We start from the raw sequence: 49,271 nt of genomic DNA, 5'->3' as shown, positions 1-49,271 counted from the left end.
AAGCCGCTCGGCTCCGCCCGCTCGGATTTCTCCCGTGCGGCCCGCTCGCGCGGGGGTGGCGGCAGGGACCTGAGGCGCGCCGCCGGCAAGTACGTCAGGGCCATGGGCGGTGCACGCAACGCTGCCCGCGCCATGGCGCCGTCCCGCAGGGTGATGACGGGCCTGGGACAGCTGTTGGGGCAGGTGGCGCAGAACGGCCCGGCTGCGGCTCTGCGGGTCTTCAACCTGCAGAGCCTCGTCGGCGCCCCGATAGCGGACGTCTTCCTCGCCCTCACGGACCTCCTGTGTCCGGATGGCGGGACGATCGATGAGGCCATTGCGAGGAACGCGATGCTCGAGACCGTGGGCGAGCTCGGGGCGGCGGGAGATCTGCGTTTCGATGGCGCCACGCCCGACGTGCTGGACGCCGTGTTCATCGGTGCGCTCGCACGCTCGATCGAGACCAAGTTGTTCAACGAGATCGGGGGCAGGTCCATACGGCTCCCGACCGACGTTGCCGCGGTCGAGATCATTCAGAGGACGCTGCACGACTTCATCCAGGGCACCGTCCGCGATCGCTTCGCGGCTGCGGGCGGCACGCTGGCGTCAGTTCCCTACGCGGGCGTCGAGGCCTTCGTCCAGGCCATCTACGAGCAGTCCTTCGAACTGATCCGCATCCTGGGGGATAGCGCATGAGACGTTTCGTGTTTGTCGGCCGCCTGGGTGCGGCGGATAACGGGGCCGTGCCGGTCGTCCAGCCGGACGCGACGCCGGTGACGGTCCAGTTCGTGGCCGCGAACAAGCGGCTCGATTACGGCATCGGCAACGCTCTGCAGACGTTGGCCGACCTCGGTCTCAGGCCGACGGAAACCGCAATCGACCTCGTCATCGTCGCGGCCATGGTCAACGCGGCCGACACCCGCGCCTCGCGCTCCGCGAATGCACAGGACGGCTGGACCCGGGAGCTGGACCTAGTGGTGCCGGTGCGTGAGCCTGACTTGTGGGCGGCGCAGGGAGCGTTGCTCGCCCGCACTCTCAGGTTCTTGACCGGCGACCATTGGCGCATCGTGTTCAGGGCACGGCCCGCACCCTTTGCGACGATCGCAACGGCACGGCCGTCGCTGGGCCTCGCCGAGCCGGACGAAGTGTGTCTGTTCTCCGGCGGTCTGGACAGTCTCGTCGGGGCGTTGGATTTCCTGGCCGGGGGAGGGAAGCCGCTCCTGGTGAGCCATTACTGGGATTCGGAGACGAGCAAGGCGCAGACGTTGCTGCTGGACTTGCTGCGCAAGAATTACAAAACAAACGAGCCGTTGTCCCTGCGGGCGCGCCTCGGCTTCGACCGCAACCATGTCGACACCGGCGAGGTGGAAAACAGCCAGAGGGGGAGATCCTTCCTGTTCTTCGCGTTGGCCATTTTGGCGGCTTCGGGGCTGACGTCTGACGCCCCCGTTCGCGTGCCCGAGAACGGCCTGATCGGCCTCAACGTCCCCCTCGACCCGCTCCGCCTCGGTTCGCTCAGCACCCGCACCACTCACCCATTCTACATGGCGCGCTTCAACGAGTTGATGCGGGGGCTTGGCATCGTCCGGCGTCTGGAAAACCCCTACCGCCACGTGACCAAGGGTCAGATGGTCAGGGATTGCGAGGATCCGGCGCTGTTGCGCCGGGCCATTCCCTCCTCGATGTCGTGTTCCTCGCCGGCGAAAGCCCGCTACAGAGGCCTGCCACCGCAGCACTGCGGAACGTGCGTCCCCTGTCTGATCCGCAGAGCATCACTGGCAGCCGGCCTGGACGCGAACGAGTCGGATACGACACCCTATGTGGTGAAGGATTTGGCGGCGCGTCGTCTCGATACGCTCGAAGCCGAGGGCGAACATGTAAGGTCGTTTCAGCTGATGGCGGAGCGGTTACGGCGGAATCCGCGGGCCGCAAAGGCCCTCGCGCGCATCCCCGGTCCGCTGACCGACGAGCCGTCCGAGATTGACGACTATGTTGACGTCTTCGTGCGAGGGATGCAGGAAGTGGCCCATTTCCTCGAACCCGTCAGGGCGAAGCCTAGCTGAGCATGTCTGCACCACGCCTCGTCGATTTCCACTGTCACCTGGACCTGTATCCAGATCCGGCCGCGGCTATAAGAGCCTGTGAAGAGGCTAAGGTGGCGACGCTCGCGGTGACGACGACGCCGAAGGCGTTCAGGCAGAACATGAACCTTGCAAAGGGCGCCGAGTTTGTGCGCATCGGGCTCGGCATTCACCCGCATCTTGCCGAGCAGCGCTGGACCGAACTGCCCCTGTTCGAGGCGCTCTTGCCCGAGACGAGGTATGTCGGCGAAGTCGGTCTCGATGCGAGCCCCGCACACTACCGTTCGATCGATCGTCAAGTCGACGTCTTCAGGCGTATACTAACCTCCTGCCAGAGGGCGGGGGACAAGATCCTCTCCGTGCATAGCGTCCGCACGGCGTCGAAGGTTCTCGACCACATCGAGGAGCTGCTTCCCAGGGGCAGTGGCAAGGTGGTGCTGCACTGGTTCAGCGGGTCGATCGCAGACGCGCGGCGGGCTGCGGCTCTCGGGTGCTATTTTTCCGTCAACCAGGCGATGTTCAAGTCCGAGCGGTCAGTGGCTCTCCTCGGGACCTTGCCGCTCGACCGGCTGCTCACGGAGACGGATGGTCCCTTCGTGGAGGTAGATGGTTCCCCCGTCACGCCGGGCGGCGTGGACGAGGCCGTTCGCATGCTTGGCGACGTTGTGGGCCTGGGCGCCGAGGAGATGCGGCGCGCCATTTTGAATAATCTAAAGGCAGTTTTGGAACGGTCCGCAAACTGACGATTCCACGCCGACCCGGGCTTATCGTGGCCAGCGACTCTGCACCATTCGCTACCGGAGCTTGAGGAGCTCGATGAGCTCGTCGGCGTTGAGCAACTGGCCGGCACGCCTGTATGCCGGCGAACCGCGGCGGGCCTCGATCTCGGCATATTTCTGCAGCATCTCGCGATAAGTCGACACCGTGTTGGCGTGAGCGTTCAGGGATCTGTCCCTGAACTCCTCAAAGCGCCCGAGCTTTTCGACCATGAATTTGGCCATCGACATGTAGCCTCCCTCTTCGTTCCCGTCGAAGCCGTCAAACTTGGGATCTTTGCCCCAGTACCCTACCTGGTCCTCGACGCGCTGCCTGTCTACGGGGCTGAGCTTTTCATATCCCCATTCGATGGCTCGCCACATCGCCATCGTGTTGACGACGAAGTCGAGCGCCTCGGGGTCGTCGACGTCATCGTGAAAGATGCCCGACATTTCCCATTCCAGGCCCCAGAAATGGCCTCCGTAGATGGCGCTCTGAATCAACTCGACTGACTTCATGTCCTCGTAGCCTTTATGCTGGCGCAGGACTTCGCCTAGCATCCACATGATCAGTTTTTCAGAGCTGGTCGGCCGGAAGGCCTTGCGCCGACCAGCCTCAAGCCCCGTATACACCAAGGTGCGGATGGCCTCTGCCCGCGAAGGGAGGTCACGCTGCTCTCCCCGCCAAGCATCGATCCGGTCAATCGTGCTTTCATCGAGCCTGAGCTCGAATCGCTCGGTTTTCACCATTTCTACCTCCAATCAAAGTCCGTACAGAATCCATATCGTACGGATATTGTACGTAAAACACGGTGAAAGGCAAGCATCGCCATCTCGCGTGTCGTTGCTTGGGTCAGGACGGGCGTCACACACCCCCACGGCTGTCATGCCGGCCGGTGCCTGCACCTCCGGCATGTGGCTAGGCGCTCGTCGGGACCCTCAGGGAACTGGCGAGTCGATTAGAGTGCAGGTGTCAGGATCCGGGCCGTAGTACTGCGCGAACTGTCGCTTCGCCAAGGCGATCAGTGCAGCATTTTCGGATTTCCCTGTAAGCCATTTGAAATCGTAGCGGAAAGGTCCCGGCTCGAGGACCCATTGCAGGGCGAGATCGAACACGAGCATTCCGCCAAAGAAGGTGTTGACCAGCTTCTTGATGTTTTCGGGGCTCCGGCCGCGCACGGCGCGAGGAAAGATCTGCTCGGTGTCACCTCTGTCCTGGAAGAGGGACAGATGGGTGGCGAACAGCGACCCGGCCTCAGGGTTGAACTTGTCTCCCGCCATCCAGAAGCCCGGCCAACAGAAAAATTCGGGCCGGCGCTGCTTGTCCTGGCAAAAAGCGATGAAGTGCGAGATCAGGACCCGGACCGGCATGTTCACACCGGCATAATTGAACGTACGATGCTCCTCCATCAGGGCATCGACAGGGCCCTTGTCGCCGAGCAGCCCGACCACGGCAGCAAGTCCCGTCCGCGGATCATCGTATCCGCATCGCTCGCTCAGTCGCGCCGCGACGTGCTCATACTCCTGAGCGGAGAAACTTTGCACCGCCTGGGCGAGTTCGGGGGTTTCGGCTGCGGCCAGGCAAAGCCTTGTGAAGCGCGCGCCGGGATCAACGTCGCAGATGAAGCCCTCGAAGAACTCGATGTCGAGCGGAAACCCCCTCGTCGGGTTGATTGCCAGGTCGCAGATCAGCAGAAACAGGCCGACGATCGGGCTGTCATACCGTTCGGGCCACTCTGTCCCGGTAAGTACCAGGAATAGTTCAAACGCGTCGACATAGACGGGCGCAAAATAGCCTTGCTCGCGGTACGTCTGAAGCAGCTCGGGACCGCCTGACGATGCCAAATACTGAATTTGGCAAAAGCGGGCCTGGCCTTCGAATATCTGCTGGATGCCAATGTCGGCGTAAGGTGGGCGCGCACCGCGATGGAAGCCTTCACTCCGGCTGAGTTGAAGCTTGAGGAATTGTGCATCCCAGCGACCGGGGTCGGGAAATTGCCCTTCCGCGAAGTCACAGGACCCGTTGATCGCGTGGACGATCTCACCATAGGTTTTGAGGTAGCTGTGCCCGACGCTCTGAAAATAGGGCGTTTGCTCCAGCGAAAGGATCGACTCCGGCGACCAGGCAAGTTGCTTGTAGAACTTGATGTCGAGTGCGTTGTTGACGGCAATATTGGCGGCGGCCAGCACCGGATCAGAGTGTGTCCGACCGTCGAGCATCGCCCTGTGCGCCCAAGCCTTTACAGGTTTGACGACGCCGGCGCCCCGCGCAAAGGTCTGAAGAGACGTCATGCTGCCATAGATTTGCGCCGGGTACGCCAGGCTGAGGATGAGTCCCGCAGTAGACCCCATGTGCTGCCACCAATGCACGGTTTCGTGCAGATAGGTCGAGTAGGCTTGGTACAGTTCGGCTACCTCATGACCCTCGGTGTCGCGCTGGGTGAGGGCGTCGACAAGCTCATGGGCGCGGGGACTGAGGCGCAAGACGAAATGTTCCGTTGTGTAGCTCCCGTAACCTGCCAGCGTGGCGTCGAACACCAGTGGATCGTTGGCTGGGTTGAGCAGATACGGATCGAGATGGGAGAATGGGGACATGGGAGAACTGTAGCAGAGATTGAGCTCCGGAAGCGGGCAGCGGTTCGTTGGACATGTGCCTCGCAGCCGGACACGCTCCCGCGAGAAGAGAGGGACCAGAAGTCTCTGCGTCCTTAGCCAGGTGTCAGCGAGCATGCCGAAACATGCCCGCGACCCGGGCCATCGGCCTGGAACCTGATATGTGGATGGAACACCGCTGTGTTCGTGACAGTGAACAGGGCGTCGCAATCGCCGGTGATGCGTTGGTGATTGACGGAGCGGATGTTTGCCCTGAATCTCAGCTTATGCACGCCGGCTGCGAGATCAAGGTCGAGCGTCTCAAAGCCACGAATCAAATAAACGGTGTTTGCGGGGTTCCCATCGACAAAAATCTCGATGGTGTCCGCGTAACGGCGCGGGACAATCGGAATAGCCCTGTCGTCGATCCAAAGTCCGGCGCTGGGGATACTGACGTCATAGGTTGGTGGTGGCACATAGTGCGGTGGTAGTGGGGGCGGTGGTGTGACGATTCTTTGGATGCTCTTACGATAGGCAGACCCCGGGCCGATGTATGTCAGCACCGCGCCTGGGACCTTCCCGCCAGCATCGAACAAGGCGGCCTTATTGCCACTGATCGCCCACTGACCGTCACCGGTCACGAGCGTCGTCGGGAACGAATTTGCGAGGGCTCCGACCTGCCTCAGCTGATTGTTGTAGTCCTCGAGCTGTTTCTTGGTGTCATCGACCCATTGGACGGCGTCGCCGCAAGTGTCGCCGACTGTGCTGACGCAGAACTGGTCAGCCTTGGCCCTGGCGGGGTTGACATATTCCTTCGTGACGTATGCCTGGCCGGATTGCACAATGACTGAGCCGCCCTCCTGCGCGGCAGCCTTCAAGATGTCTTCCTGGTTCCCTCCAGCCGCTGCAACGGCCAGCCCCCGCACCGCCGCAGCCGTGGCTGATTTCTTGAGAGTTTCCTCGATTGTGCCGGTGGGCATCGTATTGATCGATGTACGACCTGTCGCAACCGCGTAGGTATAGATACCGGTAAACAGCGCCTTCTGCACATCGCCCTTCGATCTGTAGTACTCGTACCACGCCGCAAAGGCGGCGGTACCAGCCGGCCCATATGACGACGCCACGCCCTGGGCCGTGGTGCGGGCAACTTCACTTTCCTGCATGAGTTGGGCCGCGTTGTCGCTCTCGACCCTTAGTTTGTCCGTGCCAAGGTGCCAGATCGCATCGACCACTTTGCCCTCGCGAGCTCGTCTCTCCGCCGCGCTCAGGACGTCCTGATAACCTCTCGCCTCCCTCTCGGCGTACCGGGCAGACGCCTGTATCGCGTCAACGGCATCGTTCGCGGCCTTCAACTGGGTCTGCGCCGCGTCCTTCACGGCTTGGCTGGGATTCGTGAGGGCATTCTTGATCGCGGTCTGGGTCTCCCGGTCAAGCTTGGTCCCGAGGGCTTCAAAACTGAGCACCGAGGCAACCAAAGTTTGATCGCCTGTCGCCTTGGCCGCTTCGTTGATCGCGATGGACGCCGGAAAGGCGACCTTAATGCCATCGGTGACCATGGTCGGTGGGAACGATTGGACCGCGTTATCGATCGAGCGTCGAACATTATCGACGGTTTTGGTACCGAGATATCTGGAACGCAGACGCACTCGATGAAACATTTGTTTGTTTGACCGTCAGGGCAGGCTAGCGCCGCCGTAGAGATAATCGACGATATTGCGAATACTGCGAAAGAAAAAAAATGCCCTACCCATGCAGCCCCCAACCTCTCACTCCGCTCAATGAACGATGTTTGAAAAGTGAGCATTGTGCAACAACAGAATTGAGATCGAGGGCAAACAGATATGGGTCGATTGCTATTGAGCTCTCTATAAGTGCAACGTGCTTTTCCGATCTTGATTATTTGCGCCGGCGTGTCCGATCGACAATTCGGCTAGCTCCCGTCGGACACGGGGCTCGATGCTGCTGAGGCCATTTTCGCTTCTAGCCGAGAGGCCTTTTCCGGGGTGTCAATGTACTGAGAAAGAGCAGGTTTCGGCCCGAAGATATGACGCCAGACGATCTGGATTTCATTGTTGTGTCGGCGGACCTCGGTGCTGATCGTCGGTACGAGACGCGCATGGACACAAATCAGCGCATCGCTCGACCGGTCCTGGCCGACGGTCATCCGATACGCGAATTGAGCGATTGTTCGATTGAACCCGCGAACTTTGTGCTTATCCGTGACGTCGCGGTGCCGTGACAGGACGCCAAACGGCTGACGCTTGCTTGAACCGAGCACCAGCATGCGGGCGGTCAGGGGAAAGATCAGCTCGATGTCACCGGAGTGATCGTAGGGGGTGCGTGCGAGCAGCGGTTTGCGCGGGTCATAGGTACACACCGGATTGTCGGAGGTGAGGAATGGGATGTCGGTCTTGTTGTGAAGAACCTCGAAGCCAAGCCGAAAGCAGAGATCGCCGAACGTCTGGGATTCGTCCTCCATCGCGAGCAGAGTTTCTTGCGGATTGATGCCGACTGGGACTGTGTCGAACTGACCGGCGTAGCGTTCCAAGTCTGGGGGCAGCTTACCGATTTCCTCGAGCACCTTGCATTCGCTTCGCAGCTTAGCCTCCAGCATAAGCGCAATGCGATCACGGGTCGCCGGAACGCGCGTGCGCATGATCGTTTGCATGCCTTGGACATTGAAGGATAAAGCCGGTGAAAGACGACGTGCTTGAAGCGCACGGACGGTCTCCGGCCAAACGGTCTCGATCGGATTCCAGAGGTCTTCGAATCTGTGGTTTTCTTGACCGCCACCGGAGAGTTTCTGAGAGTAATAGTAGTTCTCGTACCCAGTTGCCCTCGGCTGCTTCGGCAGCGGTGCCTCTGGCGCCTCGGCCCGATAGACTTGGACGCGGCCGCGGTCATCGGCGAAGCCTTCCATGTAGGTGACCGAGATGAAGTGGTGTTTTCGGTTCGTCCGTCCCGCCCCGCTGCGGACCGGATTGAAGATGCTAAATGGCCTCACATCGCCATCGATGGGGACGTCTCCCCATTTGCCAAAATAGAAGGGCGGCTGCTCCATGGTCCTGTGGTTGGGCTCCCCGGTCACTGCACCTTGTCGGGCATGACCCTGCGGATTGGCATCCTCAGCTTCGGCTCTTCACGAAGCGCCGCGTGGCGTCCGTTTTCACCACCCGGATCGAATTGTACTGACTGGCGAGTACCTTGTAATCGACGATCAGCTTGCGGGCCATCAGATAGGCCAGAGCGGGGTTTATGCGCCTCGGCTCCCAGCCGTACCGCTCGGCGACCTGGCCTGTATCGTGAGGCATCGACGGGTCGTTGATCAGGTCGGCAGCGATACGCAGCGCGTCATCTTCGGGCGACCAATCCATGAAATATTTGTCAAATGTGGCAAACAGGTCCTCCTTGGGCAAGACGCGGCCGAAGCTGACGGAAACGAGATCGCGCAACTCGTGCAGAGCGTCCTCGATGTCCTCCTCTGACGCTTCAATGGCGGTCGCCAGCTCATCTACCCCTTTCTGAGGGTGCGAGAACATTGCATCCGAGGTCTCCTCAACAAAGATCTTGGCAATTGCCGTTGCGACCTTGGAGTAACCCGTTGCCGGCTGCACAGCCGCAATGGGCGCTGGGCCGAGCTGCGGCTTACGCGTCACGCCATGGATGTCGTTCACCAGATTGCGCACGCCTTCGTCTAGGCGCGCGGCATCAAGTTCTGGCGAGAGCATGCCCGACAGAAGCGGCGGCAATTCCCGTGCCGCGACACCGCAGCGAAGGGCTATGAAGCGCGCCTGCCCAGAGATGCGGCGGACCAGGCCGGCATCCATCTCCTGCTGGACCCACGGCTTCTGCATGGCGCTCGGGGTCAGCAGCACGATGAAATGCGTGCAGTTGCCCAGTCCCTCGTCGATTTTGCGGCGCAAGGAATCTCCGGAACGGATCTCCCATTCCGCCCACCAAGTATCGATTCCATCCGCCATCAGTGCGCGCGCGACCGTCTCTGCTAGCTCGCGATCGTCGAACGAGTAGCTGAGAAAGGCTTTCGGGGAGCCCTGTTGCAGGGGCAGGAACACAGTCGACGCCTGCTCATTGTCGCTCATCTTGTCCTTCACCAGCGCGAGAAGCTGCGGCGAGCCCTCAATACTGAGCCGCAAATCGTCAAGGGCTTCTCCAAGGACCCGGACAGTGGGAAATTCGCCTGTATCAGGATGGCGAATAGCACTGAACCTCTCCCACAGCTGTTCCTTGATGTTCTCGACAGCTGCAGCTTCAAAATCCTTTGCAAAATCCCCCGAATCAAACGGCCGGCCATTGTATCGCATGCCCATGTTGAGTCCTCGTGTTGGTCCCTTGATATGAACATACGCAGAACAAATATCAAAGGGAGGCCATTGAAAAACCACGGTAGATTGTGGGTCCGATACCGGATCTTTCGAGTTTCCGGAGCCGGGGGATCCATATCGGGGACAATGGCGTGACGGCAGGACTTGAACCTGCGACCTCCTCGCCCCTAGATAGCGGTGTCACGCACCACCCAAGTCGAAAGCGAGGCGCTCTATCCTCTGAGCTACGCCACGATCTGCCTATGCATCGTTGTCGACGACCAGTTGCGGCTTCTTGCGCTTTAACCGGTCTGACCTTTCCTCGGCCGCCTTCTTGATCTCGGCGGCCTTTTCCAACGCAAACGGCCTGGCGGCCTCGATCAGGCCATCGAAATGATAGCGGTTCGTCATGCTACCATTGGGCGTGTTGCGCCGTTCTTCCCGGCCAAGAAGTTTAAGGGCCTCGAGGGCGGCAATGCGTTTCTGAATGGTGCGGGGTGTCACCCCGATCGCCTTGGCGATCGTCTCCACCGAGGGGTGGGGCAGGTTGTCGGGCAGCCACCAGTACTGGACCAGGTGAATGATGATGTTCATATCGAGCGCATCGAGGCCGAGAGCCTGCTGCTTTTCGATGATGATGTTGGGGAAAGCGCTCCAGCCAGTGGCCATGAGCGCCTTGGTCCATTTCTTCTCGTTGGTGCGAAGCTTGTCGACGTCTGCTTTGGCGGATTCTGGCTGGGCCATGTGAGGCTCCCTGTGTGAACTGCATCCAGATATGGTGGTTTCCCGTGATGACGCAAGGGCATCGGGGGCGATTCTGCATTCAGGGGGAGGGTGTTTCAAGGTTCGTCCGACCTATGCCCCCGGATTCAGGGGCCGGGGAACCGCGCTGCACCCAAAGAAGATGACTTGATAATATGAAGCGTCGATCAGACGAACCGTGCTATATGCAAGCGATAAAATAGGGACCCCCCGACCAGAGGTTCACCCGGGGTGTTGACAAAGAGAGCGTCAATACCCATACTTTAGACGTGAGCATCGCTCCGGGGTTGGCGCCAGGCGCCAGCCGAATTTTTCAAAACGAAGACCCGGCTAGTCCGGGTCTTTGTTTTTTATCCTGTCAAAACAGCTGTATTTGATGCCGCAGGATGCCAGGTCCTCCGGCGGCAGGTGCGCGTCGATCAGACGCTTGTTGTCCATCAGGGCCTTGTAGGGCCGGTAGGACGGGTCATAGCCGCCCTTGGCCATCGGATAGAGGTAGAGATCGGCGATTTGCAGCATCGGTGTGGACTTGGTTCTGCCGCGGGGCTCCCCGCGCACGATGTCCCTAAACTCCTCGGCAGTTAACGACCCGTAGCTGGCGGAGTTGGCACCGTCGAACGGCATCCCCTGCGTCTTCAGGATCCGCGTGTAGGCCACCAGGTCGCGGTCCTCGGCTTTGCCGGCGCGCTCGAAGAACACGCGCAGCTTGCGGTCCTGGCTGCGGGCATATTTGGCGGCGCGCTCGATGAGGATGCAGTAGGCCGTTTTGCACATAAACCACAGGCGGTCCTGATACCGGTCCCGGTAGCGGGCGACGTAGCCGGGTCGGTCGACCGCGGCGATGCCGATCACGGGCAGCGCAAGCAGCATCCCCTGCAAATCTCCCAGGAATTCAAAAGCAGCCTCAGGCTTCTTCAGCCAGCCGAAGTCGCCACGGCCGCCCCGGATCGCCCAGGAGTGCAGCGGGTAGGTGATGCCGTGCTTCTGGCAGAAGGCCTTGTGGCGCGCGTAGAGCTCGTCGACGTCTTCCTCGTTGATGAGGATGCCGCCGAGGGCGAAATAATCCATCTCGTCCCGCCGCTTCTCCTTTGGTTGTCGGTCTGGCTCGCGGCTGCCGCTATCATCGAGGTAAAGGTGGATTTCACGGTCTGTCACGGGCAGGCTTTCATTGTCCGCAGCTTGGCGCAAAAACCGCAGGCTGCATAGCAATCTGCCGACCCGGCCGGGCGAGGGGGTTCAGCGCGGCGGCTTCTTGGCGTTGCGTTCCGCTTTTGACGGATCATCTTAGCAAGGAGCAGCTTGCCCTCGTTCTCAAATCCGATATCCAGTTTAGATTAGCCTTCTCAATCGGGGATGGACGCGGATGCTTCTATGGCCAAGACCTCCAAGCTCGCGATCTCCTGCATCACCTTGCCGGCGATGCCCTGCAGATCGCCGTACATTCCGACGGTCGACTCGATGACACCCTGGATCTGAGCCTCCCGCTTGGCCCACAGGCGGGTTGTGGCTTTCCTTTCCCTGGCAAGGTCGTCCTGCATATCGGAGAATTTCTCGACGATCGCCTCGACCCGGTGGCGAAACCTGGGGCCAGTCAGATAGCCGTAGACCTGCTCCATCTTGGTGGCCTGGCCGTCCTGGGCGAGGCGGGAGTTGGCGAGCTCGATGAGGGACTGCCGGAGCATGATCGCGATCGGCATCGCGCATTTGGGATGGGCGATGTAGACGCCATCCACCAGATCGAACGTTTCGACCCCCGCAGGCAGCGCCTCGGAGATCATCAACGCGATGTCTGCCTTGGCGGCGCACTGGTCTGTCCGCAGCTTGCCCAGCCAGCCCTGGCTCCAGTTCTTGGTGCGTTTTGATTCCCACAGGATCGCGCCGCACGGCTGGCCGGCCGGTCCCACCACGCGTTGCAGCACGTCACCACCGAACTCACCCTTGGCGACCGGTTCGATGATGTCCATCGGGAACCGGCTGGCGATCAGCGACTCCAGCTCGAGCTCAAGGACCTCGCCCTGAAGCTGCTGAGATCCTTGCTCGGCGCGGCGCTTCAGCTCCTCGATCTGGCGCTGCATGCCGGCAATCTGTTCCTCTTTTTCGGCCACCTTCATCTTGAGGCCGTCTTCGGCTTCGGTCCTGGCCTTGACGCGGACGGCGTCCAACCCTTCCTGGATCCTCTTTTCGATGGTCAGCGCCATTTCGCGCTTTTCATCGTCGAGCGCCCGCTGCTGCTTCATAAATTTGGCCTGCTGCAACTGCGCCGCGGCGAGCTTTTCGTCCCGCGCCCTCAGCGTCGTCTCCATCCCGCCCAGCCTCCTGTCCTTGTCCTGAAGGTCGGTCGAGACCAGAAGTTTTGCCTTGCGGGCCTCTTCGGCGGCGATGGCGGCACGCTCGAGCTTGAGTTTTTCGGCGACCTGGCTGTCGATGTCATCCCGGGCGGCGTCGATAGCCGCCTGCTTGCGTTGAACCTCATCCTCGCTGGCCGTCATGGCGGCGTTGCTCTGCGCCAGTCGCCGTTCATATTCCTCGCGCGTGGCCGCAATCAGCGGCGCCGCGAGCGACTCGTTGAGCTTGATGTCGGTCTTGCAGCTCGGGCAGCTGATTGTCGGCTCGTTGAGAGTCCTGGGCTGGACAGTCATCAGGCAGATCCTCGCAAGGGAACGTGGTGCAAAAGAACGCCTCAAAGTATACAGGATTGCAGGGCGACCGAATAGAACAAAGAGTGAACTTGCCAGTTATCCCCCGGAGAGGGTACCTGCTTGGTCACCTCTTCGACCGAACCGTGGCGGGGAGGGGAGGGGAGCAAAAGTGCTGACCGGCCGTGAGATTGTCGATCGGATGAAGGGCTATGAGTTTCTGGATCAATTGCTGTCCGAGGAGCGCACCGCTCTGAACAGCACCCTCGATCGGTTTCTCGTGTTGAACCCGTCGCTGGCCGATCTTCAGATCAACGTTGTATTCGAGAAAGAACCAAAGGATGATGAAATCATCCGTATGGGCCGCAAGGTATTGCCAGACATTGAGCGTTTCCAGGAGACCCTCAAAGTCATATCTTGCGCAACAGGACATAGCGCTTCCGGTGCTGCAGATGATGTCGGGACACCTTAAGATCAAGGCTCGGCCAAAGTGGAGGCCGTTGCGGCGAAGCCGGTAAGCGCGAACGTAACTTTCAAATGGATAGACTAGTTGGCCTCGAGTTGTATGAAATGGAAGTTGCTTAGCAAGTGCTCAAACGCTAATGTTCGCTTCAAAATACGCGCGGGGGCGCAGTGGGGTTTAGATACAGAAAGTCATTGAGGCTTATTCCCGGCATTCGCCTAAACGTTACCGGGAAAGGGCTCAGCAGTGCCTCCTTTGGCAAGCCCGGATCCACGTTGAACATGGGCCGCGGCGGCATTCAGAGCACGGCCGGTTTGCCCGGTTCGGGCATGTCCTATTCTTCCAAGCTCAGCGGCAAATCAGCTCTTTTTCTGGGTTTATTGATCGCAGCACTCGTGGCCCTGATCTACCACGCCGCCAGGGGAAGCCGGGTGGCGCAAGTCTCGTTGCTTGTTATCGGCGTCGGTGTGGGGGCGGCCTTGCTGGCCCAGAATTCCGACACAAAATCCGGCGCTGCGCCAAGCCTGACATTGGCAGCCCGAACCGTCCGCCAGGAACCAGGACAGACCCAACCGCTGCCGCCGGCAAGCCGCGACATCAGCCCTTCGAATCTGCCGCCATTTGTGGAAGCAGCCAAAGCGCCGGTTCAGCAGGACACACCCGTTGGCGATGGCTGGCCCACCTCCGCTGGTGATCAGAAACCGCCAAGCACATCATTCGGAACCGATCTGGGTTCCTCGGCAGCGGTCGAGCAGCCGCAAAGCGAGCAATTCCCAACGGCAGTCGTGACCAGGACCGCGAACATCCGTTCGGATCCTTCCATGGGCGGCACCGTGGTGAGGCAGGTGCCCGCCGGCACCGCTCTGACTATGGTCGAAATCAATGGTCGCTGGGCCCGGGTCAGCAAGGACAAAGTCACATTCGGGTGGATCAACCGCTCGCTGCTGGCGGCGCAGCCCTCCTACCAGTAGCACACCGGGCTTCTGCCGCCTGGCCTGCTATAAGCGCTCCGGCCCCCGCACAAACGCCCATTGCGCATCAGGTCGTATGGGCAGTCGCATCTGCCGACCACGGGATCTCTGACAGGATCGCCCGAAGCATGCTCCGAAACGGTGCCGTCATCTGATACAGCCGCTGGCGCGACCGGTGTGGTCGAAGTCAGCTCGACCGGCTTCGCCTCGCTGAGGTAGCCGCCATGGATCCATCCGATCCGTGCGGAGACCGTCACATTGTACCAGTCACCTTGTTGACCATTGGTCTGGACCAGGTCCCCCAGCGGAAGCGTGGTGATGATACGCGCCCCGGTGTCCGGCGCGACCCTGACACGGACGTTTTTGGTGGTGTACAGCCAGCGAACCAACGGGGTGGGGTTGGGCTTCTGGGCAGCCACCGCGTCGGGCTTTGCATAGGCAATCGAGCGGTTGTTCGGCTGTGCCTGAGGCGCCGCGGAGGTGGTTGCCGCGGGGACCGCGGGCGGGGCGGGGGGTGGCGATCGGGCGTCGATGCTCGACATGCCCCACCCGATAGCGCAGAAAACCGCGATGCCCCAGCCGATCCGTTGTTGGCTGACCATTTCACCCTCCCTGCACAATACAAAACAGAGCAGTCCGCGAAAGTCGAATCGACTTTTTGGTGGCTAAATCTCAAGTCAATTGACAGCAGAAACCGAGCATCTGTAGATAGGGAAGGGGATTGAAAATTGGGGCGGGCTAGCGCATCGACGCGCTTTGCAATTCCGGTTTCAATAATTTTTGGACGCTACCTGCCGAATGCCGGGAGACCCGGGCTTGCGGGAAGCGATATTTCGGCGAAAAGGCGAGTAAAATGTCCAACCAGTTTGATCAGATACCGTTTGGGGCTGCAGAGTTCGCGGATAACCCCGAACCTCGCTGTCCATGCCTCCTTCTGCTCGACACGTCCTATTCGATGAACGGAGCGCCGATCGACGCGCTGAACCAGGGCCTTGTCGCCTTTAAGGACGAGCTCGCGGCGGACAGCCTGGCGATGAAACGCGTCGAGGTCGCGATCGTCACCTTCGGCCCGGTCAACATCGTCGCGCCTTTCCAGACCGCTGACCTGTTTACGCCGAGCACGCTGGTGACCAGCGGCGACACCCCAATGGGTGCGGCGATCGAGCAAGGCCTAGAGATGTTGCGACGTCGCAAGGATGAGTACCGCGCGAACGGCATCTCCTATTATCGCCCCTGGGTCTTTCTGATGACGGACGGCGCACCCACGGACAGCATCGTTGCGGCCGAACACGCGGTCAAATCCGGCGAGGCGGCAAAGGCGTTTTCGTTCTTCGCCGTTGGCGTCGAGGGTGCCAACATGGACATCCTTGCCAAGCTCTCCACACGCCAGCCGCTGAAGCTAAGTGGCCTCAAATTCCGCGAGCTGTTCTCATGGCTCTCAGCATCGCTGTCAGGCGTCTCGCAGTCGCAGGTCGGACAGACCGTGGCGCTCCAATCTCCCGCAGGTTGGGCCGAGGTGTGATGTCTTGGCGCATAGCGTCGGCTAGCGCCATCGGCACTTCGCATGTCACGGCCGGTAAGCCCTGTCAGGATAATTCGGTCCATGCCCTGATCGAGGGCAGGGAAGGTCCAGTCCTCGCGGCCGCTGTCTGCGACGGCGCTGGCAGTGCGGCGCACTCGGAGGTTGGGTCTTGGCTGGCCGGGCAGAACCTGCTGGAGCTCATTTTCGTGCACTTCACAGAGAACGGTGCGCTCGATCAGATCGATCGGCCAAAGGCGTTGGGCTGGGTGACCGAAATTGCCGAGCGCATCGCCGCCCATGCGCGCGCCCTCGGACACGAGGTGCGCGATTATGCATGCACCCTGCTTGTTGCCATCCTCGGCCCCACAAGCACCGTGTTCTTCCAGGTCGGCGACGGCGCAATGGTTGTTTCGCACGGCAGTGAAGACGGATGGTCCTACGTGTTCTGGCCGCAGCACGGCGAGTTTGCCAACACGACCAACTTCGTCACGTCGTCAAATCTCGCGGATGCCCTCGAATTCGAGTTCGCGCCGCGCCGCATTGACGAGGTCGCGCTCTTCTCGGACGGTATCGAGAACCTCGTCTTGCACCAGGCTTCGCGCAGCGTCCATCAGCCCTTCTTCGATTCGATGTTTCCCGCGGTCAGACGATCGGCGGCTGCGGGCGAGGATTCCACGCTGTCGGATGGGCTGAAGGCTTATCTGCTGTCGCCGCAGATCTGCGAGAGGACCGATGACGACAAGTCCTTGATATTGGCCACGAGATCGCCGGCTGAACCGATGGTGGCCGCAAAATGAATGCCAAGGTTCGCGAGGTGTTCACCCTGCGAGGGGAAGCCCTCAAGCTTGGCGAAATCGTCGGCCAGGGCGGCGAGGGCGCCGTCTACGACCTGGCTGCACACAAGAACCATGTCGCCAAAATCTACCACCGGCCACTCGAGCAGCAGAGGATCGACAAGATCCGAGCGATGGGCAAGATCAAGACCGAGTCCCTTGAAAAACTGACGGCCTGGCCGACAGGGCTTGTCTGTTCCAAGGACAGCAAGCCCATCGGGCTGATCATGCCGAAGATCAGCGGGCGTAAGAGCATCCATCAGCTCTACAGCCCCAAAAGCCGCAGAACCGACTTTCAACGAGTTGATTGGCGATTTCTGACACGTGTGGCGGCAAACACCGCGCGGGCATTTGCGGCCGTTCACGACAATGCCTGCGTCATCGGCGACGTGAACCACGGCGGTGTCCTCGTTGCACAGGACGCTACCGTGCGTCTGATCGACTGTGACAGCTTCCAGGTCTCCTATCTGGGCCAGCAATATCTTTGCGAGGTGGGCATCGAGACCTTCACACCGCCGGAGCTGCAGGGCAGATCGTTTTCGGGCATCGTGAGGACGCCCAATCACGACAATTTCGGTTTGGCCGTGATGATGTTCCTGTTGCTGTTCATGGGAAAACACCCCTTTGCCGGCCGCTACGCGGGAACCGGCGACATGCCGATTTCGAAGGCGATCGAGGAGTACCGCTTTCCGTACGGGGCGAACGCCGCCGCGGTCGGAATGGCGAGGCCTCCGAGTTCCCCCGAACTTGCCATCGTCGGCCCACGACTTACAAAAATGTTTGAGGATGCCTTCTCGCAAAGGGGAACGTCGGCTGGCAGGCCCGTGGCCCGGGACTGGGTGGCTGCCCTGGCGGAACTTGAAGCGAACCTCAAGCAGTGCTCCGCCAATTCCAGCCACTGGTCACTTGGCTCATCGCCGTGCCCTTGGTGCAAAATGGAAGGTGCCACCGGCGTCCCGCTGTTCTCAACCGTTGTTCCCGCCGGCGGGGCGACTCTTTTCGATATCGCCGGATTCCAGCGGCAGGTGGACGCCATCCCGCATCCCGGACCGGTGCCGACCGTCTCCGAGAAGAATGTGACACCCGATCCCAACGCCTTGAAGATCAAGGGGCACGCGCGCCGCACCAACTTCCGGGCCGGAATAGCGGCCGCAGTGGTCGGCGTCGCCGGCTTGATGATGGCGCAGATATGGGTGGCGGGCATCGCCTTGGGGGTCTTTCTGGGACTGAGAGGTCTCCTGAACAGGGACAGTGAGGCTGCGGAATACCGGCGTGTCGCCGCCGAGGCCGCCACCCAATGGAAGAACGCGCAATCCTCATGGATGCAGAGGGCCGGGCCGGATGCTTTCGACAGGCAAAAAACGGTCCTCGCCGCGCTCAGGCGCGAATGGGACATCTTGCCTTCCAAACGGGTAGCCAGGCTCTCGGAGCTTGAGCGCAACCGCCGTCAGGCGCAGCTGCACCGGTTCCTGGACAACTTTGAAATCTCATCGGCAAAGATCGAGAGCATCGGACCGGGCAAGAAACAGGTGCTAGAGTCGTATGGCATCGAAACAGCGCTCGATGTCGAGAGAAACAAGCTTTACAGCGTGCCCGGATTCGGACCCAAAACCGCGCAGAAGTTGTTGAATTGGCGAAGGTCCGTCGAAGCCCGCTTTGTCTTCGATCCGTCACGAGCGATCGATCCACGCGATATCGCGCAGATTGACCAGGATATTCTCGGCGACCGCAAGCGGCTGCAGGGCGCCTTGATTCTCGGTCTTGAGCAACTCAAGCAGACAAGAGCCCAGATTCTTGCCGCCCGCGAACACAGTCGCCCGGAAATGGAGCGATTGCGGTTGGTATTGGATCAGTCGTCGGCAAACGTTGCCGCGATTTCAGGTTGAGACGGCTAACGCTGGATCGCCAATCAGGCTCGGTGAGTTGTGGCATACCTTCATCATGGTTGCGCGTCAGTGTGAAATACCGATTTACGTTGGAGGCCTCGACGATTTTTGCCGGCCGGAGCGCTGACTTGAAGAGAGGTGAACGGCGGCTTTGCGCCCTCAATGTGGACGTTGCCGTGAGCCTTGTCTCTGCCCAAAAGCTGTCATCGCCAAGTAATGCGCGGGAGGTCGTCCAGGAGATTCGAGCTAAGCCACACGGTATGTAATCAACGTCTATGGATGCGGCCCGTCGAACTCAGGCGCGGAGATGTCCAACGTGCCGTGCTTAAGGAACGCGTCATCGAGTCGGGATGAGATCCAAGAGTAGGCTTGTGGTGTCAGTTCGATCGCTGGTTTGCGCATGATGGCCCGGCGCGGATTTGTGTTCCCATTACCTGCCGACTGATTTCTGAAGGTTGGAGCGAAGGCTGCCGACCCCAATTCCTCCATCATGTCGGCCATCGATACCCCAGCCAAAAGCGGTCCATCGATGAAGACTGGGGTGTGAACCCGGACGTAGTGAGACCACTCGGTCTTCCAGGTGCGAGCTGCGATGTCGCCCCGCGTTGCGTCGTCAACGCCCGGCGTGTGCTTTCGCCCTATGGCCCTTCCGTAGATACGATAGTCGCTACGATCAAGCATCATTCGCGCCATGAACATGACTGCACCGTCCTGGACCTGCCTCGGGCGCTTTCCGGTCGGGTAAGTGCACGCCCAATGCGAGCCAGACCGCGCAACCTCTTGTCCAATCTCCATGCCCAGCTCCGCCCGATTGTCTGCGCGACCGAAGAACTTGACGAACGATTGGAGGGGAGCTCCAGTCGACCTATCTGATACGAAAGGCGATTCCAGCTCCACCGACTCTCCGTAATCCGGCAAGGCGGACGTTGGAATCATCGGAATCATACGAACGCCGGCAAGCTTCTTGGTCCAATCCGCGATTTGGTCAGGAGCTAGGTCGTTCTTCGTCCTGCTCCATAAGGCGACGAAGTAGTCCATGCAGTGCGACACGATTCCAGGTTCACTGGCGCAGAAGCCAAACTCTTTGTTGCGGAACATCGCCGCCTCGGTGAGATTGGCGCTGGTGACAATGGCGGAGGAGCTGCCAAACAGGTACATTTTCGAGTGAAGTCCCGTGATCCCTCGGACTCTCGCCCCTGCGCCAAGAAGTATTTCAAGCGCCTTGAGATCGCTCACGCCCGCATTGAAGACATTGAGGTCGAAACGAGTGATTACCTCAATAGTCTTGGGCGCACCCAGTTTCAGAAAGAGCTTTGTCGTGGACAGTTTGATGAATGGACAAATGATCCGCAGAGCCGCTGGCCGCAATCTCATCTCGCTGTCGATTTCCTCAGCCCACCCCTTATCGATAAGTCGAAAATTTTCCAATTGGCACTCCATGCCGGTCATTCCAATCCCGGTTTCTAAAGCAAGTTGCCCATCACTTAGAAGCGGACGCACAGCGTCGCCATCTCCTACGTCAGCTTACCGATGATCGTCCGAGCTAACGATCGGACCAGAGGCCATTCCAAGTCGGCTCGTCGAGGTGCTTCATTGTTCTCCAAGCGTGTGAGGACAATAGTGTTCGCGCCGAAGGTAGCGCAGAGGCTTCCGCAATCAAACTGTGTGCTTAAGATATTCAAAAGTTTCCTGTGCCACTGCTACACAGCAGGCTAGCATAGATTCCGACAGGTGGAGGGCTTGAGTACGTGTTCAGCCTATTGATGGCCGGCGGGGACGCCGTGTGGGACGTGCAGCCCGGCGTCCCACACAACGATACATTCATTCTTTCGCGCTTCCTTGAATATACAGACCCCTCAATCGTCACCAGCTTCCAACCGATTTCCGTAGCGAATTTAGCATACCTCGCCCAGCTACCCGCCGTTTTTATGAGCGAACTTGACCGCGACCTACACGGCCAGGAGCATTTTCGCATAAGACTTGGGCGTGTATCCAATCTCTCCGTTGTTGGAAGCGAGATTCATTACACATTCCAACTGAGCCATAACTTCGGCAACGTCCCGGTAGTGAACCGGGAGGCGTTCCGGATGGCGTTCCGGATGGAGAAGTTTGAGCTTCACCGGACACACTGGGCGATCAAGGCTGCCGACCTTGCTACGGCACTGCAGGCCATAACTCCGCAGCCGCCTGCAATTGCAGTTCCAGTGCTGAATCCACCACAGCCAGCCCAGCCGGCCTTGCCAATTGTCGATACACTTCAGGAGTTCATGACATACGTCTTAGGACTCGTGGAACACCCGGGAGAGGAAATCTTCTACCGGGGACATTCCGATTTCAACTATCGGCTCGAACCATCACTTTTTCGCAGAAACCAAACCGGCGGGTATCGTTATCTCCCAAAGGAAGAGGTGATGGTGCGGGAACTGTTAAGCGTTCAGGATGCCCAATTTGTTCGTGACCGCTCCATGCTGGACCGCTTGGTAAGAATGCAACACTTCGGACTTCCGACGCGGCTCCTCGATGTAAGCTCAAATCCGCTCGTCGCCCTTTATTTCTGCTGTTCTGAATCCAAGAAGGATCAGGCGGGCAATGAACTCGACGGGGAAGTGGTGATCCTCCGCGCTCCGAGCGCGGACGTTCTCCATTTCGATTCTGATCGCGTGAGCTGTATCTCCAACCTCTGCCTCATGAAGGAGGAGGAGGCAAACAGAATGGATCTCACGCTACCGCGTCTTGCGTTTAACGGCACGGCGGATGCTATCAAACTCCTTCACTTCATAAAGCGGGAAAAACCGTATTTCGATAACCGCATCGAGCCATCCGACCTGCAGAAGATAGTTTTCGTCAGAGCGCGCAACACCCACGAGCGCATGGTCTCACAGTCAGGCGCATTCCTGCTTTTCGGAAAGGACGCGATCCTTCCCGAAACCGGCCACAGCAGCATATCTGTGTCTCGGGTCCGTATCCGTCAGAAGAACGCAATACTAGCGCAGCTTGACAAGCTGAACATCAAGGCCAGTACAATCTATCCGGGCATCGAAAAGGCTGCCAGCGACATCGCGAAGAAGCACGAGGTCGCGTGAAGCTCAAATGCCGAAATAATGGTGTGTTCATATATCAAGATCCGTTTCGCCTCGTCCTTTCCGTTCATCCATGCAAGCGTGTTTCCCACGATGTTTCGTTTAGTCATTCATCTGGTTCGATATACACTGATAAGCGTTTGCGCCGTTGTTTCCTGTTTTTACAGCTTGCCGCCCTCGTGGAGGTCCCTTGTCAACTGATGCCAAGGTCGGCTTCCTAGTCCAGTCATCCGATAGCTTCCGTTCCGCTATCGGCCAATCTGTGAGCTATAGGAGGCGCTTCTATAATGCATGTTCGCTGACCTGTATGTAATAGGCAGGAAGGGGGACTCCGCTATGGGGAGGCTCGGCGGATAAGTGGCCGGGAAGACAGCTCTGAGGAGCTTGGGTTTAGCAGAGATCAGACATGAAACTACGCGAATACGATTTGGAGAAGGGCCAAGGACGGCGCATCCCCTCACCGGGCGGATGTATCTATTGCCGCCGGGTGCCTATTCCTCCGGCCAAGCTGACCAACGAGCATGTGATCCCGTTTGCGATCGGGGCAAACGCCATTGTCTTCCTGGACGGCTCCTGCGAGGAATGCGCGAGGACAATCCAGCGATACGAGCAGGAGGTCCTCCTGAAACAGCTGGGTAATTTCCGTCGTCAGATCGATGCTCCTAGCCGCACTAAGCCGAAAAAGCGTCCGACCCACGCCAACGTCAGCTTTAAGGAGGTAGATGATCGAGGCCAGGACCTGCGGCACTTGGGTCTGCGCACCATTCCAATAGCGAACCTCCCTCTGGCATTGAGCCTGTGGCAGCTTCCCGAGCCACGCATCACGCGCCCAAGTGCCATTCCAGGCGATGACAATGGGAGGCCTTGGTATTACTGCGACGACAAAGAGACTGTCCAGAAGCTCTGCCGCGAGGTCGCCGAGGAGACGGGTAGCAAAAACGTCGCCATGGAGATCGGCGCGGTCAATCGGCCGCACTTTCTTCGCTTCCTTGCCAAAACGGCCCACGCTTATGCCGTGGCGGAACTCGGCCTTGATGTGTTCGAGCCAACACTGACCGACATCATCCTCAACAGAGAGGACGACATATCGAAATACGTGGGTGGCTACTATGGTCCACCCCCGCCCGGCAGCGCTCCCGAGAACCTCGTGAACGCCCACATCGGTCGGGCCGTTGAGCGGCCGGGAAAAGGGCTGATTACAGTTGCGCTCCAGTTCTATCCTTCGCTCGGGTCACCGACCTACAGCGTAATCGTCGGAAAATCCCTAATCGATATGAACGAGCACGCGTTCGACCAAGGGTATGATGTCGCCCGCTAAGAAGGGGTATGGCCGTGAGCGTGCTCTGGACGCCGTGGCTCATGCCATTTGAGCAGGCTACCGTGCGGCAGGCGAAAGTTTCAAGGCATGAGTTCATCCTTATCTCGGACGGTGGACGGCGAACTTCGCGGCGGCGTTGGCGACGAAGGCGTCCGGATAGATGCCGTTGAGCTTCGCGGTCTTGATAATCCTGTATCAGCCATAGGGTCGAACTCGGCCTAACCTAAGACGCCACGCCACGCTCTGCGTCCGGTTTCGTCAACGTCCCGCCCGAAAGCGGACCGGCAGTTCGCGGCCTCTTCCGGTCATTCACAAGCCGGCCGATAGCCGAAGTGAGCCAGTGCTGTTTACGTCGAAAACACATAGGCCGCCGCTACATGTTCGCCTTTTGTGCTTCGAAAGTCGCATAATTGGCAGTGTGGAAGTCAACGGCGGCTCATTGGTTTTGCGGGTTCAGCTCGTGGAAAAGGTCCGTCGGCCTTCCATGAATGCGGGTTTCCGCATCGCCTACCTCGATTTGGTCGATGACCGCCGGGCAGGCGAGGCGGAACCGTATCTCGCCCGAGAGCACATTCGCGCGCATGATTTCGACGAACGCGGCTATCTTTTCATCCGCAGTGAGAAACCTGCGTTTGACGGATGCAGTGGTGCTACGCTTGTGGAGCCCGGGGCGTCTCTATGCGGCAATCCCTCATCGTGAGCCGATGCTATTGTGCAAGTTTCGCAGCACTGCGGGTGGCGATATCGCCCAAGACAGCATGAAGAAGCGTTCCAACTTCCTGTTCGGCCACCCCGGGTGCAATTCCTGATTCGGACAGTTGAACGAGAATTGCCTTGGCGGTGTTGCGCCAGAAGGCGTTCGCGTCCTCCCCGTTCTTGAATTCCAGGACCCGGGCGATCCCTTCGACCAACTTCCGCCGCCGATGCAGCGGAAACGCGCTTATGTTTGAATCACACATCGATCACCTCACCCCTTCAGTCGCGCGAATAAGCATTGGCGGGTGAGAAAATTTGGTTAACAGCGCTTTTTGGACAATGGTCAGCAATGGAATAAAGCGTCTACCCAACAAGCCAATAGGTGTGCCGCGTGTTGATGATCGGCGCGTGCTGAACGGCATCTTCTGGGTGCTGCGCTCCGGTGCTCCATGGCGCGAACCTGCCTCAGCGCTATAGCCCGCGCACCACCTGTTGCAACCGCTTCGTCCGATGGCGAAAAGCAGGTGTGTGGCTGCGCAGTAACGAGTCTACGGCCTAAGGTTTGCGGAGCCTCACGCCGGCGCGGCTGCCGTTCTCCGGGATGAACTCGACGCCGGCGGCCTAGAGGGCGATGCGCAAGGCAGCAACGGTTCGCTCTTGTGTGGGGCTCTGTCGGGCCGCGACATCTACTTAATGTCTACTCTAGACAGTCGCAGCGACCATAACTTTGATAGCAAGTCAGGGTCGCGGGATGCCGAGCCGCTTGAAATACCGAGTTAGGTCCGGGTGCTCGCGATCGTCCTGCCTCAACCGCGCAAGCGCGTCATCATCGCCGGCGAGCGCCATAGCCAACAACCCGCGAGCGCTTATTCTCCACGGAGCACCGGGCATTGTCTGGTTGTGAAGACGGTGCTTGATCACCAGCCGCCTGAGTGTGTCTTCGCTTACGTTATAGTCGTACNTCTCCACGGAGCACCGGGCATTGTCTGGTTGTGAAGACGGTGCTTGATCACCAGCCGCCTGAGTGTGTCTTCGCTTACATTGTAGTCGTGCCTGAACAGATCAATGGCCCTCTGGACCGTGACCGCCTCTGCCCGTGGGATGTAGAGCGGCCGAAGCCGTTCGCTTGTTTCCGGCGCTGTTTTTGACAGGGACCGCATTGCTCATTCGGCCAATCGCGCTTTTCTGCGGCCCGCCGTTTCGCCGGACATGAGGGAACGATATCGGCCCCCATGTACTAGAAACCCATGGACACTATGGAACCCCACGGCCACGGGTTGGCGGCCGATCTTTTGATATCGGAAGTTGCCAATGCCAGGCAGCGCATCCACCGGACCGAGCTCGCGCTTCAACGCACCGAAGAAATGCTGGCGGAAAATCTCGCGCTGTGCAGCAGGATACGAACTGCAGTCGAGGCCGCAGACCGCTTGGTGAAGATCGATCCCCCCAGCTTTGAAGGACGTCGCGCGGGTTGAACTGGGCCAGCGTTTCATTCGTCGCGGCCTTGCGGCACCCTGCCGCAAGTGCCTGTTCTATTGGCATCACAGCGTGAGCAACATTGGGCACAAGCATTCCAACATTCACGAGTGCAACCCCGAAGGTAGACCGACACGAATCTTCAGCTCAACGAGCGAGGATTAATGCTGCGGCAAACGAAGGGGCACGGGGGTCTTCGCGCGAGCCAGTTATCCGATCTCCCGCTCAGAAATTTCTACCAAATATTCCGACCTCCTGATGGAACCCATTCGTTGCGGGCGAGTTGCGGCTCATTGGGACGGACTTCCCGAACATGACAACCAGCAACAAAGCAGACCATCAGTCTGTCTCCCAAGCGTTTCGGAAACTGATCCGTTCCGAAGGCTATCGTCATCACGTACAAACGTTCTTAAATCTGGAGGTCGAACCAGAACTGCCGCCAACCCTACAGTCATTACTTGCGGCTATTGATCGGGCCAAACAGGGCCCGACGGAAGAAGGTCCCTAGCCGGCTGGCTGAGCGTCAGGTCAAAGAGTATAGAGGCTCGCTTCGTGGCTTGTCCCCCTGATTCCCACTCAGAAGTTGTCAAACATTCTTCTTGATTTTTCTCGACAGAGGATCATGAATGTTCCCTTGGGTTCTCGCTGAGGTGGGAGGCCTTGTATGAACGTTTGGACGAACTGCCGACCCGACAAAGTGACTGCCAAACACCTTGTTCACGAGCTGATCCTACAAGCCCGTCGCGGCCAAATCATCTCCGTCAAAGAGACTATCGCAGCGGTGCGCCGAGACGGGCCACATCTGGNGACCCGACAAGGTGACTGCCAAACACCTTGTTCACGAGCTGATCCTACAAGCCCGTCGCGGCCAAATCATCTCCGTCAAAGAGACTATCGCAGCGGTGCGCCGAGACGGGCCACATCTGGCGGAAACTGACTGCGAGCTGGTGGAGCTTATTGTCAATGTTGCCCCAGCCTTTGGCCTGTTCGTCGGGTTCGATCTTCGCGAATAGCCTCATGGCAACCCATTGGTTCTCGCCTGCGGTGTACGTCAGGACAGACCGACCTGGGATTGTGGGAGAAAGGCGGCTCGAGGCGCGTCAATAGGGAGGAGCATGAGGGTCTTCGCGAGCCGGTGTCCGATCCCCACCACAGAAATTCTACAAACATTCCTGACTGTCGCGGCCCAGCGCCGTACCAATTTGTACAATTCGTACATGGCCTTGATGCCGCTCAGGTAGGGAGTAGAGTACCCTTCGGCGTGTCCCTGGGGAGGGCTGGATGAGCGTCGCGCGAAGGGTCGGTCCGCTTCTAGAGCAAGCAATCACTGTACTCCTCAACAGGACGGACCGTGGCGACACCGTCTCGATCAAAGCGGCACTACGCGAAGCTCGGGAGACTGCGCCTTATTTGGTGCCCTCCGACGAAGAACTAACCGAGGCGATCGTCGAGGCAGCAACTGCCATGGGCCTCTGCGTGGCTTTCGACTGTCGCGAGTAGCTGTCAGCCAACTTCAGCCGCTGTGGCATCGCAACGGAAGCGCGCCGCCCTGCGCCATTTTCACCAGTCAGAGGTAATCCGCAATTACCTTCGCAACCTGCTAAATCTGCCTGTAGAACGGGAACTGCGGGCTGAGCAAAGGTATTTGCTGGAGGAACTTGATAAGGTCGACAAAGAGTGACGTATGGCTCTCCACTGGTTCAACCCTCCGGTCCCCGTCAAGACGGAGCGTCCCGGGATCATCCGCAACGTCAACAACGCCGAGACAGCCGGCGAGGAGCTGATGAAGTGGACCAAGCGTGGCCCTTGGTGGGACCTCGCGGTGCGCGTTTGCATNGGAGCTGCCGGCTGAGCAAAGGTATTTGCTGGAGGAACTTGATAGGGCCGACAAAGAGTGACTGCATGGCTCTCCGCTGGTTCAACCCTCCGGTCCCCATCAAGACCGAGCGTCCCGGGATCATTCGCAACGTCAACAACGCCGAGACAGCCGGCGAGGAGCTGATGAAGTGGACCAAGCGTGGCCCTTGGTGGGACCTCGCGGTGCGCGTTTGCATGGCCGTGATTTTCGACGAGATGGAACCTGAGGAGGCCCGCAAGGCATTCCTGGCTGCTGCAAAAGAGGAGGGGACATTAGTCCCCCAATGACAATTAGCTAAATTGGATGCGGTATAAGGTTCTAGGTGTCTATTACCAACACCGCCTTCGCGAAAGGAGCCCGCCGCCGGTGAGGGAGAGGCGACGGACCCCCCACAGCGGCTGCACATCCACGAAGAATCCCGCTGCCACCTCTAAACCCGCGTGGGCCTACATCGTTCCCTTAGCTGCGGCTAAAGCGGGGTTGGTCAACGGGCTCTTGGCGCTCTAAGTTCCCCTTATGGGTCCCCTCTGGTTCGCTCCCCCGGTCTACGTGAAGACCAAACGTCCGGGCATTCGCAATGGGGTCAGCCACGTCGAGGGAGCCGCCGAGCAACTCATGGCGTGGGACACAAAGGGCCCGAAGTGGACCAAGGCTGTCCAATCCTGCGTCGATGCATTCGAGGGCAAATCCTCCCCCCAAGAGGTCCGTGAAGCCTTCGAGGCGGCTGCCAAGGAGGCCAACGTGTATCTCTCCCCTGANTAGGAGGTATCATGGCAACCCATTGGTTCGTCCCTCCGGTGTTCGTGAAGACTGAAACCGGTGTCAGGCATGGCTGTAACAATGCGAGGGAAGCCCTTGAGCAGCTCAAGATGTGGACCCGGCGAGGGCCTCGCTGGCACAAGGCGGCGACCCTCTGCCTGTCAGCCTTGGAGGGCGATCCGATTGACCCCCACATTCAGGACCGTGTGACTCCGGAAGAGGTCCATCAGGCTTTCGAGGCTGCTGCCAAGGAGGAGTGGGTGCTCCGTGAGTAGCAGGCCGGTGCTCATGGCTATATTGGGAAGGACCCGTTAGGCTGTCTAATGCTGATCAAGTCCGCGCTGTTCGATATAGACCCGGATACGAGAGCATTCACTCTGGTCGGCCCATTTATGAGCCATTTTGCACTTCTTGAAACTGGCATCGGAGCTGCTTTGGGCGAGGTACTTGGCGTCAATGGGGCACGTTGAGGTAGGGGGACAGGAACCGGAATGTCAGGCTTCGAAACCCGATGGCAGAAAGCGGATACGCTGTGGCGGCATTTGAGGGCACATTCCTGCTCTTGATTATTGCCTGTGAGCTGTGCGCGAAAATCGGGAATGGAAGGGCCGGAGGCAGGAAGTACGGCGTCAGGCCGATGCGCTAATCAAACGGGTCGGCAATGATCGCGAAAAGCTCAATACGGCCTGCAGCGAAACTAAAGAAGTAGTCGCGCGTTGGACGCGGATAACGCTGTTTCGTCTCTGAGTATGGTTTAGGTCAGAGTGGTCAAGCCAACGTCGCGTAAGGCAATCAATGCGTCGAGCGCTAGTCAAGCGAAGTCGCCCGCTCGTGACGAGGTCACTTCAGCGCCGCCCGCTTTCCGGCCGGTCCAACTCGCGATGCTCGTGGACACGGTCCCTGCCGGCGATCGTTGGATCCATGAGATGAAATACGACGGCTATCGTATTCTCGTTGCCGTCGGCGGTGGCGAGGCGCGAGCCTACACACGATCTGGTCTGGACTGGTCTAGGCGTTTTCCCTCGATCCTCTCCGAGGCTCGCAAGCTCAAGGTGCGCTCCGCCCTGATTGACGGCGAGGCCGTGGTTGTCGATGCGGAAGGAAGATCTAACTTCCAGGCGCTTCAGAATGCATTGAAGGGTGCCCCGGCGATTATCGACTTTTATGCGTTCGATCTGCTGCAGCTCGACGGCGAAGATCTGACAAGGCTTCCTCTTGTTGAGCGCAAGGCGAAGCTGGAGGCGATCTTGCCTGCGAAAAATCCGGTCCTTCGTTACTCCGACCATATCCTCGGCCGCGGAGAAGAGCTGCTCGATCGCTTCTGCGCAGCCGGCCTTGAGGGCGTCATCTCAAAGCTCGCGGATTCNGGCCGCGGAGAAGAGCTGCTCGATCGCTTCTGCGCAGCCGGCCTTGAGGGCGTCATCTCAAAGCTCGCGGATTCGAGTTATGTGGCGGCCCGCGGCGCAAGCTGGCTGAAGATCAAATGCATCAGGCGGCAGGAATTTGTGATTGTCGGCTGGACGCCGTCCGACAAGGTCCGCGCGTTTCGGTCCTTGATCCTTGGCGTTCATGACCGCGGCAAGCTGCGTTACGCCGGCAAAGTCGGCACCGGCTTCGATACCGCTGAACTTCTTCGTCTCTTGAAGATCATGGCGCCGCTTGAGCAGAAGGCCGCCACCGTCGACGCACCACGCGCCGAAGTGCGCGGCGCACACTGGCTCCGTCCGAAACTGGTCGCTGAGATTGCCTTCACCGAAATGACAAATGAAGGGACGTTGCGACATCCGAGCTATCTTGGTCTCCGTGAAGACAAGAAGCCGGAGGCGGTCGTGATCGAGACGGAACGTCATGCAGCCGATCTCGCCGCGTCTGCGACAACCGCCATCGCGATAAGTAACCGTGACCGCGTCATCTATCCGGAGTCCAACATCACCAAGGGACAGCTTGCCGACCATTACGCAGCGGTCGCGGCGATCATGCTTCCTTGGGTTGGCAGCCGGCCGATCAGTCTGGTTCGATGCCCACAGGGCCGCGCGAAGAAGTGCTTCTTCCAAAAACACGACGCCGGCAGCTTTGGCGACAAAGTCCACCACGTCGGCATCACGGAGAAGGACGGGCACGAGGAACCATATCTCTATGTCGACGATGCCGACGGACTCATGACTTGCGTCCAGATGGGAACGATCGAGCTGCATGGATGGGGGGCTCGGATCGAGGATGTCGAAAAGGCTGACCGCCTCGTTTTCGACCTCGACCCCGATGAAGGCCTCGATTTTGAGGCCGTCCGCGCCGCTGCCTTTCAGTTCCGCGCTATCCTTAAATCGCTGGGACTTACGACTTTCCCGATGTTGACGGGAGGCAAAGGAGTGCACGTCATCGCGCCGCTCACCCCTGGCGCCGAGTGGCCACAGGTGAAGGACTTTGCGTCTCGCCTGGCGCAGGCGGTCGCCCGGAGCGATCCGGCCCATTTCACGGCCGTGTTGTCAAAGGCGCGCCGCAAGGGTCGCATCTTTGTGGACTATCTACGCAATCAGCGCGGGGCGACCGCGATCATGCCTTACAGCGCGAGATCACGTCCGGGGGCTCCTGTCGCGGCACCGATCACGTGGGCGGAGATGAAGACAATAGATGCGCCCTCTCATTTCCACGTGGGCGATGCTCCTGAATTAAATAAACGCGCAGCCTCCAAAGCTCTGGCGGGGTGGGGTCGCGCTGACCAATCCTTGCCCAATCTGTAGCGTCCGACACGGGAAGAGGCAGTAAAAGCCGGGATTTAAAGGGCAACGCGGCGCTCATGGTCTTGCCTGATTGGAACCTGCGGAGATCGGCCTCGTTTGGCTGAAGCCATGGCAAAAATCGATCCGAGGGCCGTCGCCAGTCTTTTGAGGGAATACGCGCAACGGGCGTCTATGCGCGGCGATAATCCCTATCGCACAAAGGCATACTTGCGCGCGGCAGAAAGTCTGACGGCGCTGTCGCAGCCGCTTGATCGGATCATCGCCGCCGGCGCCCTCACCAAGATCCCGGGGATCGGTGATGCGATCGCAGACATCGTGACCAAGCTTTACCAAACCGGCACGCACCCGAGCCTTGAAAAGCTGCGCGAGGATGTTCCAGCGGGCGTGATGGAGCTGTTTGCCATACCCGGGCTTCGTCCCGATAAGATACTNGGCGACAATCCCTATCGCACAAAGGCATACTTGCGCGCGGCAGACAGTCTGACGGCTCTGTCGCAGCCGCTTGATTGGATCATCGCCGCCGGCGCCCTCACCAAGATCCCGGGGATCGGTGAAGCGATCGCAGACATCGTGACCAAGCTTTACCAAACCGGCACGCACCCAAGCCTTGAGAAGCTGCGCGAGGATGTTCCAGCGGGCGTGATGGAGCTGTTTGCCATACCCGGGCTTCGTCCCGATAAGATACTGAAGCTTCATCAGGCGCTCGGCGTGAACTCGCTGGCGGAGCTCGAGGCCGCTGCAAGAGAAGACCGCATCCGCCCAGTCAAAGGCCTCGGCGCCGCGCTTCAGNCTGCAGAACCTGGCCATCGTGCGAAGCGGCGAAACGCAACTTCACCTGCACAAGGCCGCCGCTCTTCTCCACCATGCGGTCATATCGGTAAAGCAACAGCATCCAGAGTTTTCGCGCGTGGAAATTGCAGGTGACTTCCGACGCGGTTGCGAGCTTGTTTCCGACTTCGCCCTGGTAGCGCAGGCCAGAAAGTCGACTGGAATCGAGGATACGACCCTCAGGCTTGTTGTCACGGACAGGAAGCACTTTGGCGCGAGCCTGCTCGAAGCAACCGGTTCGGCAGACCACCTTAAGCAACTGAAGACGTTCGCGGCCGTCAAGGGATTCACCCTAAACGCGGACGGGCTTCATCGCGGGAGAAAGCTGATCGCGTCAGTGACAGAAGAAGAAATCTACCAAGCTCTAGACCTGCAGTTTATCGAGCCTGAATTGCGCGAAGGCAGGGACGAGATTGANGACAGAAGAAGAAATCTACCAAGCTCTAGACCTGCAGTTTATCGAGCCTGAATTGCGCGAAGGCAGGGACGAGATTGAGCGAGCGGCAAAGCAGAAGCTGCCCGACCTCATTCGGGATGAAGATCTGCATGGCATCCTGCATTCTCACACGACCGCATCCGATGGCACCGAAACGCTTGAGGCAATGGCTGAAGCCACGCGCAACCGCGGTTTCGAATACTATGGTGTCGCCGATCATTCGCAGTCCGCTCACTATGCAGGCGGCCTTTCGTTGCAGGAGATTGCTGAACAGCACCGCGAAGCTGACCGGCTGAACAAGGCATACAATGGAAAATTTCGCATACTGAAGGGCATTGAGGCGGACATCCTGGCGGATGGCTCGCTCGATTACCCGAATGATATCTTGGAGCAGTTCGATTTCGTCGTCGCGAGCGTGCACAGCCGCTTCAAGTTGCCCAAGAAGGAACAGACGGAGCGTATCATTGAGGCGATCGGAAATCCTCGGACGACAATCATCGGGCACATGACCGGTCGCCAGCTGTTGCGCCGGCCCGGTTATGATCTCGACGTCGACAAAGTCCTCAAAGCGTGTGCGAAACACGGCGTCGCTGTCGAAATCAACGCACATCCGTNATGATCTCGACGTCGACAAAGTCCTCAAAGCGTGTGCGAAACACGGCGTCGCTGTCGAAATCAACGCACATCCGTGGCGACCCGACCTCGACTGGCGCTGGCATCAAAAGGCACTCGATCAGGGCTGCATCTTCAGCATCAATCCGGACGCTCATTCGATTCGCGAGCTCGACCACATGCATTGGGGTGTCGAGATGGCGCGCAAGGGCGGTGTCCCTGCGAAGCGGGTCCTGAACGCGATGCGTTTGACGGCCCTCCTTGCGCATCTCGCACGGCGCAGGCAAACNAGCTCGACCACATGCATTGGGGTGTCGAGATGGCGCGCAAGGGCGGTGTCCCTGCGAAGCGGGTCCTGAACGCGATGCGTTTGGCGGCCCTCCTTGCGCATCTCGCACGGCGCAGGCAAACGTCCTAACCTGCTTGTGCGCCCGGCCTATCATCGCAGGAGCCCGTCATTCTCAAAATCTTCCCAGCCGCGCAAACTGGAGTGCGAGTTCTCATCGGGGCCATGGCCAGCTGAAGCTGCGTTTCCGCGACCGCTTCTTTGCGCACGTTTCATAGCGGCCTTCCCCGCGGCTCGCCGCCTAACCACGATGCCCTAAAGGCGCAACCACGGTTGTTGGCGGGGCCGCTTGCAACTTCGGCTAACAGGAAGCGGCAGAGTTGATGTCAAAGTGCGATATCAGGCGCGTTGCCGCCTGGCTGCTGTACGTGGGCCACAACCCGACCGTCCGTGATTGGGAGCCACATGGCTAAAGCGGCTGTTCCGCTATTGAGCCTCGACATGCGTTTTCGGGACCCACCCCGTCGGATTCAATCCCGAACCCCGCATCGATCGCGCTTCGCGCAATGAGATCGCCAAGTTGCCAGTCCGTGAGTTCGCAAAAGGGAAGCATTCTCCTCACGGTGTGGCTAACCTCGGATATCGAAATGCTCGGGCTGCCGATGTTGTCGATCAGATGGCGGACAATCGCTTGGCGAACGTCCGAAAAGGTAGGCGTCTGCGCGAGCGCAGGCATCACGGCCCTACGAATGGAGCCGTGGTTCTGCGGCCACGGCTGTTCTTAAGTCGAACGCGACTGGCACACCGTGAATAATGGATGCTGCCGCCAAGAGCTCCTCCAGCTCGCGGTCGGTGGCCCTGCATGCGGGCATGAGTGTTCGGATGGCGCGGATTGCCTGTGCTATCGAAAGGAAGTGGGCCTTGCCTCTGGAGAGAACATAGGCTTCGGCGGCTCTTTCAACCGTGACTGTGTCAAAAGTGGTGGTCATCGAGAATTCCTCCCTGAACCCTGACCCACACGATTTACGGCACCAATTCGGTAGCCTGCAAGGGTTTGTCTGATTCAGGACAATCAGGCGAAGGCCAGGCCGAAGTGACTTTGCTCCTCCTCGCCGTAAGCACCATGGGTGAGTTGTATCATTCCAACGCGGTCGACGATTGTGATCTCGCCGCGCCTGGCGTGAACCAGTCCCCGATACTCAAGCATTTGGAGGGCGGTGGTAACGCCCGGGCGCCGAGCGCCAAGCATGGTCGCCAGAAACTCGTGCGTCAGGTAAATCTTGTTTCCTTCGCTGCGGTCTTGGACCATCAGCAACCAGCGGGCCAGCCGCTCCTCGATTTTGGAGTGGCCGTTGACCAGTGCCGTCCGGGACGACTGGATGAGGAACGCGTGGGCATAGCGAAGCAGTGACTCGCGAAGGAATTGGCTCTCCGCAATCGCAGAGCGAAGAGCTTCAACCGGGAGGATCCAGCCATTACCTGCGACTTGGATATAGGTTTCATTGGGAGACCTGTCCTGGCCGAGAATAACGGCAACTCCTGTCATGCCGTCATGGCCGACGATGCCGACTTCGCTTTGCCGCCCACCGGTCATCGTAGCGACCACTGACGCGATGCCCATCTCTGGGAAATACACATGCTCGATCGGCTGATAAGAGACTTCCAGCTGGTCTTTGATGCCCAGTTCGACGTGATGCAGTGAGGGCTTCAAAAGCGCGAAATCCTCCGAGGAGAGGGTTTTCAATACATGGTTGCGAAGAAGGGATTGGGGCATGGCTCTCTCTCCCATGCGGGCAAGAGCACGTACCTCTTACTGTCGGCTGCGTCCGAAGCGCTGGCGGCCGATGTGGGAAGCATAGGCTTCAAATGTGCGGTTGGCAAAGAATCCATGCCTGGCGAAAGGCTCGGGGAATGTCGGCTTGAGTCCCGTCGGTGATGGGCGCTTCTTATGACTTATGAGGCCGGTCACGAATGTCCGGAACCGGCCTAAGCAGATCGGCAGCTTTCGAGCATCGAGTTGGCAAAAGCAGTCGTTCAGCTCACGTGATGAGTTTCGGGCGCCGTCGCCTTGCGCTTACCGGCATTGTGCTTCACCCGTTCCGGGCTTCCTTCTTAAGCGCAGTAACTTTGAAACAAATCATGCCGGCAGGCGTTCCAGCATGGCGGGCGGCGTTGCCGGAGGACCCGATGCCCGACGAATACAATGACATCGTCATCCCGCAAGATACGATGCATCGCGACTTCGGGAGGAGGAGTATTTCGTCCTCTGCCCGGCGTGCGGCCAGGCGTTCGACATCAGGTGTATGGCAGAGGCGCTTCATCACAACGAGCTAGGCCACGAGCTACGACCTCGACTCGTAGTCGGCAGTGATCGACGACCGTCGATGAGCGTTTGGAGATGTCCCTTCGCGGCCTCTATGCGAACCGGGTCGAGACCAACACCGAGGGTAAGCTCTCGCTCATCTGGCCGGTCGCGTCCCGACCGATCGGGCTAGAACGAATCCCTGTCGCGAGGGCGGACCTTCGCCGGCACGCTGTCTTGACAGAGACCTTGCGGGCTTTCGGCAACGACTTGATGCCGTTGCGGTCGTCGTCGATGCGGCCCCGGCCGTGACCGACCGAAAGCTTCCACAATGCATGCACCACATGCGACAGTTGTTATTCATCCAGGGCGACGGCGCCTACTCCACCGCAACCATGTCGCCCAGTTCTGTCACGACGCTCCGAAGCAGACCTGCTCCCGGAATCGGGTGCCGGAACATGTGATCTCCATAATGTGTAAGAGCCGGAGGCCCATCGCCGGCGACAAGGCGCTCATTGCAGAGAAAGGTTAACGATCGATCGGATGCCCGCGTTGGCTTCACGCGCAATGTTGCTGGGCGCCTCCTTCGACAGCGCGCACATGCGACACGTCCTGGCCGCGCGCGCCGCCTGTTGCCGAGAGCGACGATCGCGAATGCGCGAACGGCTGGACGGCAGGTGAAGCGGGGTCGCGATAGGCGCACATCGGACTTGCTTCACCAGTAGTCCGAAGACGCCAGCGACGCACTAGGCTGGACTCGTGCCCTAGCCGTCGAACTCCCGCTTATCCGTTCGTCGCCCCCCTTCCTTACGCCGACACCGGCCGTTGTATCGCCGGAGCGTCAACCCGGTGAAGTCCGGCGGTGCTTTCTCAGCCGAGTGATCGCCGACTTGTCCACCGTGATCACCCCGCCGCAGTCAATCCGCACAGAGAGTTTGTTCGCCCCGCGATCGATGCGGGTGACGTCCCCAACCAGAACCACTCGGTCGCCGGCCCGGACTTTGGGTGGCGGATCAATCGTATAAGGATGGTCATGCGAAGGAATGCTCACCCTGGCGCGCCCGCTGGCGAGAATCGTGATGACGGTACCTGCCAGCGCAACCTCCTCGCCAACCTCAAATTCGCCAGGCATGTTAACGTGCAGCATGGTCTTCCTCCGATGCTGGCCCTAATTTCCTAAATTAATGCCCGGCCAACCAGGTTGGTTGCTTGCAATCGGCTTCGTACGGTTCCGCACAATTCCAAGCTGGGGTATGCACTCCCAGTTGGCCTCGGATCGGCATTGTGTGCGTCGAATTCTGCAGAAATGGCTTTACATTCAGCGATGACCTTGGCGCGCCCAGGCCCGTGTTAGCGGAGCGGCGGACTTCCTCTCGGTCCGGCGATGGCCACAAATGAGGAGCGTGGAGCGGAAATCGATTTTTCGCCTTCAGGTACGTCGTTCCGGTAAATCCGAAGAACGCCGACGCCGGAAGCAGGATCGAGCGCGCTTTGATGCGACGGCAACGCTTACAAGCAATTTTCGCTGTGTTTCTCTTTGGCGGCAACCATCTCTGGGCACTCTCGATCGTTGCCGTCCGCCGCCGCTCCTATTCAGTTCCAAGCCGCGGAAGCTCTCCCGTCGCCATCGGAGCCGGTGTTAACGGGCCTCGCGCCGAGCCCGACTTCACGATCACTACGTTCCCACCCGATCACCGCTTGGCGCTGTCGCTGTCCGCTTCGGCCCGCGCAAGGAACTGCTCGGTCGTTGAGGCAAGATGNCCGCCATCGCGACTTCCTCTCGCAGGTTCTCTTCGCAAGCCCGAAGAACCTCGGTTTCGCCGAGCGATCGAGCAGCGGCAATCAGGATCGAGTAGGAGGCGATTTCCATGTGCTCGAACGTGTAGCTCGCCAGCGATCCTTTCATCACCTCGTCTCCGGCGAAGACACCGCTCAGCGATTGCGCCATCGCCGTCAGCTTGCCGCCAGCGTCCTTCATCGTGGATGAACCCTCGTCCATCTGATCGAGACAAGTCCTCAGCCGAGCGGCCTGCTGCTTGGTTTCGTCGAGGTGCTGTCGGATCCGGTCGCTCAGTTCGGGATAATTCTCGATACGACGCAACTGCCCGTTCAACATCGTCTCTGCCTGCTCTTCCATGGCATGAGCGTCTCTAAGCCATTGGACAAACCATTCCCGGCTTTCTGACATTTCGAATCTCCTTTGCTACTTAAGGAAAAACTTTCGGAACAAGACATTGTTCCGGAGCAAAGCCCGCCGAACGGCTCTTGACAGTCGCAGAGGATCAGCGTCGGGGCGGGTCTCAATTCACCTCGCGAAATCCTGCAGCGATGCGTGGGGAAGACCAAGATCGCGAAAGATCGGCGCAACGAAAACGGCCCGATCGCGACCGCTGGCGCTCCGCATTGAGCCTTGTGCCTCACCGCACCACCATAGTCACAAGGAACGCGACGGCGTCTCCGCTCGTTGATTGCTTTTCGATTCGAGCCGCCGTCATGCCCTCCACATCGATACGCAAAACGGAATACGATCCCGACAGAAGAATCCTCTCGGTCTGGTTCGTGGCCACCGGTAAGCGGTACGAATTTGAGGGGGTACCGCCGGAAACCTTTGCCGCGTTCCGGGCGGCGTTCGCCAAGGGCCGCTATTTCAACGACCATATCCGCAACAATTTCCGCTACCATCTGGTTGCGAGCGATAGCGACCCGGGATGACCTGACCTGCCGGTGGCTCAATCGTCCTGTCGCTCCAACCGGCGGTCGGTGGACGCGTTGCCGCTGTTGCCCTAGGTTCGCTTTCGCTCCGCGCGCACCTCGCAAAGCCCACCCCCGAAGTCCCTGCCTGGTGCAAAGGCGCTTGATCGGTCCCGCCGCCCTGGCATTGTGCGGCGGGAGTTTTTGCGCGCCAGGTGGAACACCGGGGCGCGGGAAGGTTCGGTGCACGCAGTCCATTCTCCATACGATACTGCTGCACGATCGGTGGTGCTTCGACCAGCCCGCGTCTCCTCAATCCAGAGACGCGGGCTTTTGGCGAATGTCTGTGGATGAGCGCGCCATCAGGTCTGTTCAGCGCTAGAATAGAGGCGATCGCGTATCTATCTGACCGAAAGCAAACGAGGCCAGGCGTGCTGCGCTGAAGCACAAGCAAGCGCAAAGGTTCCTGGACTGATGCTCGGCTGGCGGCAACTTGCTCGCCAGCCGAGTTGAGTTCACGCGGTGGTCGGGGGAGACTGGCCAGCCACACGCTGGCGACTCCAACCTGTGCCGACGTGCCAATCAGCAACCTTCGTCGGTCTTTTTCACCTGGCCTGGCGCGGCGGTGTTGGCTGTCTTGTCCTGCTGACCAGGCGCCGCCTGCTGAGCGCTGCCAGTCTGCTGGCCGGGCGCGCAGTCTCTGGCCGAGTTCGGATTTGTGGTGCCGCTGGTGGTCGTCGTGTCGGTGCCCTGATCGCCGGACATGTTGGTGCCGCTGCTCGTCGTGCCGGTGCCCTGATCCGTCGTACTGGGCATGGTTGTCGTGGTCGAGGTTCCGCTCGTTGAGGTTCCGCTCGAAGTTCCGCTGGTCGTCTGGGCAAAGGAAAGCCCGGCCGACACCGCCAGCACGGCCGAAGCCAAAAGGATGCGTTTCATCTGCTTTCTCCTGTCTGAATGCGCGGGATGCGCCCGGCAAATTGAACAGGCAGACAGAAGGAGTGTTCCCCGATGAAGTTCAACTTTTGTAACTCTGGTCGTAGGTCAGCCTTAGGATGGCCGGCGTATATTAGAATCTCTTGAAGAAGACACTGCCCGCACCAGAATCCATGGCATGGCTCGGAGAATAGGCATTGGTGACCAGGTGGCGATTACGGCCAGGGTTCTGACGCGGGTAACAGAGGACCGCGTAAGGGTCTCGATCCCAGGTTACGACTTCCCACATTCCATGATCGACCACACCAAGGTGAACCGAGGCCAGCAAATCGACCTGAAAGGCGAGGTCACGCGCATCGACGAGGACACCGTGACTATCGACCTCGGGCCGCTGGTCACGGTCGACCGTGACAAGGTCCGGCTAATGGAGAAATATCGGCCGCCAAAACGACGAAAGGCACTTGTCGTTGCCCCAGATTAGAACCGACAACATCGCGACAGGCTATGAGGGCAGGCCGCATGACGGGCCGGTAGAGGACGAGTCGAAGCACTTGGTCTACTGCCCAGTCTGCGGCCAAACGTTCGACGCGCGCGATCTTGGACAGGTGTTCCACCACGCTGAGCCGCAGCACGAGCCGCTTCCGGTCGAGCAATAGTCCANAGCGCCAGCGACGTACGTTGGATGAGAAAAGGGTGCTGCGTGCACCGCGCCTTCCCCGCGCGCCGATGTTCCACCTGGACCGCAAAAAAGTCCCGCCGCACTGCCAGAACGGCGGGACCGATCAAACGCTTTGCACCAGGCGGGGGGATGCGGGGGGTTGGGCTTGCCAAGTGAGCGCGGACCGTAACCAACCCTAAGCGCCACAGCGGCAACGCGTCCACCAACCGCCGGTTGGAGCGACAGGACGATTGAGCCGCCGGCAGGTCAGGTCATCCCGGGTCGCTATCGCTCGCAACCAGACGGTAGCGGAAATTGTTGCGGATGTGGTCGTTGAAATAGCGGCCCTTGGCGAACGCGGCCCGGAACGCGGCAAAGGTTTCCGGCGGTACCCCCTCAAACTCGTACCGTTTACCGCTGGCGACGAACCATACCGAGAGCGTCCTTCTATCCAGATCATATTCCATCTTGCGGATCGAAGTAGATGGCATGAGCACCACAGGCCGAGGCCCGCGCCCTTGCGGGGAGCGCGGCTGCACCTTTCGGCATCACGCCGACGTTGCATTTCTGAGAAAGCGCGAGCGTCAATACCAACTTCTGGTGATAGAATTTTCCCGTGAGATAGGCACGCTCCACGGCGAAAGGAGTGCCCCGCCATGACCGCCCTCGCCTACAACCTTGCCAATGACATCAAAGGATCGTGGAGGGTCGTCTTCGTGCCGGACGAACTGCATCTGTATGTGGAATTCAGCCAGCCAGACGCCGACACAAANGCGGCCCGGAACGCGGCAAAGGTTTCCGGCGGTACCCCCTCAAACTCGTACCGTTTACCGCTGGCGACGAACCACACCGAGAGGGTCCTTCTATCCAGATCATATTCCATCTTGCGGATCGAAGTAGATGGCATGAGCACCAAAGGCCGAGGCCCGCGCCCTTGCGGGGAGCGCGGGCCGATCGGGATACCGATCTGCAGCAATACCTGGAGGGGAGGGTTCGCTGCGTGCACCGAACTTTCGCGGCGGTCCCGTGTTCCCAATCGAGATACACAAAAAGGTAGCTGCACCTTTCGGCATCACGCGCACGTTGGATTTCTGAGAAAGCGCGAGCGTCAATACTAACAATGCGGCTGGTCTCGAAGAAGCCGCCCATGACATTGCCGCTCAGGCGTCAGCCAAATGGGATTAGTTGCGCAGCATACTCATCCGGCGTGGGAGGGACACATGCCGATCCACCGAAAAGCTGAAGAGGCAGGCGTCTTCAATCCATCCGAACTCGCGTTGCTGGGCCGCGTGTTCGATCGGCTCAAGTTCGAAGGTCAATCTGAACAGCGGCGCGAAGCGCTGGCGTCTCGTATCCTTGCAAACTACACCGCTGGAATTACACACGAGGAAGAACTTGTTTCAACGTCGAAACTACCGCTGGCGCGCTAGGGAGTTGGCTCCGCCATTGTGTGGCGGGCCAGATCCCGCCGCGAAGGTGCGCCTGGCTTTTTGGCGTTTGCGGGCGTGCGCTCGTCAATCTAGAAACGTTGAATGTACCGCCGTCGGGCCTTTGCCCGCACCAGGACAGACCGACGGGAAGACGTATCGGCTTGTAAGCCCAGCGGCCCGCCCTTTTCCACGGCGTCGGCGGCGTCATCGTCGAGACCCACCGCGCGAACGCAGCAAGTTCTGACAGGCCGCAGGATCGGCATTTCCAAGGCCGCCGAGGCCGAATGGCGGTTCGGCTGCGCGGCTCGGAATATTTAAGTCGAAGGTTTTCATCCTGCGCATCGCGCCGCTGAGAACAACTTTCGATAGCGACTGATTGCTGCTGTTCGCGCCGGTCTGGAACCCCCGGGCCGCCTTCAACGTTGTTGGGCATGGCTGACGATCGCGCAAATCATCTGCTGGGCGTTGCAACCACCGCAAAGATCGGCAGCCATCCGATTCACCCCATGCTGATCCCTTTCCCGATCGCATTGCTCGTGTCGGTATTCCTGTCGGATTTAGTGTTTTGGTCGACCGGCAATGCATTCTGGGCCGAAGCATCCTTCTGGCTGCTCGGCTTTGCCCTGTTGATGAGCGCCGCCGCGGCGCTGGCCGGCTTTGCCGATTTTCTTGGAAATTCAAGGGTGCGGTCCATCAATGCCGCGTGGCACCATATGGTCGGCAACGTCGTGGCCGTGGTGCTGGCGCTGGCCAGCTTCATCCTGCGCCTAAGCGCCGGTGCCGCCGAGGGCGCCTTGCCCTGGGGCCTGGCGCTGTCGACGATTGTCGTTCTGCTGCTCCTTTATACCGGCTGGAAAGGCGGGACGCTTGTCTACGAACACAGGGTAGGCGTCCATCCCGAAGAGGGTGAGGACGTCAACTCCCGCCCGGAACTATCCCGATAGGGTTGACGAATGGCCGACCTGCCGGGAGCCGTCGTCGTGGTCACCGGCGTTGTTTCGTGTCTTTGGGATTCGTCAAATACCAGGGAGACACCATGAGTTTTGAGTTGCAGAGCCAAGGGCTGGCGCAAGGCTCAACGCAAGCCAGTTCTAAACCGTAGCCTGTGGGAGGAACTGGAAGCCCTCGTTGCCGGCCGCGATATCACCTGGGAACGGGTGCGTGGCCACAATGGCGATCCATTGAACGAGGAGGTCGACCGGTTAGCCAATGAAGCTGCTCGGTCGGCTAGGTTCTCATAAAATGCTCATTGCTGTCGGATTGGCGTTCGCGTCCATTGTTGCTTTAGCCAGGCTGCCCAAGTAAACATCGCTCCCCGGGCCGCATCGTGTCCCACTCAGTAAGTGACTGTGACGACGACAGTGTCGGTGTAAACACCGGCCGACGGCATGGCCTGCGGAGGCACCCGGCCATAAACGGTCAAGGCTGGGGTGTCCGGTGCCAGTTCCCGTCACCATGCTGCCAGCCATCGACGCATCACCCCAAGGCTGAGTTCGGGCAATGTCCTTGTAGAGCCCGTAAGTCACGGTTCCGCCCCCTTTGACATTTGCGGCTGCGGGGGTGAACCGGCGGTCGAGGCTGCCCAGTTCCGGCATTTCGGCGATCAGGCTGCGGGCAACGACAGGACCGACACCCGGCACGGAGGAAAGCAGCTTTTCGTTGACCCGCCAGACTGGGGACTTGCGGATATGATCGTCCATGCCCGCATCGAGGCTTGCCAGCTCACGCCGAAGCGCGACGAGCAGCCGGTGGATGCTCTTTTGCGCCTGTTTCGCGATGACCGTGCGAGCACGGTTGTCCTCCGCCACAATCATCTGCACGATCTGACGCCGGCGGGCGACGAGCTCGGCCAGGGTCTCGGTTTCGGCGTCGCGCAAGGGCCGCAATTGCGGCTTGGTCGCAGCGATGAAAGCGGCAATGACGGCAGCATCGATCGGGTCGGTCTTGGCCCGCTTGCCGAGTGCATTGGCATAGGCGCGCACCTGCGCCGGATTGACCACAACAATCGCCAGCCGGCGCCTGCCAAGGCGGCGACCGCCAGTCTCTCGAAGCTGCCTGTCGACTCCAATCCGACAACGGCCGGCGAAAGGGCTGCCAGCCGCCGAACCAGATCCTACCACCCCGGCGTGGTCATTCTCCACCGAGAACGCCTCGCCGGACGGCAAAACATGCACGTCGAGCCGATCCTTGGAAAGGTCGATGCCAACAATGATTTCCATCTTGTCCCATCCTTGCCTAATCGGGCTTCGCTTGCGGCCCAGGCGACTGTTCGGGTTCGATGGAACGGCGGACGAAGACCCTTGCTCTCCCACGGCCTCGATCACCCAAAGATGCTCCGGTCTCCGGTCCGCCACCGCACCTGCCTTCATAGCAGAGTCGGCAAAAAACGATACACGTTGGCCTCCTTGGCAGCCGCCTCAAAGGCTGACGACCTCTTGGGGGAAGACTCTGTCCTCGAACGCGTCCACGCAGGATTGGACCACCTTGGTCCACTTCGGGCCCTTTGTGTCCCACCCATGAGTTCCTCGGCGGCTCCCTCGACGTGGCTGACCCCATTGCGAATGCCCGGACGTTTCGTCTTCACGTAGACCGGGGGAGCGAACCAGAGGGGACCCATAAGGGGAACTTAGAGCGCCAAGAGCCCGTTGACNGCATCGACGCAGGATTGGACCGCCTTGGTCCACTTCGGGCCCTTTGTGTCCCACCCCATGAGTTCCTCGGCGGCTCCCTCGACGTGGCTGACCCCATTGCGAATGCCCGGACGTTTCGTCTTCACGTAGACCGGTGGAGAGAACCAGAGAGGACCCATAAGGGGGAACTTAGAGCGGCAAGAGCCCGCTGACCAACCCCGCTTTAGCCGCAGCTAAGGGAACGATGTAGGCCCTCGCAGGTTTAGAGGTTGCAGCGGGATTCTTCGTGGATGTGCAGCCGCTGTAGGGGGGTCCGTCGCCTCCCCTTGCTGGCGGCGGGCTCCTTTCGCGAAGGCGGTTTTGGTCAGAGACACCTAGAACCTTATACCGCATCCAATTTAGCTAGTTGTTATTGGGGGGAGTAATGTCCCCTCCTCTTTTGCAGCAGCCAGGAACGCCTTGCGGGCCTCCTCAGGTTCCATCTCGTCGAAAATCACGGCCATGCAAACGCGCACCGCGAGGTCCCAGCANCGCCTTGCGGGCCTCCTCAGGTTCCATCTCGTCGAAAATCACGGCCATGCAAACGCGCACCGCGAGGTCCCAGCAGGGGCCACGCTTGGTCCACTTCATCAGCTCCTCGCCGGCTGTCTCGGCGTTGTTGACGTTGTGGATGATCCCGGGACGCTCGGTCTTGACGGGGACCGGAGGGTTGAACCAGTGGAGAGCCATGCGGTCACTCTTTGTCGACCTTATCAAGTTCCTCCAGCAAATACCTTTGCTCAGCCCGCAGTTCCCGTTCTACATGCAGAGTTAGCAGGTTGCGAAGGTAATTGCGGATTACCTCTGACTGGTGAAAATGGCGCAGGACGGCGCGCTTCCGTTGCGATGCCACAGCGGCTGAAGTTGGCTGACAGCTACTCGCGACAGTCGAAAGCCACGCAGNGGTTAGTTCTTCGTCGGAGGCCACCAAATAAGGCGCAGTCTCCCGAGCTTCGCGTAGTGCCGCTTTGATCGAGACGGTGTCGCCACGGTCCGTCGCGGATGGTGCGAAGGCCGAGTTCGGCGCAGCCGCGGTAGGCGCCCAGGGCATGCAAATTACGCGAGGTCGCACGAATAAGATCGAGGCGAACCCCGTCCTTGCGCCGGTGCGAGGAGCACTCAAAGCCTGCCATGAAAAAACTGGCGAAGCGCGAAGCTTGCGGAACCGGAGCCTCCACCTGGTGCTCGTCCCTGCGCCCCACTTCGCTCATTCGAAGTCTCCTTTCAGCAGTCGGCTTCGAACTCGGCCGCCTTGTTAGGACCGGGAACCGCGTTGGCGAAATACCGCATCCAATCGGGCGCGCGCCATCTTCGTTGCTCAGTCCAGCTCGTCCTTGCGTGGCGGGTAATGCCGAACCGATTGGTCGAGCCTTGTTCCTGTGGTGGACCGTCCGGAGCTGGGGGCGAATGAGGAACAAGGGGGGCCGTGCCAAGTTCGGGGCGATGTACCACCGCCGATCGACTCGAGCGGCTGCTCAGCACAAGAGAGGCACGGGATCACATGACCGTTCAGATTCGACTTTCCGAGATCGACCACGCCAGGCGCGAGGATCGTGGCGACGGCGCTTGGAGCATCGCACCGGACTTGGGCTATTTGCGGCTAGCAATCGTCAATGTCGTGTTCTTCGGCGCACCGGGCAGCGGAGATCGGAACTGGGTGCTGATCGATACCGGGTTGCCGACGTCCCGCAGCAGCATTCTTGCGGTCGCGGAAAGGCGGTTTGGCACGAACGCACGGCCGGCCGCGATCATCCTGACCCACGGCCATTTCGACCATGTGGGAACGGTTCTAGACCTCGCAAATAAATGGGACGTGCCTGTCTTCGCGCATCCACTCGAGCACTCCTATTTGGACGGAACGGCATCCTATCCGCCACCCGATCCCTGGGTCGGGGGTGGACTGATGGCGCTGCTGTCGCCGCTTTTTCCACGCGGGCCAATTGATCTTGGCAACCGTTTGGAACTCTTACCTGCCGACGGATCGATCCCCGGAATGCCCGGATGGCTATGGTTACACACACCCGGGCACGCGCCTGGGCATATCTCGCTCTGGCGCGAGAAGGACCGTTCGCTGATCGTAGGGGACGCTTTCATCACCACCGGTCAGGAGTCAGTCTATGAGGTCGCCGTTCAGGATCTTGAGATGCACGGTCCGCCGCGCTACTTCACGCCGGACTGGGATGCGGCGGAAAGATCCGTGAAGCACCTGGCTGCCCTGAACCCGCAGATGGTCATCAGTGGACACGGTGCGGCTGCTGCGGGAGTGGGCATGCGTCACGCTCTTGACAGCCTGGCTGAGCGGTTCAGGGTGTTCGCCGTCCCGCCGAAATTGAAATTTGTGCGCGAGCCGGCGGCAGTCCAAGGTAGCTGAGGCTAACCGAGCCGCCGTCGTTCTGAAGTATGGTCAAGTTGGGCAGACTCTATTTCTCGAGCCGGTAGAGTTACCCGTCGGGTCGTGCCCCCTACCGTCGCCGACAAACTCTGACAAGCGGAACAAACCCGGAAGGCGCCGGGTTAGGGCGTTCGATCGGCGCAGGCGACAGCGGCCAAGCGCCCCGAAGTTCTGCGTCAGGAGAAGACGTCAGATGGAAAAAGAGTACCCGAGGACGCGCCCTCTCCGCCGGCGAGCCGACCGGCAAGAAGTTGTTCGAGCCCACACGCGTCGGCATCCGCCGAGACTTGGCTTCGATTCGCTCAACCGTGGAGGAGACCAAATGGCAAATCTGGGAAGATTGGCGATCGCCATGCTTGGCGTTCTGGCATACCAAAATCGCGACAAGCTCTGTGAATTGATTCCGGGAGCGGGGTATCTTAACCCAAACGACCCGCAACGCAGAATTCTGGCTCAGATAACGAATGGCGTGTCGAGGGCTGACCTTGGTGAGATCCTCGACCGGTTCAGGGAGGTGGGGGCAGGATCGAAGGTCGACTCGTGGGTTGGCAGCGGGCCAAACCAACCGATCGAGCCAAGGGACGTCGAAGCGGCAATGGACGAAGGTACACTCACGTCCATTTTGATGCACACGGGTCTTTCGCGCGACGAGCTAATCAGAAGGATTGCGCGGGATCTACCCGAGACAGTCAACGAGATGACGCCGAATGGTGAATGGCCGCCTGAGCCGACACAAGGCTTGGATAAGTCGACCCTGCTCGACAATGTATCGTAGGGGACGCAGCCAGGAATGCAGCCGGCCAAGGCGAGATCCAGTATCTACACCGGGGAATCCAATTGCTCGGACGCACCCAGTTGGACAGCCCGCCAGCCGCAAGTTACCGGCCTTGGGAAGGCTCGTCGGTCGTGTCCCATCAGGTGGTGTAGCTCGGCGGTTACGAAGCCGCTCGCGAGCGCGCCGTCAGTAGCGAGTGGGGCGGCCGAGGTCGCGGGGCAGCGGTGGTCCAAGCATCGGGGGCTTGGGCTTGATCCCGGAATAGTCCTTAGACAGCCTTTCAATTGCCTCCGTGGTTGGCTTCCGCTCAGTGTTGTAAAGCTCGTCAGCCTGCTCTTTGATGCGCAGCGCCGGTCCCTGCAGCGCCATCATGGTGACGCCTAGAACGGTGCCGGAAGCAACAGCTGCAATGGCGACAATAATGCTGCGCTTGAAGCGCACAGCGCGGCGAGGCGAGGCCCGCAGCTGCAGCTGTTCTGGATCGAGTTTCGGTGTAGCATCGGAGCGGGGAGTATCCGTCATGGACCGCATCCCGTTCATCGAGATCTCCAGCCCCACACGATCTGAGAAGGCGGCCGGGAGATGGGGCAGAAGTCGGGTGCTCCGCGTTAAGTGAAGCATGCGGCAACGGAGGCACGCCTTGCGAAGCTCGCCGGTCACTGTCGTGTCATGTTCCCGTAGACCTCCGGAGTGCGCCACCGTCCGCCCCACTTGGTTTGTCTTGGCGGGGCGGTTGCGGCAAGCGCGTCGGCCGACAAAGCGTCTGTTGAACTGCTACGCCCAGAATACATCGCCATCGCAGCGGCAGCGCAGGGCGGCAAGCGGCACCGCGACAAGGAAGCGGTCTGCCCACCATCAGGTTTCCTCCAAGCCCAGCTCCAGGGCTCGGCCGGACTTTGTCTCCCCACCTACCTTGCTATTGTGCAATGCGGCAGCGATATTGCTGCGTATGCGTTGCGCGGATCGAGGTCCATTCGGGCATCACAACCGGAGGCGGCTCGATTGCGAAAAATATCCGATACGTCGCAAGTATCGCCGCGTTGTAAGCGCGATATGCGTCACATACTCCCAAACGTAGCGGGTCGAACCATCTGCAGACGCTGGCCGAGTTCGGTACCAAACCCGGCGCGTTGGGGGCCACGTTTTATCTTCCCGATGAACTGCCCAAAGGCGCTCCGCTCGTCGTCATGCTGCATGGCTGCACCCAGACTGCGGCAGCGTACAACCGTCACTCCGGATGGTCGCGACTTTCGGACGAAACCGGGTTCGCCCTGCTCTTTCACGAGCAGCAACGCGGCAACAATCCAAGCCTCTGTTTCAAATGGTTCCAGCCTGACGACGCCAAGCGCGGTTCGGGCGAGGCGCTTTCGATCCGCCAGATGATCAAGACGATGGTCGTCACCCACGGTCTCGACCACGGGCTTTTCGGCTGGAGGCGCAATGGCAGCGGCCATGCTGGCGACATATCCGGAAGTATTTGGAAGGCTGTGCGATATTGCCGGCCTGCCCTACGGCAGCGCAACGACAATCCCGGACGCGTTCGATAGAATGCGTGGACATGGCGGCCCGTCGGAACAGGATCTGCAACGAACTCCGCGGCGCGTCGCATCATCGAGGACCGTGGCCGAAGATCTCAATTTGCCACGGCACCGCCGACCAGACGGTTTCGCCTTCCAACGCCGAAGCGCTCGCGAGCCACTGGCGGGAGGTCCATCGGGCAAAAGCGCTAACGCATCTTTAGGCTGCCGGCCAGCACGCAAAGCAAGTTTGGCGTGATGGCGCGGGAGAAGTCTTGATCGAGGTCAACATGATCGCTGGGATGGGCCACGGTACACCGCTCGGCAACGGCCTCGGCGCTCCGGGACCCTTTATGCTTGATGTCGGCATCTCTTCCACTCAGGAGATCGCGCGGTTCTGGGGCATCTTGGTAACGGAGAAGGGTGTCTCCACGACATCGAGGCCAGAGTTGCCTGCTCGCCAGCACGTGCCATCCCGTTTGGAGATACCAGCTATGGAAAAGGCGAAGACGGCGTCCTCGGAGTCAACCGCCACCCTCCAGTCCCCGCGTACTAACGCATCGGGCCAGCCGGGCGTGAAGAACCTCATCGAGCACGCCCTTCGGACAGCGGGCCTTATGCGCTAACCCAAGCGAGCGCACCGCCCCCACACGTCGTCCCTGCTTCCCCGCCAATAATAATGCGGCCCTTCGACCGGGAAATTTGGACCGCGTGATGGAAGCCGTCTCGAAGACCTCGGGCCTATTTGCAAGCACACTGTTCAAGGCCGCGATATGAACGCAACCCAGTGCAGTATGTTCGACGGCCATTTTTCAGCTTGCTGCCGCCGATCGTTTGAAGATGATGGTCACCTTCGTCCCTTTGCTAGCGCTAGAGTCGACTGCGAACTGCGCCTTGGCGTTCTCGGTCAGCGATCGCGCGATCAGCGCTCCAAGCTTGCCTGGCTTGGGCCACATCTCGCCTTCCGGCAGGCCGATTCCGTCGTCCGCCACTATAACCCGGCAGCCGTCGCCAT

General features: G+C 59.9%; 53 protein-coding genes, 1 tRNA gene and 3 pseudogenes. 32 read left to right on the top strand and 25 right to left on the bottom strand.

Going from position 1 to position 49,271, the window contains the following annotated elements; all coding sequences use genetic code 11:
• The 3 genes from qatB to qatD form a co-directional block, all read left to right on the top strand.
• Window positions 1-675, top strand: a 675-nt coding sequence (gene qatB / locus X760_RS77540; RefSeq protein ID WP_023722613.1) for a Qat anti-phage system associated protein QatB, incomplete at its 5' end; no start/stop codon positions are given.
• Window positions 672-2,042: a Qat anti-phage system QueC-like protein QatC gene (gene qatC / locus X760_RS70950; protein ID WP_023722612.1), complete on the top strand. Its 1,371-nt coding sequence runs from the start codon at window positions 672-674 to the stop codon at window positions 2,040-2,042. The genes qatB and qatC, both read left to right, overlap by 4 nt.
• A 2-nt stretch (window positions 2,043-2,044) precedes the next feature.
• Entirely contained in the window at window positions 2,045-2,803 is a 759-nt protein-coding gene (gene qatD / locus X760_RS70945; protein ID WP_023722611.1) for a Qat anti-phage system TatD family nuclease QatD, read from the top strand.
• A gap of 51 nt (window positions 2,804-2,854) precedes the next feature.
• On the opposite strand, the gene X760_RS70940 is transcribed toward qatD, so the two are convergent.
• The 9 genes from X760_RS70940 to X760_RS0140080 form a co-directional block, all read right to left on the bottom strand.
• On the bottom strand, window positions 2,855-3,565 hold the full coding sequence (locus X760_RS70940) for a YfbU family protein (RefSeq protein WP_023722610.1): 711 nt from the start codon (window positions 3,563-3,565) through the stop codon (window positions 2,855-2,857).
• Window positions 3,566-3,754: 189 nt separating this feature from the next.
• Entirely contained in the window at window positions 3,755-5,410 is a 1,656-nt protein-coding gene (locus X760_RS70935; RefSeq protein WP_023722609.1) for a hypothetical protein, read from the bottom strand.
• Between the two features lie 113 nt (window positions 5,411-5,523).
• Window positions 5,524-6,963 (bottom strand): hypothetical protein, encoded by a 1,440-nt coding sequence (locus X760_RS70930; RefSeq protein ID WP_023722608.1) that lies wholly within the window; start codon window positions 6,961-6,963, stop codon window positions 5,524-5,526.
• A 374-nt stretch (window positions 6,964-7,337) separates the two neighbouring features.
• Window positions 7,338-8,468: a DUF4238 domain-containing protein gene (locus X760_RS70925; protein ID WP_023722607.1), complete on the bottom strand. Its 1,131-nt coding sequence runs from the start codon at window positions 8,466-8,468 to the stop codon at window positions 7,338-7,340.
• 64 nt (window positions 8,469-8,532) lie between these two features.
• Complete coding sequence (locus tag X760_RS70920) at window positions 8,533-9,735, bottom strand: toll/interleukin-1 receptor domain-containing protein (RefSeq protein WP_023722606.1); 1,203 nt, start codon at window positions 9,733-9,735, stop codon at window positions 8,533-8,535.
• Between the two features lie 144 nt (window positions 9,736-9,879).
• Window positions 9,880-9,984, bottom strand: a tRNA-OTHER gene (locus X760_RS70915).
• A 6-nt stretch (window positions 9,985-9,990) separates the two neighbouring features.
• On the bottom strand, window positions 9,991-10,473 hold the full coding sequence (locus tag X760_RS70910) for a helix-turn-helix domain-containing protein (RefSeq protein WP_023722605.1): 483 nt from the start codon (window positions 10,471-10,473) through the stop codon (window positions 9,991-9,993).
• A gap of 348 nt (window positions 10,474-10,821) precedes the next feature.
• Window positions 10,822-11,646 carry a DUF3800 domain-containing protein gene (locus X760_RS70905; RefSeq protein WP_031195207.1) on the bottom strand — a complete coding sequence of 275 codons (825 nt, stop codon included), beginning with the start codon at window positions 11,644-11,646 and terminating at the stop codon, window positions 10,822-10,824.
• A gap of 188 nt (window positions 11,647-11,834) precedes the next feature.
• Window positions 11,835-13,130, bottom strand: a complete 1,296-nt coding sequence (locus X760_RS0140080) for a DUF2130 domain-containing protein (protein ID WP_031195206.1) — start codon at window positions 13,128-13,130, stop codon at window positions 11,835-11,837.
• 169 nt (window positions 13,131-13,299) lie between these two features.
• Between X760_RS0140080 and X760_RS76865 the strand changes: the two genes are divergently transcribed.
• Both X760_RS76865 and X760_RS70895 read left to right on the top strand, forming a co-directional pair.
• On the top strand, window positions 13,300-13,599 hold the full coding sequence (locus X760_RS76865; RefSeq protein WP_156948324.1) for a hypothetical protein: 300 nt from the start codon (window positions 13,300-13,302) through the stop codon (window positions 13,597-13,599).
• A gap of 161 nt (window positions 13,600-13,760) precedes the next feature.
• Window positions 13,761-14,561 carry a DUF4236 domain-containing protein gene (locus X760_RS70895; RefSeq protein ID WP_084643102.1) on the top strand — a complete coding sequence of 267 codons (801 nt, stop codon included), beginning with the start codon at window positions 13,761-13,763 and terminating at the stop codon, window positions 14,559-14,561.
• On the opposite strand, the gene X760_RS75735 is transcribed toward X760_RS70895, so the two are convergent.
• The gene (locus X760_RS75735; RefSeq protein ID WP_023722600.1) at window positions 14,552-15,163 is read right to left on the bottom strand and encodes an SH3 domain-containing protein; all 612 of its coding nucleotides are present in this window, start codon (window positions 15,161-15,163) and stop codon (window positions 14,552-14,554) included. The genes X760_RS70895 and X760_RS75735 overlap by 10 nt on opposite strands.
• Window positions 15,164-15,414: 251 nt before the next feature.
• Between X760_RS75735 and X760_RS70885 the strand changes: the two genes are divergently transcribed.
• Genes X760_RS70885 through X760_RS70875 form a run of 3 tightly spaced genes read left to right on the top strand, consistent with a single transcriptional unit; the run spans window position 15,415 to window position 18,802 of the window.
• Window positions 15,415-16,083: a VWA domain-containing protein gene (locus tag X760_RS70885; RefSeq protein WP_023722599.1), complete on the top strand. Its 669-nt coding sequence runs from the start codon at window positions 15,415-15,417 to the stop codon at window positions 16,081-16,083.
• A complete protein-coding gene (locus X760_RS70880; protein ID WP_023722598.1) occupies window positions 16,083-16,880 on the top strand; it encodes a PP2C family serine/threonine-protein phosphatase in 798 nt (265 codons plus the stop codon). The genes X760_RS70885 and X760_RS70880 overlap by 1 nt, the downstream gene beginning before the upstream one ends.
• Window positions 16,877-18,802: a hypothetical protein gene (locus X760_RS70875; RefSeq protein WP_023722597.1), complete on the top strand. Its 1,926-nt coding sequence runs from the start codon at window positions 16,877-16,879 to the stop codon at window positions 18,800-18,802. The genes X760_RS70880 and X760_RS70875 overlap by 4 nt, the downstream gene beginning before the upstream one ends.
• A 273-nt stretch (window positions 18,803-19,075) precedes the next feature.
• On the opposite strand, the gene X760_RS70870 is transcribed toward X760_RS70875, so the two are convergent.
• Window positions 19,076-20,302 (bottom strand): phospholipase D family protein, encoded by a 1,227-nt coding sequence (locus X760_RS70870; RefSeq protein ID WP_245278769.1) that lies wholly within the window; start codon window positions 20,300-20,302, stop codon window positions 19,076-19,078.
• Window positions 20,303-20,550: 248 nt separating this feature from the next.
• Between X760_RS70870 and X760_RS70865 the strand changes: the two genes are divergently transcribed.
• From X760_RS70865 to X760_RS76860, 3 genes are all read left to right on the top strand, one after another.
• A complete protein-coding gene (locus X760_RS70865) occupies window positions 20,551-21,885 on the top strand; it encodes an FRG domain-containing protein (protein WP_023722595.1) in 1,335 nt (444 codons plus the stop codon).
• A gap of 403 nt (window positions 21,886-22,288) precedes the next feature.
• The gene (locus X760_RS70860) at window positions 22,289-23,200 is read left to right on the top strand and encodes a hypothetical protein (protein ID WP_023722594.1); all 912 of its coding nucleotides are present in this window, start codon (window positions 22,289-22,291) and stop codon (window positions 23,198-23,200) included.
• A 418-nt stretch (window positions 23,201-23,618) separates the two neighbouring features.
• Window positions 23,619-23,900 (top strand): hypothetical protein, encoded by a 282-nt coding sequence (locus X760_RS76860; RefSeq protein WP_156948322.1) that lies wholly within the window; start codon window positions 23,619-23,621, stop codon window positions 23,898-23,900.
• 7 nt (window positions 23,901-23,907) lie between these two features.
• Here the strand turns inward: X760_RS76860 and X760_RS70855 are convergent, their stop codons facing one another.
• Window positions 23,908-24,159, bottom strand: a complete 252-nt coding sequence (locus X760_RS70855; RefSeq protein ID WP_023722593.1) for a DUF6074 family protein — start codon at window positions 24,157-24,159, stop codon at window positions 23,908-23,910.
• Window positions 24,160-24,235: 76 nt separating this feature from the next.
• Here X760_RS70855 and X760_RS75730 point away from each other — a divergent pair.
• The 12 genes and pseudogenes from X760_RS75730 to X760_RS79255 form a co-directional block, all read left to right on the top strand.
• A pseudogene (locus X760_RS75730) lies at window positions 24,236-24,434 on the top strand (transposase); the annotation flags it as partial.
• 739 nt (window positions 24,435-25,173) lie between these two features.
• Complete coding sequence (locus tag X760_RS70850) at window positions 25,174-25,371, top strand: hypothetical protein (protein ID WP_245278767.1); 198 nt, start codon at window positions 25,174-25,176, stop codon at window positions 25,369-25,371.
• Between the two features lie 819 nt (window positions 25,372-26,190).
• On the top strand, window positions 26,191-26,385 hold the full coding sequence (locus tag X760_RS75725) for a hypothetical protein (RefSeq protein WP_245278766.1): 195 nt from the start codon (window positions 26,191-26,193) through the stop codon (window positions 26,383-26,385).
• A gap of 268 nt (window positions 26,386-26,653) precedes the next feature.
• Entirely contained in the window at window positions 26,654-26,872 is a 219-nt protein-coding gene (locus tag X760_RS70845) for a hypothetical protein (protein WP_023722589.1), read from the top strand.
• Window positions 26,873-27,274: 402 nt separating this feature from the next.
• Window positions 27,275-27,517 carry a DUF982 domain-containing protein gene (locus X760_RS70840; RefSeq protein WP_023722587.1) on the top strand — a complete coding sequence of 81 codons (243 nt, stop codon included), beginning with the start codon at window positions 27,275-27,277 and terminating at the stop codon, window positions 27,515-27,517.
• A 229-nt stretch (window positions 27,518-27,746) separates the two neighbouring features.
• Window positions 27,747-27,992 carry a DUF982 domain-containing protein gene (locus X760_RS70835; protein WP_023722586.1) on the top strand — a complete coding sequence of 82 codons (246 nt, stop codon included), beginning with the start codon at window positions 27,747-27,749 and terminating at the stop codon, window positions 27,990-27,992.
• 8 nt (window positions 27,993-28,000) lie between these two features.
• Window positions 28,001-28,264, top strand: coding sequence for a DUF982 domain-containing protein (locus X760_RS70830; RefSeq protein WP_023722585.1), 264 nt, complete (start codon window positions 28,001-28,003; stop codon window positions 28,262-28,264).
• 48 nt (window positions 28,265-28,312) lie between these two features.
• Complete coding sequence (locus X760_RS76850) at window positions 28,313-28,459, top strand: hypothetical protein (RefSeq protein WP_156948320.1); 147 nt, start codon at window positions 28,313-28,315, stop codon at window positions 28,457-28,459.
• A 411-nt stretch (window positions 28,460-28,870) separates the two neighbouring features.
• Complete coding sequence (gene ligD / locus X760_RS70825; RefSeq protein ID WP_156948326.1) at window positions 28,871-30,727, top strand: DNA ligase D; 1,857 nt, start codon at window positions 28,871-28,873, stop codon at window positions 30,725-30,727.
• Window positions 30,728-30,823: 96 nt separating this feature from the next.
• Window positions 30,824-31,651 carry a helix-hairpin-helix domain-containing protein gene (locus X760_RS79265; protein WP_348633263.1) on the top strand — a complete coding sequence of 276 codons (828 nt, stop codon included), beginning with the start codon at window positions 30,824-30,826 and terminating at the stop codon, window positions 31,649-31,651.
• Window positions 31,635-32,024, top strand: a complete 390-nt coding sequence (locus X760_RS79260) for a hypothetical protein (protein ID WP_023722581.1) — start codon at window positions 31,635-31,637, stop codon at window positions 32,022-32,024. The genes X760_RS79265 and X760_RS79260 overlap by 17 nt, the downstream gene beginning before the upstream one ends.
• Entirely contained in the window at window positions 31,969-32,610 is a 642-nt protein-coding gene (locus X760_RS79255; RefSeq protein WP_198030577.1) for a PHP domain-containing protein, read from the top strand. The genes X760_RS79260 and X760_RS79255 overlap by 56 nt, the downstream gene beginning before the upstream one ends.
• Window positions 32,611-33,632: 1,022 nt before the next feature.
• Here the strand turns inward: X760_RS79255 and X760_RS70805 are convergent.
• From X760_RS70805 to X760_RS70785, 4 genes are all read right to left on the bottom strand, one after another.
• Window positions 33,633-33,878 (bottom strand): hypothetical protein, encoded by a 246-nt coding sequence (locus X760_RS70805; protein ID WP_023722577.1) that lies wholly within the window; start codon window positions 33,876-33,878, stop codon window positions 33,633-33,635.
• Window positions 33,879-33,961: 83 nt separating this feature from the next.
• A complete protein-coding gene (locus X760_RS70800; RefSeq protein ID WP_023722576.1) occupies window positions 33,962-34,663 on the bottom strand; it encodes a Crp/Fnr family transcriptional regulator in 702 nt (233 codons plus the stop codon).
• 1,369 nt (window positions 34,664-36,032) lie between these two features.
• Window positions 36,033-36,338: a preprotein translocase subunit YajC gene (locus X760_RS70790; protein ID WP_023722573.1), complete on the bottom strand. Its 306-nt coding sequence runs from the start codon at window positions 36,336-36,338 to the stop codon at window positions 36,033-36,035.
• 528 nt (window positions 36,339-36,866) lie between these two features.
• Window positions 36,867-37,379 carry a DUF892 family protein gene (locus X760_RS70785; RefSeq protein ID WP_023722572.1) on the bottom strand — a complete coding sequence of 171 codons (513 nt, stop codon included), beginning with the start codon at window positions 37,377-37,379 and terminating at the stop codon, window positions 36,867-36,869.
• A 305-nt stretch (window positions 37,380-37,684) separates the two neighbouring features.
• On the opposite strand from X760_RS70785, the gene X760_RS70780 reads away from it, so the two are divergent.
• Window positions 37,685-37,903, top strand: a complete 219-nt coding sequence (locus tag X760_RS70780; protein ID WP_023722571.1) for a KTSC domain-containing protein — start codon at window positions 37,685-37,687, stop codon at window positions 37,901-37,903.
• Window positions 37,904-38,464: 561 nt separating this feature from the next.
• On the opposite strand, the gene X760_RS70775 is transcribed toward X760_RS70780, so the two are convergent.
• Window positions 38,465-38,818 (bottom strand): hypothetical protein, encoded by a 354-nt coding sequence (locus X760_RS70775; RefSeq protein ID WP_023722570.1) that lies wholly within the window; start codon window positions 38,816-38,818, stop codon window positions 38,465-38,467.
• A gap of 175 nt (window positions 38,819-38,993) precedes the next feature.
• Here X760_RS70775 and X760_RS70770 point away from each other — a divergent pair, with 175 nt between their 5' ends.
• On the top strand, window positions 38,994-39,296 hold the full coding sequence (locus X760_RS70770) for a hypothetical protein (protein ID WP_023722569.1): 303 nt from the start codon (window positions 38,994-38,996) through the stop codon (window positions 39,294-39,296).
• Window positions 39,283-39,471, top strand: coding sequence for a hypothetical protein (locus tag X760_RS70765; RefSeq protein WP_023722568.1), 189 nt, complete (start codon window positions 39,283-39,285; stop codon window positions 39,469-39,471). The genes X760_RS70770 and X760_RS70765 overlap by 14 nt, the downstream gene beginning before the upstream one ends.
• Window positions 39,472-39,745: 274 nt before the next feature.
• On the opposite strand, the gene X760_RS70760 is transcribed toward X760_RS70765, so the two are convergent.
• Together X760_RS70760 and X760_RS75715 are read right to left on the bottom strand one after the other, a co-directional pair.
• A complete protein-coding gene (locus tag X760_RS70760; protein ID WP_023722567.1) occupies window positions 39,746-39,964 on the bottom strand; it encodes a KTSC domain-containing protein in 219 nt (72 codons plus the stop codon).
• 179 nt (window positions 39,965-40,143) lie between these two features.
• On the bottom strand, window positions 40,144-40,380 hold the full coding sequence (locus X760_RS75715) for a KTSC domain-containing protein (RefSeq protein ID WP_084643104.1): 237 nt from the start codon (window positions 40,378-40,380) through the stop codon (window positions 40,144-40,146).
• Window positions 40,381-40,693: 313 nt separating this feature from the next.
• On the opposite strand from X760_RS75715, the gene X760_RS70755 reads away from it, so the two are divergent.
• From X760_RS70755 to X760_RS75710, 3 genes are all read left to right on the top strand, one after another.
• Window positions 40,694-40,903 carry a hypothetical protein gene (locus tag X760_RS70755; RefSeq protein WP_023722566.1) on the top strand — a complete coding sequence of 70 codons (210 nt, stop codon included), beginning with the start codon at window positions 40,694-40,696 and terminating at the stop codon, window positions 40,901-40,903.
• A gap of 431 nt (window positions 40,904-41,334) precedes the next feature.
• Window positions 41,335-41,847: a DUF2231 domain-containing protein gene (locus X760_RS70750; protein WP_023722565.1), complete on the top strand. Its 513-nt coding sequence runs from the start codon at window positions 41,335-41,337 to the stop codon at window positions 41,845-41,847.
• A 99-nt stretch (window positions 41,848-41,946) separates the two neighbouring features.
• Window positions 41,947-42,144, top strand: coding sequence for an RNase H family protein (locus tag X760_RS75710; RefSeq protein ID WP_084643096.1), 198 nt, complete (start codon window positions 41,947-41,949; stop codon window positions 42,142-42,144).
• Window positions 42,145-42,239: 95 nt separating this feature from the next.
• Here the strand turns inward: X760_RS75710 and X760_RS78520 are convergent, their stop codons facing one another.
• The 3 genes and pseudogenes from X760_RS78520 to X760_RS0140045 all read right to left on the bottom strand — a co-directional run bounded on the left by X760_RS78520 (window position 42,240) and on the right by X760_RS0140045 (window position 44,262).
• On the bottom strand, window positions 42,240-42,308 hold the full coding sequence (locus X760_RS78520; protein ID WP_245278770.1) for a hypothetical protein: 69 nt from the start codon (window positions 42,306-42,308) through the stop codon (window positions 42,240-42,242).
• 382 nt (window positions 42,309-42,690) lie between these two features.
• Window positions 42,691-43,122, bottom strand: a pseudogene (locus X760_RS78515) (transposase); the annotation flags it as partial.
• Between the two features lie 882 nt (window positions 43,123-44,004).
• Window positions 44,005-44,262, bottom strand: coding sequence for a DUF982 domain-containing protein (locus X760_RS0140045; RefSeq protein WP_051409772.1), 258 nt, complete (start codon window positions 44,260-44,262; stop codon window positions 44,005-44,007).
• 811 nt (window positions 44,263-45,073) lie between these two features.
• Between X760_RS0140045 and X760_RS70735 the strand changes: the two genes are divergently transcribed.
• Together X760_RS70735 and X760_RS70730 are read left to right on the top strand one after the other, a co-directional pair.
• Entirely contained in the window at window positions 45,074-45,943 is an 870-nt protein-coding gene (locus tag X760_RS70735) for an MBL fold metallo-hydrolase (RefSeq protein WP_023722561.1), read from the top strand.
• Between the two features lie 343 nt (window positions 45,944-46,286).
• Window positions 46,287-46,739: a YidB family protein gene (locus X760_RS70730; protein WP_023722560.1), complete on the top strand. Its 453-nt coding sequence runs from the start codon at window positions 46,287-46,289 to the stop codon at window positions 46,737-46,739.
• Window positions 46,740-46,925: 186 nt separating this feature from the next.
• Here the strand turns inward: X760_RS70730 and X760_RS70725 are convergent, their stop codons facing one another.
• Both X760_RS70725 and X760_RS79250 read right to left on the bottom strand, forming a co-directional pair.
• On the bottom strand, window positions 46,926-47,279 hold the full coding sequence (locus X760_RS70725) for a hypothetical protein (protein WP_245278762.1): 354 nt from the start codon (window positions 47,277-47,279) through the stop codon (window positions 46,926-46,928).
• Window positions 47,280-47,797: 518 nt separating this feature from the next.
• The gene (locus tag X760_RS79250; protein WP_348633262.1) at window positions 47,798-48,193 is read right to left on the bottom strand and encodes a hypothetical protein; all 396 of its coding nucleotides are present in this window, start codon (window positions 48,191-48,193) and stop codon (window positions 47,798-47,800) included.
• A gap of 338 nt (window positions 48,194-48,531) precedes the next feature.
• Between X760_RS79250 and X760_RS78505 the strand changes: the two genes are divergently transcribed.
• Window positions 48,532-48,882 carry a hypothetical protein gene (locus X760_RS78505; protein WP_023722557.1) on the top strand — a complete coding sequence of 117 codons (351 nt, stop codon included), beginning with the start codon at window positions 48,532-48,534 and terminating at the stop codon, window positions 48,880-48,882.
• 186 nt (window positions 48,883-49,068) lie between these two features.
• On the opposite strand, the pseudogene X760_RS0140030 reads toward X760_RS78505, so the two are convergent.
• Window positions 49,069-49,271, bottom strand: a pseudogene (locus X760_RS0140030) (histidine kinase); the annotation flags it as partial.

This window comes from Mesorhizobium sp. LSHC420B00 (assembly GCF_000503055.1).
Lineage (GTDB): Bacteria > Pseudomonadota > Alphaproteobacteria > Rhizobiales > Rhizobiaceae > Mesorhizobium.
This window is presented reverse-complemented; position numbering and strand designations above follow the sequence as displayed.

What these genes read in the sequence shown, in the direction of transcription:
- qatC (WP_023722612.1), top strand. Translation starts at nt 672, where the DNA reads ATGAGACGTTTCGTGTTTGTCGGCCGCCTGGGTGCGGCGGATAACGGG.
- qatD (WP_023722611.1), top strand. Translation starts at nt 2,045, where the DNA reads ATGTCTGCACCACGCCTCGTCGATTTCCACTGTCACCTGGACCTGTAT.
- X760_RS70940 (WP_023722610.1), bottom strand. Translation starts at nt 3,565, where the DNA reads ATGGTGAAAACCGAGCGATTCGAGCTCAGGCTCGATGAAAGCACGATT.
- X760_RS70935 (WP_023722609.1), bottom strand. Translation starts at nt 5,410, where the DNA reads ATGTCCCCATTCTCCCATCTCGATCCGTATCTGCTCAACCCAGCCAAC.
- X760_RS70930 (WP_023722608.1), bottom strand. Translation starts at nt 6,963, where the DNA reads ATGGTCACCGATGGCATTAAGGTCGCCTTTCCGGCGTCCATCGCGATC.
- X760_RS70925 (WP_023722607.1), bottom strand. Translation starts at nt 8,468, where the DNA reads ATGGAGCAGCCGCCCTTCTATTTTGGCAAATGGGGAGACGTCCCCATC.
- X760_RS70920 (WP_023722606.1), bottom strand. Translation starts at nt 9,735, where the DNA reads ATGGGCATGCGATACAATGGCCGGCCGTTTGATTCGGGGGATTTTGCA.
- X760_RS70910 (WP_023722605.1), bottom strand. Translation starts at nt 10,473, where the DNA reads ATGGCCCAGCCAGAATCCGCCAAAGCAGACGTCGACAAGCTTCGCACC.
- X760_RS0140080 (WP_031195206.1), bottom strand. Translation starts at nt 13,130, where the DNA reads ATGACTGTCCAGCCCAGGACTCTCAACGAGCCGACAATCAGCTGCCCG.
- X760_RS75735 (WP_023722600.1), bottom strand. Translation starts at nt 15,163, where the DNA reads ATGGTCAGCCAACAACGGATCGGCTGGGGCATCGCGGTTTTCTGCGCT.
- X760_RS70885 (WP_023722599.1), top strand. Translation starts at nt 15,415, where the DNA reads ATGTCCAACCAGTTTGATCAGATACCGTTTGGGGCTGCAGAGTTCGCG.
- X760_RS70880 (WP_023722598.1), top strand. Translation starts at nt 16,083, where the DNA reads ATGTCTTGGCGCATAGCGTCGGCTAGCGCCATCGGCACTTCGCATGTC.
- X760_RS70875 (WP_023722597.1), top strand. Translation starts at nt 16,877, where the DNA reads ATGAATGCCAAGGTTCGCGAGGTGTTCACCCTGCGAGGGGAAGCCCTC.
- X760_RS70860 (WP_023722594.1), top strand. Translation starts at nt 22,289, where the DNA reads ATGAAACTACGCGAATACGATTTGGAGAAGGGCCAAGGACGGCGCATC.
- X760_RS70855 (WP_023722593.1), bottom strand. Translation starts at nt 24,159, where the DNA reads ATGTGTGATTCAAACATAAGCGCGTTTCCGCTGCATCGGCGGCGGAAG.
- X760_RS70845 (WP_023722589.1), top strand. Translation starts at nt 26,654, where the DNA reads ATGAGCGTCGCGCGAAGGGTCGGTCCGCTTCTAGAGCAAGCAATCACT.
- X760_RS70840 (WP_023722587.1), top strand. Translation starts at nt 27,275, where the DNA reads ATGGCTCTCCGCTGGTTCAACCCTCCGGTCCCCATCAAGACCGAGCGT.
- X760_RS70830 (WP_023722585.1), top strand. Translation starts at nt 28,001, where the DNA reads ATGGCAACCCATTGGTTCGTCCCTCCGGTGTTCGTGAAGACTGAAACC.
- X760_RS76850 (WP_156948320.1), top strand. Translation starts at nt 28,313, where the DNA reads ATGCTGATCAAGTCCGCGCTGTTCGATATAGACCCGGATACGAGAGCA.
- X760_RS70805 (WP_023722577.1), bottom strand. Translation starts at nt 33,878, where the DNA reads ATGACCACCACTTTTGACACAGTCACGGTTGAAAGAGCCGCCGAAGCC.
- X760_RS70800 (WP_023722576.1), bottom strand. Translation starts at nt 34,663, where the DNA reads ATGCCCCAATCCCTTCTTCGCAACCATGTATTGAAAACCCTCTCCTCG.
- X760_RS70790 (WP_023722573.1), bottom strand. Translation starts at nt 36,338, where the DNA reads ATGCTGCACGTTAACATGCCTGGCGAATTTGAGGTTGGCGAGGAGGTT.
- X760_RS70780 (WP_023722571.1), top strand. Translation starts at nt 37,685, where the DNA reads ATGCCCTCCACATCGATACGCAAAACGGAATACGATCCCGACAGAAGA.
- X760_RS70775 (WP_023722570.1), bottom strand. Translation starts at nt 38,818, where the DNA reads ATGAAACGCATCCTTTTGGCTTCGGCCGTGCTGGCGGTGTCGGCCGGG.
- X760_RS70770 (WP_023722569.1), top strand. Translation starts at nt 38,994, where the DNA reads ATGGCTCGGAGAATAGGCATTGGTGACCAGGTGGCGATTACGGCCAGG.
- X760_RS70760 (WP_023722567.1), bottom strand. Translation starts at nt 39,964, where the DNA reads ATGCCATCTACTTCGATCCGCAAGATGGAATATGATCTGGATAGAAGG.
- X760_RS70755 (WP_023722566.1), top strand. Translation starts at nt 40,694, where the DNA reads ATGCCGATCCACCGAAAAGCTGAAGAGGCAGGCGTCTTCAATCCATCC.
- X760_RS70750 (WP_023722565.1), top strand. Translation starts at nt 41,335, where the DNA reads ATGGCTGACGATCGCGCAAATCATCTGCTGGGCGTTGCAACCACCGCA.
- X760_RS70735 (WP_023722561.1), top strand. Translation starts at nt 45,074, where the DNA reads ATGACCGTTCAGATTCGACTTTCCGAGATCGACCACGCCAGGCGCGAG.
- X760_RS70730 (WP_023722560.1), top strand. Translation starts at nt 46,287, where the DNA reads ATGGCAAATCTGGGAAGATTGGCGATCGCCATGCTTGGCGTTCTGGCA.
- X760_RS70725 (WP_245278762.1), bottom strand. Translation starts at nt 47,279, where the DNA reads ATGAACGGGATGCGGTCCATGACGGATACTCCCCGCTCCGATGCTACA.
- X760_RS79250 (WP_348633262.1), bottom strand. Translation starts at nt 48,193, where the DNA reads ATGGCCGCTGCCATTGCGCCTCCAGCCGAAAAGCCCGTGGTCGAGACC.